The following is a 56,453-nucleotide window of genomic DNA, read 5'->3' on the forward strand; positions in this document are numbered from 1 at the left end:
AGCTGTGGATAACCTGCGGGTTGTCATGGCTCATGGCATCGGTCAGCAGTTCCTTGGCCTTGCTCATGTTGATCTGGCGCAGCATCCACTTCACCTTGGGCAGGTTGGTGGCGTTCATCGATAGGCTGTCGAAGCCCATGGCCATCAACAGTACCGCCGCCGCCGGGTCACCGGCCATCTCACCGCAGATGCTCACCGGCTTGCCCTCGCCGTGGGCATCGCGCACCACGGTATTGAGCGCCTGCAGCACCGCCGGGTGCAGGTAGTCGTACAGGTCGGCGACCCGTGGGTTGTTACGGTCGACTGCCAGCAGGTATTGGGTCAGGTCGTTGGAACCGACCGACAGGAAGTCGACCTGCCGCGCCAGCTCCTTGGTCTGGTACACCGCCGCGGGGATTTCGACCATCACCCCAACCGGCGGCATCGGCACATCGGTGCCTTCGTCACGCACCTCGCCCCAGGCGCGGTGAATCAGGTGCAGGGCTTCTTCCAGCTCATGGATGCCGGAAATCATCGGCAGCAGGATACGCAGGTTGTTCAGGCCTTCGCTGGCCTTGAGCATCGCGCGGGTCTGGACCAGGAAGATTTCCGGGTGGTCGAGGGTGACGCGGATGCCGCGCCAACCCAGGAAGGGGTTTTCTTCCTTGATCGGGAAGTAGGACAGCGCCTTGTCCCCGCCGATATCCAGGGTACGCATGGTCACCGGCAGCGGGTGAAAGGCCGCCAGTTGCTCACGGTAGATCGCCAGCTGCTCTTTCTCGCTGGGGAAGCGCTGATTAATCATGAACGGCACTTCGGTGCGGTACAGGCCTACCCCTTCGGCGCCGCGCTGCTGGGCACGTGCGACGTCGGCCAGCAGGCCGGTGTTGACCCACAGCGGCATACGGTGGCCGTCGGGGGTGATGCAAGGCAGCTCACGCAGTGCATCCAGGCCCTGCGCCAGCTGGCGCTCCTCCTCGACCACTTCGCTGTACTGCTTGCGCAGCACGTCGCTGGGGTTGGTGAACACCTCACCCTTGTAACCGTCGACGATCAGCTCGATGCCGTCGACCTTCGAATACGGCAGGTCGACCAGGCCCATCACCGTGGGGATACCCATGGCACGGGCCAGGATAGCGACGTGGGAGTTGCCCGAGCCCAGTACCGAAACCAGGCCGACCAGCTTGCCTTCAGGCACTTCGCCGAGCATCGCCGGGGTCAGTTCTTCGCTGACCAGGATGGTGTTGTCGGCGTACACCAGCGACTGCGAGCGTGCCTCCTGCAGGTAGGCCAGCAGTCGGCGGCCAAGGTCCTTGACGTCCGAAGCCCGCTCACGCAGGTAGTCGTCGTCCATCAGTTCGAAGCGGTTGACGTGTTCGCCGACCACCTGGCGCAACGCGCCCTGGGCCCACTGGCCGGTCTTGATGACCTCGGTCACTTCGCCACCCAGGGCGGCGTCCTCGAGCATCATCAGGTACACGTCGAACAAGGCGCGCTCTTCGGGGCGCAGCTGGGTGGCCAGCTTTGCCGACAGCTTGCGCATGTCGGCGCGCACGCCTTCAAGGGCGTTCTGGAACAGCTTGAGTTCAGCGTCGATGTCTTCGACGGTCTTGTCTGGCACCACTTCGAGGTCGGCCGGCGGCAGCATCACCACCGCACGCCCCACGGCAGCGCCTGGCGAGCCCGGCACACCGACGAAGCGAGCTTCCTGGATGCCCTTGCCCTGGCGGCCCAGGCCACGAATCGAGCCAGTCGCCTCGGCATGGGCGATAACCCCGGCGAGCTGGGCGCTCATGGTGACCAGGAAGGCTTCTTCGCCCTCATCGAACTGGCGGCGCTCCTTCTGCTGGATGACCAATACCCCAACCACACGACGGTGGTGAATGATCGGCGCACCCAGGAAGGAGGCGAATTTTTCTTCACCGGTTTCGGCAAAGTAGCGATAACGCGGGTGATCGGCGGCGTTTTCCAGGTTCAGCGGCTCTTCCCGGGTACCGACCAGGCCGACCAGGCCCTCGTTGGGGGCCATGCTGACCTTGCCGATCGAACGCTTGTTCAGGCCCTCGGAGGCCATCAGCACGAAGCGGTTGGTTTCCGGGTCGAGCAGATAGACCGAGCAGACCTGGCTGCCCATGGCCTCCTTGACGCGCAAGACAATGATCCCCAACGCCGTCTTGAGATCTTTGGCGGAGTTCACTTCCTGGACGATCTTGCGCAGCGTATTGAGCATGGCTCGGGGTCGAACTCCGTCGTCAGTCGCGCGTCAGCAGACGCGGTGCTAGCTCTTTCAGGGCGCGACGGTAGACCTCGCGCTTGAATGTCACAACCTGGCCCAGCGGGTACCAATAGCTGACCCAGCGCCAGCCGTCGAACTCCGGCTTGCCCGTCAGGTCCATCCGTACCCTTTGTTCATTGCTGACCAGACGCAGCAGAAACCACTTCTGTTTCTGGCCGATGCACAGCGGCTGGCTGTGCGTACGCACCAGACGCTGGGGTAAACGATAACGCAACCAGCCGCGGGTGCAGGCAAGAATTTCCACATCATCGCGTTCAAGGCCAACTTCTTCGTTCAGCTCGCGGTACAGGGCATCTTCCGGCGTCTCGTCAGGGTTGATACCACCCTGGGGGAATTGCCAGGCATCCTGGTTGATCCGTCGAGCCCATAGCACCTGCCCGGCATCATTCGTGAGAATGATCCCGACATTGGGGCGAAAACCATCCGGGTCGATCACGGCAGCAACCTCGCAAACGCATGTCACCGCATTGTTCCACAAAGCCTGCGAGCGCAGCAACGCGCCCGCCAAGCTTATGTGCAGCGAGGTGAAAACTCCGTATTCTGCGGGCCTACCCTGTGGCTGATGCGAGTGAACGCGATGCGCCTGGCTTTATTCGACCTGGACAATACCCTCCTCGGTGGCGACAGCGACCATGCCTGGGGTGACTATCTGTGCGAACGCGGCATCCTCGACCCGGTTGCCTACAAACAACGCAACGATGCCTTCTACCAGGACTACCTGCACGGCACCCTGGACCTGCAGGCCTACCTGGCCTTTTCCATGGAGATTCTCGCGGCAACGCCTACGGCCCAGCTCGACGCGTGGCACCGCGATTTCATGCGCGACTGCATCGAGCCGATCATCCTGCCCAAGGCCCTGGCATTGCTGCAGCAGCACCGCGAAGCGGGCGACAAACTGGTAATCATCACTGCCACCAACCGTTTCGTGACCGCGCCGATTGCCCGCCGTCTGGGCGTGCGCACCCTGCTGGCGACCGAATGCGAAACCCGTGATGGCCGGTTTACCGGGCGCAGTACCGATATACCGTGTTTCCGTGAAGGCAAGGTGACGAGGTTGCAGCGCTGGATGCTGGAAAACGACTATGACCTGGCAGACAGCTATTTCTATAGCGATTCGATGAATGACTTGCCGTTGCTGCAGCAGGTGACTCACCCGGTGGCAGTGGACCCGGACCCTAACCTGCAGGCGGAGGCGCAGCAGCGCGGGTGGCCGGTAATTTCGCTGAGGGATTGATGTTTTTCTGTGTCGGCCGCTTGGCGGATACCTGCGAAGCGGCCGGCAGCTTCAGACCGGCTTGGCGCCCATCAGCCCGGCAATCGACAGGAAGCACACCCCGCTGAACACCGCCAAGGCCAAGGTAAACCGCAACCCCACCACCTCAGCCTTGCGCAGCCGGTTCAAGCGCACCAGCAACCACCACACCGCCAATGCCCCGAAGGTATAGATGACGCTGGAGGCCAGCACCCAGGTCTGCCCCAGCGGCCAGCCTACCAGGTGCACCAGCCACCAGCCCGTGAACGGCATGCTCACCAGGCACAGGCCCATGACCAGCCAGACGAACACCAGCGGCCGCCGCAGCAATTTGCCGTAAGCCTCGCCATCGCCCAGCCTGCGGGCGCGAACCGTCCAGATCGCCAGGCCCAGCGCGCCCAGAAGCAGCAGCGCGGTGGCGAGGATGTGCAAGGTTTTGAGTGTGGTCAGATGTTCCATGTTTCGATTGTCCTTGTGCAGGCCGTCAGCCCCAGCTTAGCCGCTCAGCCCAGAAACAGCCGGTAAGCCGGGTTCTCGGTCTCGTCCCAATACGGGTAGCCGATTTTCGCCAAGGCCGCCGGCACCAGGTGGCGCTCGTCCTCTGGCACCTGCAGCCCCGCCACCACACGCCCGTCGGCCGCGCCGTGGTTACGGTAGTGGAACATCGAGATATTCCAGCGCCCGCCCAGTTTGTTGAGGAAGTTGAACAACGCACCCGGACGCTCCGGGAACTCGAAGCGCAGCACGATCTCATCACTGGCACCGGCCGAATGGCCACCGACCATGTGCCGGATGTGCAGCTTGGCCAGTTCGTTGTCGGTCAGGTCGGTGACCGGGAAGCCCTGCTCGATCAACTGCTGCACCAGCACCGCGCGCGGGTCGTTGTCCGGGTGGGTTTGCACGCCGACGAAGATATGCGCCTCGTCGGAGGTGTGCTTGCGGTAGTTGAATTCGGTGATCTGGCGTTTGCCGATCGCTTCGCAGAAGGCCTTGAAGCTGCCAGGGCGCTCGGGGATGGTGACGGCGATGATCGCCTCGCGCTTCTCGCCCAGTTCGGCCCGCTCGGCCACATGGCGCAGGCGATCGAAGTTCACGTTGGCGCCCGAATCGATGGCGACCAGGGTCTGGCCGGTCACGCCGTACAGCTCGACATACTTCTTGATGCCGGCAACACCCAGCGCCCCGGCAGGCTCGGTGATCGAGCGGGTATCGTCGTAGATATCCTTGATTGCTGCGCAGATCTCATCAGTACTGACGGTAACCACCTCATCCACGTGCAGGCGGCAAATATCGAACGTGTGCTGGCCGATCTGCGCCACCGCCACACCGTCGGCGAACAGCCCGACCTGCGGCAGCACCACGCGCTCGCCCGCAGCCATGGCGGCCTGCAAGCAGTTGGAGTCGTCCGGCTCGACGCCGATCACCTTGATTTCCGGGCGCAGGTACTTCACGTAGGCAGCGATACCGGCGATCAGGCCGCCGCCACCGACCGGCACGAAGATCGCGTCCAGCCGGCCTGGGTGCTGACGCAGGATTTCCATGGCCACGGTGCCCTGGCCGGCGATGGTGTGCGGGTCATCATAAGGGTGGATATAGACGAAGCCCTTTTCGTCGACCAGCTTCAGCGAGTAGGCCAGCGCCTCGGGGAACGAGTCGCCATGCAGCACCACCTTGCCGCCACGCGAACGCACGCCTTCGATCTTGATCTCCGGGGTGGTCTTGGGCATCACGATCGTGGCCTTGATACCCAGCTCGCGGGCCGCCAGGGCCAGGCCCTGGGCATGGTTGCCGGCCGAAGCGGTGACCACACCGCGGGCCAGTTCTTCCGGGCTCAATTGCGCCAGCTTGTTGTACGCCCCACGGATCTTGAACGAGAACACCGGTTGCAGGTCTTCACGCTTGAGCAAAATCTGGTTGCCCAGGCGCTTGCTCAGCTGCCCGGCGCTTTGCAGCGGGGTTTCGACAGCGACGTCGTAGACGCGCGAGGTGAGGATCTTCTTGACGTACTGTTCGAGCATCGGGAAAGCATCACTGGCCGCAGGACAAGGGCTGCGAGTCTACCCCAGCGCTACGTCGGGCGACCACAGCAAAGCCGCGCAAGCCGTTATACTAAGCCCCTTTGAAACCTCCCCCGCCCCTCTCGGAGCCCGCATGACCCAGGACCAACTCAAACAGGCCGTCGCCCAGGCCGCTGTCGACTTCATTCTGCCCAAGCTGGATGAAAAGAGCGTTGTCGGCGTCGGTACCGGTTCGACCGCCAACTTCTTCATCGACGCCCTGGCTCAGCACAAGACCGCCTTCGATGGCGCGGTCGCCAGCTCCGAGGCCACTGCCCAGCGTCTGAAGGGCCATGGCATCCCGGTCTACGAGCTGAACAGCGTCAGCGAGCTGGAGTTCTATGTCGACGGTGCCGACGAGAGCGACGCGCACCTGAACCTGATCAAAGGCGGTGGCGCGGCCCTGACCCGCGAGAAGATCGTCGCGGCCGTGGCCAAGACCTTCATCTGCATCGCCGATGCCAGCAAGCTGGTGCCGGTGCTGGGCGCCTTCCCGCTGCCGGTCGAAGTGATCCCGATGGCCCGCAGCCACGTGGCGCGCCAGCTGGTCAAACTGGGCGGTGACCCGGTGTACCGTGAAGGCGTGCTGACCGACAACGGCAACGTGATCCTGGATGTGTACAACCTGCAGATCACCAACCCGGTCGAGCTGGAAGCGCAGATCAATGCGATCGTCGGCGTGGTCACCAACGGCCTGTTCGCGGCACGTCCGGCAGACCTGCTGCTACTGGGCACCGCTGAAGGCGTGCAGAGCCTGAAGGCCGAGTAACCCCTCCTTCGCGGGGCAAGTCGGATCGCCGAACCGCCGCGCCCATAGATCCCCGCCTTTTCAATCCAGCGGGGGCGTCTGTGGGGCGGGCTTTGCCCCGCGAAGCGGCCCTCAAGGCCATTCAATCTGCCGGCTGTTTGAACACATAGAACAGGTTCGGCTCACTGACCAGGTAAATGGTCCCGGCTTCGTCCATGGCGATCCCTTCCGCCTGCGGCACCGTCTGTTTCAACCCCTGGTACCCCTTGCGCAACGACAGGGTGCTCAGCGGCCTGCCCTTCACGTCGAGCTCCAGCACCAGCCGCGATTCGTCCGACAACGCCAGCAGGTGGCCGCTGCGTTCATCGAACTGCAAACTGGACAGATCCCGTACGAACAAACGCGAATCACGCTTGCGATCCTGCACCACATTCACGGCATAAGGCTGCTCTGGGTTTTCATGCGGGAAGCCATGCACTTCGTAGATCAGCATCGGGTCACGCTCCTTGGCCACGAACAAGCGCTTACCGGCCGAGTCGTAAGCCAACCCCTCGAAGCCCTTGTTGCCGTTCAGGCCAATGCCCAGGGTCAACTGCTCGGCATCGCCGGCATCGAGGAACAGCGTGTCGTCATCAAGGCGCACGCGAATCAGCCGCTGCTGGCGTTCATCGGTGATCACATAGCTGTTGGGCCCCACGTACTCCACCGCTTCCGGGTCGCCGAAGCCGGTCAGCGGCACCCGCCGCAGGATGCGGCCGTCCAGCGACAGCTCGATCAGCTCCGAGCGTGCATTGGTGACGGTGAACAGGGTCTTGCGGTCGGGGTCGTAGGTCAGGGCCGAAATGTCGTCATCCAGCCCCTCGACAGGCTGCGCCTCGACCACTACCCGATAGCGGTCCAGGCCAATGCCTTGTTCGGCAGGCTGCCACCAGGTCTTGAGGTTGAACCAGCCCCGCTCGAACAAGCGAAACTCTTGCCCGGCCCAACCGAGCAAGAGCAGGCCAATGAAGGCTGGGATCAGTGACAGGCGAAGAAAACGACGCATTTGAGGCAGACTCGACGAAGGGGTGACGAATCTAACCACGAACAACTGAACTAAAGCTTAATGCCATCATCCGAAAAATCAGATGATCGTGTCAGTTTTTCTTGAAACGATAGAAAAGCGCCGGCTCGCTGACCATGTACAGGTTGCCCTTGTCGTCCATGGCCACGCCTTCGGCACGCGGAATGGTGTCTTCAAGGCCGTTGAAACCACCCAGCAAGGTCATGAAGCTCACTTGCTGGCCCTGCTCATCCAGCTCCAGCAACATGTTGGAGTCTGCCGACAGCACCAGCAGGTGCCCGGTACGCGGGTCCACGCCAAGGGCCGAAAGGTTGCGCAGGTCGAGTTCATCACTGGGCAGCGGCTGTTTGTCGCCCTTGAGCGGGCTCCGGCCATCGGTACTCCAGGTGTATAGCTTGGGCGGGCGCTCTTCGCCGATCACCAGGCGTTGGCGCAAAGGGTCCCAGGCCACAGCTTCGAAGCCCTTGTTGCTCTTCACCGACTTGCCCAGGTCGTAGCTTGGGAAATCGCCGTGGTTGAGCGCTGTGGTGTGCGCATCCACCTTGACCACGGTCAGGTCGTGCAGCCGCTCGTCGACGATCGCCAGGTGCCCACCCTCCATCACCGCCACCCCTTCCGGGTTGTTCCAGCCGTGCAGCGGGATCTGGCGCAGCACATTGCCGTCCAGGCTCAGCTCGACCAGGAACGGGTTCTTGCCCATGACGGCGAACAGGGTGCGGGTTTGCGGGTTGAAGGCGATGTCCGAGGCTTCGTCATCGTCCATGCCCGGCAGAGGTTTGGCGTCGATATCGACCTGGTAGGCCGGCAACCACACGCTCTCGCTCTGCTCGGCCGTGCTTTCAAAGCTTTCCTGGACCCACAGCGCCCCGCGGTCATCCCAGTGCATGGCCACGGCGACGCCATAGCCGATGACCGCAGCAACTGCCAGGCCAAAGGGCCAGCGCAGGTAGAAGCGTCGCTTGGGCTTTGCAGAAACGGGGGCGCCGGAAGGCAATGCCATGCAGAGTTATCCTGGGTGAATGGGCGAAGGTTTGCGCATTATCCAGATGCCGTGTGAAAAAACGGTAAAAACCCGCCAGATTACATCGGTGTGTGTAGGAGCGGCCTTGCCGGGGCGCCGGACCGGTCGGAAAGGGGTGCGAAGCAGCCCCGGGATATTGGCGGCGACGCTGAAATCGAGGGGCCGCTTTGCGGCCCGTTCGCGACGCAAGGCCGCTCCTACACAAGGCGGTGCCAGGTTAGAGCACCCGGCTTTCGAAGCGGCTGACACCCGGCAGTTCCAGCACCAGCTCATCACCGACATTGAACGGGCCTACGCCAGCGGGTGTACCGGTCAGAATCACGTCACCGGCCTGCAGCGAGAAATGCGCAGCGATGTGCTGGATGATCGGCACGATCGGGTTGAGCATCATCGCGCTGGTGCCGTCCTGCACCACTTCGCCATTGAGGGTCAGGCGCACCGGGATGTCGGTCACGTCCTCGAAACTGGACGCCGAAACGAACGGCGGCAGCACGCAGGCGCCGTCGAAGCTCTTGCTCAGCTCCCACGGCAGGCCCTTTTCCTTGAGCTTGGCCTGCACGTCGCGCAGGGTCAGGTCGAGCGCCGGGGCGAAACCGGAGATGGCGTCGAGCACCTCCTCTTCGGTCGGGCGGGTGGACAGCGGCTTGCCAATCAGCACGGCGATCTCGGCCTCGTAGTGCACGACACCACGGTCGGTCGGGATCTTGAAACCACCTTCCAGCGGCACCACGCAGCTACCCGGCTTGATGAACAGCAACGGCTCGCTGGGGATGGGGTTGTCCAGTTCCTTGGCATGCTCGGCATAGTTGCGGCCGATGCACACCACCTTGCCCATCGGGAAGTGAATGCGCGTGCCGTCTACGTACTGGTGCTGGTAACTCATGGCCGACTCCTCTGGATACTGCTTTTTATACGGGTGCGAAGATCTTACCCGGATTCATGATGCCGTTAGGGTCGAAGACGGCCTTTATTGCCTTCATGCAGGCGATTTCTTCGGGCGAGCGGCTGTAGCCCAGGTAGTCGCGCTTGGTCATGCCCACACCATGCTCGGCGGAGATCGAGCCGTTGTAGCGCTGGACGATTTCGAACACCCACTTGTTGACCTTGGCGCACGAGGCAAAGAAGTCATCCTTGCTCATGGCGTCGGGCTTGAGGATGTTCAGGTGCAGGTTGCCGTCGCCGATATGGCCGTACCAGACCACTTCGTAGTCCGGATAATGCTCTGCGACGATGGCGTCGATATCACGCAGGAACGCGGGCACTTTCGACACAGTGACGGAAATGTCGTTCTTGTACGGTGTCCAGTGCGAGATGGTTTCGGACAAGTACTCGCGCAGCTTCCACAGGTTTTTTAGCTGGGTTTCGCTCTGGCTCATCACCCCGTCCAGCACCCAGCCTTGCTCGACGCAGTGCTCGAAGGTAGCCAAGGCTTCGTTGGCGACCTCCTCGGTACTGGCCTCGAACTCCAGCAGCGCATAGAACGGGCAATCGGTCTCGAACGGCGCCGGCACGTCGCCACGGCCCATGATCTTGGCCAGGCCCTTGTCGGAGAAGAACTCGAAGGCGGTCAGGTCGAGCTTGCCCTGGAAGGCATGCAGCACCGGCATGATCGAGTCGAAGTCCGGCGTGCCCAGCACCATGGCGGTTAGGTTGCGCGGGGCGCGGTCCAAGCGCATGGTCGCCTCGACCACGAAGCCCAGCGTGCCCTCGGCGCCAATGAACAGCTGGCGCAGGTCGTAGCCGGTGGCGTTCTTGATCAGGTCTTTGTTCAGTTCCAGCAGCTCGCCCTTGCCGGTGACCACTTTCAGCCCGGCCACCCAGTTGCGGGTCATGCCGTAACGAATGACCTTGATCCCGCCGGCATTGGTACCGATGTTGCCGCCAATCTGGCTGGAGCCGCTGGAGGCGAAGTCCACCGGGTAATACAGGCCCTGTTCTTCGGCATAGGCCTGCAGCTGCCGAGTGATCACCCCTGGCTGGCAGACCACGGTGCGGTCGAAGGCATTGAAATCGAGAATCTGGTTCATGTAGTCGAAGGCGACCACGACTTCACCATTGGCGGCCACTGCGCCACCGGAAAGCCCGGTGCGCCCACCAGATGGCACCAAGGCCACCTTGTGCGCATTGGCCCAGCGCACAATCGCCTGCACTTGCTCGACAGTCTTGGGCAACACAATGGCAGTCGGCGCGGGCGGGTAATGCTTGGTCCAGTCCTTGCCATAGGCTTCGAGGGAAGCCGCGTCGGTCAGGACCTTGCCAGGGTCGACAAGGGTCATCAGTTCATCAATAACAGCGGGGTGCTTCATCGCTGGAACTCTCGACTTATTCATAGTCACCCTGAGCACTCTTCACCTGTCGGGATAAGCTCAGATTGTGTCGCGTATGCTAGCATAGCCCTCCCGCTGTTCATGCTAAGGCCGATGCCGCGCCTAGCATCACCCCTCGCCATTTTTTCTCCGGGATACAGGTTTACGCAGATGAGCAAGACTTCTCTCGACAAGAGCAAGATCCGGTTCCTTCTTCTTGAAGGTGTGCACCAGAACGCGGTCGATACCCTCAAGGCTGCCGGCTACACCAACATCGAATACCTCACTGGTTCGTTGCCGGAAGCCGAGCTGAAGGAAAAGATCGCCGATGCCCACTTCATCGGCATCCGTTCGCGCACGCAACTGACCGAAGAGATCTTCGACTGCGCGAAGAAGCTGGTCGCGGTTGGCTGCTTCTGCATCGGTACCAACCAGGTCGACCTGGAAGCGGCCCGCGAGCGCGGTATCGCCGTGTTCAACGCACCGTACTCCAACACCCGTTCGGTGGCCGAGCTGGTGCTGGCCGAAGCCATCCTGCTGCTGCGCGGCATCCCTGAGAAGAACGCTTCCTGCCACCGTGGCGGCTGGATCAAGAGCGCGGCCAATTCCTTCGAGATCCGCGGCAAAAAGCTGGGCATCGTCGGCTACGGCTCGATCGGCACCCAACTGTCGGTCCTGGCCGAGAACCTGGGCATGCAGGTCTACTTCTTCGACCCGCTGACCAAGCTGCCGCTGGGCAACGCTGTACAGGTCGCCAGCCTGCACGAGCTGCTGGGCCTGGCCGATATCGTGTCGCTGCACGTGCCTGAGCTGCCATCCACCCAGTGGATGATCGGCGAGAAGGAAATCCGCGCGATGAAGAAGGGTTCGATCCTGATCAACGCCGCCCGCGGCACCGTGGTCGAGCTGGATCACCTGGCCGCCGCGATCAAGGACAAGCACCTGATCGGCGCCGCCATCGACGTATTCCCGGTCGAGCCGCGCTCCAACGACGAAGAGTTCGAAAGCCCGCTGCGCGGCCTGGACAACGTGATCCTGACCCCGCACATCGGTGGTTCCACCGCAGAGGCCCAGGCCAACATCGGCCTGGAAGTTGCCGAGAAGCTGGTCAAGTACAGCGACAACGGTACTTCGGTGTCTTCGGTCAACTTCCCGGAAGTTGCCCTGCCGGCGCACCCAGGCAAACACCGCCTGCTGCACATCCACGAAAACATCCCAGGCGTGCTCAGCGAGATCAACAAGGTCTTCGCCGAGAACGGCATCAACATCTCCGGTCAGTTCCTGCAGACCAACGAGAAAGTGGGTTACGTGGTAATCGACGTCGACGCCGAATACTCGGACCTGGCGCAGGAGAAGCTGCAGCACGTCAAGGGCACCATCCGCTCCCGCGTACTGTTCTAAGTTTCACTGCATCATGAAAAAGGGAGGCCCTGGTGGCCTCCCTTTTTCGTTTGGATCCTGGGCCTGCTGCGCAGGCCTTTTTCACTCTTTCACAGTGACAGTGACCTTCTTCGATTCAACGCTCGGCTTGAACGGCACGTGATACTGGTCACCCAGCACCAGCTGCAAGGTGTGCTTACCCGGCGTCAGGGTAATGGTCGCCTCGGTCTGTGCCTTGCCGAAGTGCAGCACTTGCGGGCCGGCCGGCAGCGGCGCGTTGTTCTCCGGCATCAGGCTGGTTGGCAGCGGCATGTCGGCCACCGGCTGCTTGTCGACATCCACCAGCAAATGGTGATGCCCGGTATGCGGGGTCTGGTCACCCGCAGGTTTTAGCCCCATGCCCTCGATGCCGAACTTGACGGTGAAGGTCTTGTCGACCGTAGCGCCATCGGCGGGGGAAACGATGAAGACCTTGGCATCCTTGGGCGGCTCCTGGCTCTTCAGGGCATCCGCAGCACTGGCGAACACCGAGGCCCCCATCAGCAGACCGGCTACGGCAGCACGCGAAAATAGGCTGTTCATTCACTTCTCCTGTGATTCACTTATTGACCGCCACCTGCAAACGATCGGCGGCGGTAGTTCACCATAGCCCACAAAGAGAAATATTTCAGTTAGGGTTAAACCTCGCCAAGGCTTCAAGGTCATAGGCTGCGCTCGACCACGACGAGGAAGAAAGTCGTGGCGAAAGTTATTCATTTGCCAAAGGATAAAGGGGCATTACATGCGTTCGACCATAGGTGTACTGCTGGCAGTACTGATCACGCCATTGGCTCAAGCCGAGCTGATCGACGAAATCGCCGACCGGGGCGAACTGCGCATTGCCGTGCAGGCCGACAACTCGCCGTATGCGTTCAAGGAAAACGACCACCTGACGGGCTTTGAAATCGACTTCGGCCAAGCGTTGGCCAACCAACTGGACCTGCGTGCCGAGTTCATCGAAACACCTGCGGCCGAAGTGCTGCCAGGTGTCGAAAGTGGCAAGTACGACATCACCCTGACCCCGTCGGACAACGCGCCCAAAGCCGATACACCGTTCGACCTGAGCCAGCCTTTTGGCGAGAAAAAGCTGGTCATCCCGTTCCAGAAGGACAACCCGGCATTCGAGAGCGCGGTGAACAACGCCTTGCAGCGCCTCAAGGACAGCGGGCGCACGGCGGAGCTTGAGCAGAAGTGGTTCAAGGGTGTACAGGAGACGGCTGCAGGCCAGTGACCGCGCCTACACGTTCGCCAGTGCCTGCTGCGCTTCATCCAGCTCCAGCTCACTGAACACCAGCACCCCCTCGCGCCGCAGCAAGGCCGTGGTCACCCCTTCCCCCGGCACCTTCACCCCACTGAAGGTGCCATCGTAGGTCAGGCGATTACCACACGAGGGGCTGCCGGACTTGAGCACCGCGACCCGAATCCCGTGCCGGCGCACCAGCGCCAATGCCAGTTGAGCACCCGCCAGGAAGGCGTCGCTGACGTCCTCACCGGTTACCGTCAACACCTGTGCCTGGCCGTCGAGCACCTCGCCGCCCTGTCCGCCGGGGATCTCCGCAGGCGGGCGCGGGGTCGGCAGGCCGCCGGCCACTTCCGGGCACAACGGCACCACCCGCCCTTCGCCCTGCCAGCACTGCAACAGGCCCGGGTGGCCACTGGCGCGGCCGTCATAGCGCACCGGCTGCCCCAGCAGGCAAGCGCTGACCAGTACCTTCGGCAGCTCAGAACGGGTCATTGCCACGCCTGCGGAACCAGCCGGTCAATGACAGGCGCTCACGCCCGGCCGGCAACACCTCATGGGGCACATCGCCCGCCAGAAACACCACCAGGCAGCCGGCCACAGGCTGCACATCGTGCTCGACACCATTGGCCAGGAACATGCGTAACTGGCCGCCATCCTGCGGCTGCCAACCCTCGTTCAGGTAGAACACCGCCGAGACCATGCGCCGGTCATCGTCACGGAAGCGATCCAGGTGACGGCGGTAGAACGCCCCTGGTGGGTACAGGGCGAAATGGCATTCGAAGTCTTCCAGGCCGAGAAACAGCCCCTGGTTGATGGCCAGGCGCAGCTGGTCCATGGCTGCCAGGTACTGGTCGCAGGCTGCGGCCTGGCCGGGGTCGATCCACTGGATCTGGTCGCCGCGGATCGCCTCGCGTACCTCCTGTGAAGCCCCGCGCCCGACCCCAGCCGGGTTGAGTTCGCCTTCGGCATCACGGCGTCGGCACTCGGCCGCCAGCGCGCGCACCAGGTCGGCAGGCAGAAAGAGCGCCTGCTGGGACCAGCCATGGGTGGCCAGATCGTCGACGACGGCCGCAAGCATCGGGTGTTCAGGGGAGGTGTGCATGGCGCGCATCATATCCATTAGCCCTGCACTCGCACAGCGCCACTTGGCTGAGAAGCGCGCAGGTATCTCGACAAACCGACGCTGGGACAAGGACAATGGCAGCCTGCCGACAGGAGTCCTGAATGCGCCGTCTGTTTTCCCTGATTCTGCTGATGATCTGCGCCATGCCTGTCTGGGCAGACAACCTGGATCAACTGTACAAGGCCGCCGGCTGGCCCGACCAGCGCGCCCACTTCAACGATGCCCTGAGCGCCGCCCAGGAACGCTATCGCAACAGCCTGCCGCCTGCGGTCTACCAAGCGCTGGTCAACAACAGCAATCAGCGCTTCCAGGCCCAGGCCGTGGACCGTCGTGCCCAGGCGCAACTGCGCGCCACCCTGAACAACCCCGCACCCGCGCTGGCCTTCTTCCAGTCGCCGCTGGGCCGCAAGGTGGTGGCCGCCGAACTGCAGGCCACGCGCAAGGACCAATTGGCCAAGCATGCCAAGGGCCTGCCGAAGATCCAGGCCAGCGACGACCGCTTGCTGCTCATCGGCCACTTGGCCCAGGCGTTGCCAGCCCGCGAAGCGGGTGCCGAAGTCAGCCTGGCGATTGCCGGCGTCGCCGCCGACAGCCTCAGCTCGATGATCCCCGGCCTGTTCGGCGGCGGTCAGGCCCAGGGCCTGCTCGACGGCCAGCGCCAGCGGCTGATGAACCAGATCGGCGAAGACCTCAACAATACCCTGCTGTATGTCTACCGCGACTTGTCCGACGCCGAGCTTGAAGCGTTTGCCACCTTCGCCGAATCGGCCGAAGGCAAGGCGTATTACCAGGCGGCACTGGCGGCGGTGCGCGCGGGGCTGGCGGTGGGCCAGAGCGCTGCCGACCTCAAGTGATCAGCCAAGGCGCTGGTCGATGAAGGCGAAGTAACGCTGGCGAATGCCGGGCAGTTCATTGGCCAGGTGGTGCCGCGCGTCGGGCAGCATCAGGATCTGCGGCTCGGTGAACTTGGCCTTGAGCACTTCGAGGTTGTAGGGCCAGTCTACCGTGCCATCCGCCTCACCCTGCACGATCAAGGGCCGCCGCGTGCTGCGTGGCGCCGCTTCTATGCGCTTGACCCAGGCGATCAGTGCACCGACCCATGCGGTCGGGAGGCGGCGCGGTTGCAGCGGGTCGGCCTCCAGGAACGTCAGGAATGCCGGGTCATTGGTGTTCTCACTGAACCGCCGTTCGATACCGTTGACGAAATGGCGCAGCACACAGTAGCTGAACTTCGACCACCGCCAGGCACTGGGCCGCACCAGCGGTGCAAGCAGAATCACCTGTCCGTCGGCCGGGCTTTGCTCGCCCCGGTGCAACAGGTGGTCGACCACGATGGCGCCACCCGTACTCTGCCCGCACAGGTGCCAAGGGCGCGGCAGGTCCAGCCTGCGTGCTTGCTCGAACAGCGTATCGAGCACCTGCTGATACAGCGAGAAGTCACTGATGCTGGCCCGCTCACCACTGGACAGGCCATGCCCGGGCAAGTCGCAGCTGATCACCGCGTAGCCCTGGCCCAGCGCCCACTCGATCACATGCCGGTAGAGGCCCATGTGGTCGTAATAGCCATGCAGCAGGAATATGGTGGCCACCGGCTGCGGCGGTAGCCAGACTTGCCCAACCACATCGAACCCGGCCGCCTGGAAGCCACCCAGCCAGCGCTGTACAGGCAGATCCAGGCCGTAGAAATGCTGGTAATCCCGACCCTGCGCCGACAACGGCTGGCGATCGGTCAAGGGCGCCAGGCTGGCGCGCAGCAGGTCGGGGAGTAAGGCAGCGGGCATTGGGTACATCCAGAGCGAAGCGAGTATTGATCTGTGATATTCAGCTCTGAGCCTCAACGTGGCAAGCTTGATCACTTACCAATACCTGGCATCGGTCCTTGTAGGAGCGGCCTTGCGTCGCGAACGGGGTGCGGAGCAGCCCCAGGATTTCAGCTTCGCCGCCAACATTGCTGGGGCTGCTCCGCACCCCGTTCGCGACGCAAGGCCGCTCCTACAAAGGCCCGCGGACACCCTCATGAATTCTCGCGCCATCAAGCTGCTTGCCCTGTTGCTCTGCATCCTCACCCTGTGGCTGGCCTACGACGCCTTCCAGGCCCGCTACCTGCGCCCGTTCGACAACCAGACCACCCTGTTCGACGGCAGCCAACTGCAACTGCCCCCCCAACTGGCCGGCCCCGGGCCGATCCGCGTCGTGCACTTCTGGGACCCGGCCTGCCCGTGCAATGTCGGTAACCAGCAACACCTGGGCGACCTGGTCAGCCAGTTCACAGGGCAGGGCGTCACTTTCCATGTGTTGCAAAAGCCCGGCAGCCACGGCCAGCTACCGGCGAACCTCACTGCCCTCAAGCCCCTCGCCAGCCTTCCTGGCAGCGAACACCTGCCCGCCTCCCCGGCCGTGGCCATCTGGGACCGGCAAGGCCACCTGGCCTACTTCGGCCCCTACAGCGAGGGCGCGGTGTGCAACGCCAGCAACAGCTTCATCGAGCCGATTATCAAGGCGTTGCTGGACGGCCGCCCAGTGACCGCCTCCAACACCCTGGCGGTGGGTTGCTACTGCCCTTGGGGCGCCTGACGCACCCGCGCCGGGTTACCCACCACCACCGCACCCGCGGGCACATCGCGCGTCACCACGCTGCCCGCGCCGACCACCGCGTTGTCGCCAATGGTCACCCCCGGCAGGATGATCGCCCCGCCGCCAATCCACACATTGTTGCCGAGGGTCACCGGCCGACCGCTTTCAAGGCCGGTGCGGCGCAGCTCAGGGTCCAATGGGTGGTCGGCGGTGTAGATCTGCACCGCCGGGCCAATCTGGCAATCGTCGCCGATGTGCACCGGCAGCACATCGAGGATCACGCAGTTGAAGTTCATGAACGTATTGCTGCCAACGTTGATGTTGTAGCCATAGTCGCAATAGAACGGCGGGCGGATCACCGTGCCTTCGCCGGCTTGGCCAAAGTGCTCGGCCAGCAGGCTGTGACGTGCGTCGTTGAGCAGTTCGAAGCTGTTGTTGTAGCGATGCATCCAGTGCTTGTTGGCAATCTGCTCGGCCTGCAGCTCGGGGCAGCCTGCGTGGTAGAGCTGGCCGCTGAGCATTTTCTGTTTTTCGCTGAGGGACATGGAAACTCCTTTCGAGGGCTATGCTCTGTTCGCGAATCCGTCGATGATCGGACCACAGTTTCCGTTCGAATGCACAAGGAGTCTCGATGAAGCGCAGCCTGACCCTGTTGGCCGTGGTGATCGCCGTGGCCGCTGGCGCCGGTTACTGGTACGTGCACGGCAAGCTGCCACAACGCGAGGGCGAGGTGCTGATCGCCGGCCTGCAGGCGCCGGTCAGTGTGCGCTATGACGCGCGCGGCGTGCCGCACCTGCAGGCGCAGAACGAACAGGACCTGTATCGCGCCTTGGGCTACGTGCATGTCCAGGACCGGTTGTTCCAGATGGAAATCATGCGCCGCCTGGCCCGAGGCGAGCTGGCCGAGGTGCTCGGCGACAAACTGCTGCCCACCGATACCCTGTTCCGCAGCCTGCGCATCCGCGATCAGGCGGCACTGATGGTGCAGCGGCTGGACCGTCAATCGCCCGCCTGGCAGGCCTTGCAAGCCTACCTTGAAGGCATCGACAGCTGGCAGGCCAGCCACCCCAAGCCAATCGAATTCGACCTGCTGGGCATTACCCCACGTCCGTTCACTGCCGAAGACACCCTCAGCATCGCCGGCTACCTGGCCTACAGTTTCGCCGCCGCGTTCCGTACCGAGCCGGCACTGACCTACATCCGCGACCAGCTTGGTCCGCAGTACCTGAAGATCTTCGACCTCGACTGGCAGCCCGAGGGTGCCTTGGCTAGCCCCTTGGCCGCCGCCGACTGGCGCAGCCTGGAGGCACTTGCCCGGCTCAGCCATGACGCCCTGAACGACGCCGGTATCCCGCAGTTCGAAGGCAGCAACGCCTGGGCCGTTTCCGGCAGCCGTACCCGCAGCGGCAAGCCCCTGCTGGCCGGTGACCCGCACATCAGTTTCGCAGTGCCGGCGGTGTGGTACGAGGCCGAACTTTCGGCGCCTGGGTTCAACCTCTACGGCTACTTCCAGGCCCTGAACCCCTTCGCACTACTCGGGCACAACCGCGACTTCGGCTGGAGCCTGACCATGTTCCAGAACGATGACGTCGACCTGATCGCCGAACGGACCAACCCCGCCAACAGCGACCAGGTGATGATCGACGGCACATGGCAAACACTGGAAAAGACTGAACAGACCATCGCCGTCAAAGGCGAGGCTCCGGTCACCATCAGCCTGCGCCGCTCGCCCCACGGCCCGATCGTCAACGAGGTGCTGGGCGCAAGCGCCGGGACCACGCCGGTGGCCATGTGGTGGGCCTTTCTTGAAACCGAAAACCCGATTCTCGACGGGTTCTACCAGCTCAACCGTGCCGACACCCTGGGCAATATGCGCGAGGCCGCCGCTAAGGTTCAGGCGCCTGGGCTGAACTTCGTCTGGGCCAATGCCCGTGGCGATATCGGCTGGTGGGCAGCGGCACAACTGCCGATCCGCCCGCAAGGCGTCAACCCGACGTTCATCCTCGATGGCGCCAGCCCGCAGGCGGACAAGCTCGGTTTCTACCCCTTCAGTGCCAACCCTCAGCAAGAGAACCCGGCACGCGGCTACATCGTTTCGGCCAACTATCAGCCGCCCTCGGCCGTGCCCGTCCCGGGCTACTACAACTTGCCGGACCGCGGCCGCCAGCTCGACCGCCACCTGGCCAACCCTGACGTGAAGTGGGACACCCAGAACAGCCAGGCCTTGCAGCTGGACACCACCAGCGATTATGGCCCGCGCACCCTTGCCCCGTTGCTGGCGACGCTGCGCGCGGTGGCCGAGGGCGACGAGGAAAAAGAGCTGGTCGAGCAACTGGCCGCCTGGGCCGGTGACTACCCCCTGGACTCGACCAGCGCGACGCTGTTCAACCAGTTTCTCTATGAACTGGCATTCGCTGCCCTGCATGACGAACTGGGCGACACCTGGTTCCCGGTGCTGATCAGCACCCGTGCCATCGATGCCGCCCTGCCCCGCCTGGCAGCGGATGCCGCGTCGCCCTGGTGGAGCACCCGAGGTGCCAACGAACGTACCGACCGTGCGGCAATCGTGCGCATCGCCTGGCAGAAGAGCCTGAAGCACCTGCGCGATACCCTGGGCAGCGACCCGGCCAGTTGGCAATGGGGCAAGGCCCATACCTTGACCCATAACCATCCGCTCGGCGTGAAAAAGCCGCTGAACCTGCTGTTCAACGTCGGCCCGTTTGCCGCGCCAGGCACGCATGAGGTGCCCAACAATCTGTCGGCGAAGATCGGGCCGGCGCCATGGCCGGTGACTTATGGGCCTTCGACGCGAAGGCTGATCGACTTTGCCGATACGGGGCAGGCATTGACGAGCAACCCGGTTGGGCAAAGTGGCGTGCCGTTTGACCAGCATTATGCGGACCAGGCCAAGGGCTATATCGAGGGGCAGTATCAGAAGGCACAGATGGGAGTGATACCGGCGCAGAGCACCTTGAGATTGCTGCCGGCTGAGTAAGGGCTGCTGCGCAGCCCATTCGCGGGGCAAGCCCGCTCCCACAGGATTGGCACTGGAACACAGGTGTGTGCAGTACCTGGACCGTGTGGGAGGGCTACAACCGGATCAGAACGCCGGCAGTACCGCACCGCTGTATTTCTTGGCGATGAATTCCTTCACTTCCGGGCTGGTCAGAGCCTTGGCCAGCTTCTGGATGGCGTCGCTGTCCTTGTTGTCCGGGCGAGCCACCAGGAAGTTCACGTAAGGCGAATCGGCACCTTCGATCACCAGCGCATCCTTGGCCGGGTTCAGGCCGGCTTCCAGGGCGTAGTTGGTGTTGATCATGTCCAAGTCAACCTGATCCAGCACACGCGGCAGCATGGCCGATTCCAGCTCGCGGAATTTCAGATTCTTCGGGTTCGTGGCGATGTCTTTCGGGGTGGCCAAGGCATTTTTCGGATCTTTCAGTGTGATCAGGCCAGCCTTCTGCAGCAGCAGCAGGGCACGGCCGCTGTTGCTGCCCTCGTTAGGGATGGCAACGGTGGCGCCTTCCTTCAGCTCGCTCAGGCTTTTGACCTTCTTCGAGTAGCCACCGAACGGTTCGACGTGCACGCCGACCACGGTTTCCAGGTGGGTGCCTTTGCCCTCGTTGAAGTTCTGCAGGTACGGCAGGGTCTGGAAGTAGTTGGCGTCCAGACGCTTCTGGTCAACCTGCACGTTGGGCTGCACGTAGTCGGTGAAGACTTTGATCTGCAGGTCTACGCCTTCCTTGGCCAGGGTCGGCTTGATCAGCTCGAGAATCTCGGCATGCGGCACCGGGGTGGCAGCCACCACCAGTTTTTCGGCGGCATTGGCCAGGCCAGCGAGCGACAGGGCGGCGGCCAGGGCAGTGGTCAGCAGGGTCTTCTTCATGGTGGTCCTTGTTCTGAATCTGGGCCATCGGCGATGGCGAAGTCGTGTGCCCTGCCCCGTGTGGGGTGGGCGTGAAGCGGACAATACCGAGATTTCTTATACCGCAACAATATCTTTTAATTAGCTGCTTATTCCAAAAACAAACTGCCATCACCGCCTTTGCTTATGAGCGCTGTCTAACACGCAGGGTTGGGCAGGTCGAGGTCCTCCGGCTGGATCTCTTCGCTGTCATTCACCAGCAGGGCGAAGTGGATGACGTTCTCCAGCTCGCGGGTGTTGCCGGGCCAGGCATGGGCTTCCAGCACCTGCTGGGCCGCGTCGCTGATCAGCGGCACAGAGCGTTGCAGGCGGGCGGTGTAGATACCCACAAAGTACTCGGCCAACGGCAGAATATCGCCACGGCGCTCGCGTAAGGGGGGCAGTTCCAGCGCGCCCTCGCGCAGGTACTGGTACAGGCGCTCATTAAACCTGCCAGCCTTCACCACCCGCGCCAGGTCGATGCTGGTCGCCGCCACCAGGCGCACATCCACAGGCTGAGGCTGCTGCGCGCCGACGCGGGTCACTTCGCGGTTTTCCAGCGCGGCCAGCAGCTTGCCTTGGATCTCCAGCGGCAAGTCGGCTATCTCGTCCAGGTACAGGGTGCCGCCGTTGGCCGAACCGAACCACCCGGCGCGGCTGCTGGCAGTGCCGCTGTGGGCACCAGCGCTGTAGCCGAACAATTCGGCGTCGGCGTAGGTCGGGCTGATGGCCGCGCAGTTGACCGACACGAACAGCCCGCTGCGGTCACTGGCGCGATGAATCTGCCGCGCCAGCAACTCCTTGCCGGTACCGGTCTCGCCACGAATCAGCACAGGCAAGGGCAGTGGCGCCAGGCGTTCGAGGTCTTGGCGAAGCTGTTGCGAACGGGGGTCGATGAACACCAGGGCCTTGGCACGAATGCTCAGCGGGCTCTTGTCCAGCTCGGGGAAGGTCAGCAGCGGCTGGCCAAACGGGTTTTGAAAGGTCATGACGAACTCCCGCCCCAGGCCTTCGATGGCCGGGCGTCAGGCTAACGGTAATCAGTAGGGGCGATCAGGCGCGGCGCAGTGCGCGCTGCTCGACCCGGCTCTGCAGGCGATACAGGTAGGCGAAGCCTTGTTCCCAGCGCTCGTGGCCGGACTTGACGTTGATGTGCCCGGCATTGGTCAGCAACCCCGCTTCAGCACCCCAGGCCTGGGCCAGGTGCAGTGCACGCGGCACGCTCACTGCCGGGTCGTTGTCGGAGCTGACCACCTGGCTTGGGAACGGCAGCGCCTGCATCGGGATCGGCGCGAAGTTGCGCAGAGCCGGCGCGCAGGTCGGCCGCTCGACATCCGCAGGCGCCACCAGCAGCGCGCCACGCACTTGGCGCAGCAACGCCGGGCTGGCCTCGGCAGCCCAGTGGGCGACGGTGATGCAGCCCAGGCTGTGGGCGATGAGGATCACCGGCGAGCGTTCGGCGGTAATCGCCTGCTCCAGGGCCTGCACCCAATCGCGCCGTTGCGGGGTCAGCCAGTCGAGCTGCTCTACCCGGGCGCTGTTGGGCAGGGTGCGCTGCCAGTGACTCTGCCAATGGTTGTCTGGCGATCCTTGCCAGCCCGGCACAATCAGGTAACGAATAGACTCATTGCGCATGGGGACGCCTCCAGTAAGTTTGCGTGCTTGGAGACCAGTATAGGGAGGCAGTTATATTCGTAAAGGAATAAGAAGCTATTTATTAATAACTTAAATTCATTTACAGAGCGACTGAGATGGGGATGGTGTGATGGCGTCGTGGTGCCTGGCTCAGGGGTTGCGGCGCTCGATCTGACAGGCGCTAAAAATTCACTGGCGAGCTCCTTGTCGCCAAAATGCATTCTCAACCAAAAAAAAGGGCCAACCCCTGCCAAGAGATGTGGCCCATAAGCGCTCATAGAGCGTACTTGCCTGAAGAGGGTTGCCGGGTATCAGCGCGCGGTGATCACCGCCAGCTTGCTGATGCCCGCACGTTCGATCGCCGCCATGGCACGCGCGACTTCGCCGTAGTTCACGCCGTCGTCGGCCTGCAATTGCACACGCACTTGCGCGTCCTTGGCCTTGGCCGCCTTGAGGTTGGTCTCCAGCAGGTCCGGCTGGATCTCGTCCTTGTTGATGAACAACTTGCCGGCCCCGTCGATGCTCACCACCAGCGGGTCCTTCTGCTCCACCGGGGCCACCGCCTCGGTCTTGGGCAGGTTGATGGGGATGGCGTTGGTCAGCAGTGGCGCGGTGACGATGAACACCACCAGCAGCACCAGCATGACATCCACCAGCGGCGTGACGTTGATTTCACTGAGGACTTCGTCGCTGTCCTGGGTCGAAAAGGCCATGTCAGGACGCCTCCTTCACTGGCTGGGTAAACCCGGCCTGGGCCTTGTGCACCGCCGGGTGCACCAGTACCCGGAAGGCACTCTTCTGCGCCAGGCTGTAGAAGTCATGGGCGAAGTCGTCGAGGTCTGCGGCGGTCAGCTTGAGGCGACGCAGGAAGTAGTTGTAGACCAGCACCGCAGGCACCGCGACCGCAATACCCACACCCGTGGCCACCAGCGCCGCGCCGATAGGCCCAGCCACGGTTTCGAGGCTGGCAGAACCTGCCGCACTGATGCCCTTGAGCGCTTCCATGATGCCCCACACGGTGCCGAACAAGCCGATGAAGGGCGAGGTACTGCCGATACTGGCGACCACGGCCAGGCCGGTTTCCAGCGAACGGCGCTCGCGCACGATCTGCTGGCGCAGGGCGCGCTCGAGGCGGTCCTGGTGATTGATGGCGTGGCTGAGGTCGTTGGCCTGGGTGGTATCGCCCACGGCAATGGCGGCATAGCCGGACTGCGCGACGCGAGCGGCCGGGCCAGGCAGCTCGTGGCTGATTTCGGCGGCCGAGTCCAGGCTCGAGGCGGCCCAGAATTGCTGGTGGAAGCGTTTGTCCTGGTGCTTCAGCCGCACGAACTGCACGACCTTGACCAGGGCGAGGCCCCAGGTGACGACGGAGAAGCCGACCAGCAGCCAGATGACTGCGCTTTCAACGGATTCGAGGGGGGATGCCAACAGGCTCATGATGATGTCTTCCTATGTTCTGCTGATGCGTTGAAAAGAGTTATCGAAGCTTGAAGTCGATCGGCACGCTGACCCAGCCGGTCTGGGCCACGTCGCCTTGCTTGGCAGGGACGAAGCTCCAGCGCTTGACCGCCGCCAGCGCAGCGGCGTCCAGGGCATCGCGGCCGCTGCTCTTCTGCACCTGGATCTGCCCTGGCTTGCCGCTGGGCAGTACCTCGACACGCAGCAGCACGGTGCCTTCCCAACCGCGGCGCTGAGCCATCTGCGGGTACTCCGGCGCCGGGTTCTTCAAATACGCAGCGTTGGCCGAAGCCGGCGTCACCGGGGCCGGCGCGTGTGGCGCGGGGGCTGGCGGCGCGGGGGCTGCCACCGGTGCAGGCGGCGGTGCCTCGACCGGTTTCGGCTGCGGCTTGGGTGGTTGCTTGACCACAGGCTTGGGCACCGGTTTTGGCTTGGGCTTGGGCTTGGCTGCCAGCTCGTCGACTACCGGCGGCGGCGGTGGTGGCTCGACCACCGGCGGCGCGGGGGCGGGGGGTGGCGGCTCGACCACGGGCGGCGCCGGCGCGGCGAACTCGATGGTCATGGGCGGCACCTGCGGCGGCACCACTGGCAGCTCAGGCGTCGGTGCCTGGCTGACCCAGTAGGCGGCGGCGCCATGCAGCGCCAGCACCAGCAACGCCAACGCCAACTTGTCGCGGCGCTTCAGGCCGCTGGTAGGCGTGCGTTGCAGGCGCTGCTGGCCAAGCGGAAGACGAAGCGTGCGTCCAAGCTCGACCAGGTCGCCGGATGCCGGGCGCCATGGCTGGTCGTAGGCCCTGACGGCCGTCTGGACATTACCCATTGATCAAACTCCTGGGGTCTCGATTCAGGTGTGTGGCTGAATCATCGGGGCCAGAGGCTTATCTCTTAAAGTAATATTTAAAATTATGGTTAGAACCATATTGAATATTAAAAAGCATGTTCTCTAGCAAAGCCTCGCGCCTCAAGGGCTGTAGAGGCGTCAGAAAAAGACGATGCATTCAGGGCATATAAAATATTCGCGTTAGGCATCAGATTGTTGCGAGGGCTTCGCAGCCTCAGCAATCCATCAGGCATAAAAAACCCGGGACCATGCCCGGGTTCTTCGTTCACTGACAGATCAGATATCCGCCACCTTCTGCCAGACCTTCGGCCTGAAGAACAGCGTCTCCCCCCGCGCCAGGCCAGTCAGGCTATCGTGGTCCTTGACCACCTCAGCTTCGATCAGCTCGCTCTGCCCTTCCACCTTCAACGTCACCCGGGTCGTCGCGCCCAGCGGGCGAATGTCGCGCACCTCGGCGGCGTGATGCCCCTCGGTCTCATGCCGCGACAGCGACACCTCGTGGGGGCGGAACAGCACATGGTTCCCTTCGCTCAAGGCCAGGCGGTTGGAGTCACCCAGGAAGTGATAAACGAAGTCGTTGGCCGGCTGCTCGTACACCTCACCCGGCGAACCGATCTGCTCGATCACGCCCTTGTTCATCACCACGATGCGGTCCGCTACTTCCATGGCCTCTTCCTGGTCATGGGTCACGAACACCGAGGTCAGGTTGATGTCCTCGTGCAGGCGCGCCAGCCAGCGGCGCAGCTCTTTACGCACCTTGGCATCCAGGGCACCGAACGGCTCATCGAGCAACAGCACCTTGGGCTCCACCGCCAAGGCGCGAGCCAGGGCGATACGCTGGCGCTGGCCACCGGAAAGCTGCTCGGGGTAACGGTCGGAGAGCCAGTCGAGCTGCACCATGTTCAGCAGCTCATGCACTTTCTCGGCAATTTTGCTCTCGCTCGGGCGCTCGCCCTTGGGCTTCATGCGCAGGCCGAAAGCGACGTTGTCGAACACGCTCATATGGCGGAACAGCGCGTAATGCTGGAATACGAACCCGACGTTGCGATCACGCACGTCGTGGCCAGACACATCCTCGCCGTGAAACACGATGCTGCCGTCATCCGGCGTTTCCAGCCCGGCGATGATGCGCAGCAGGGTGGTCTTGCCGCAGCCGGACGGGCCGAGCAAGGCCACCAGCTCACCGCTGTGGATATCCAGGTTGATGTTGTCCAGGGCCTGGAAGCTGTTGAAGCGCTTGCTGACGTTACGAACTTCGATCGACATGAATTATTCCTCCGCAGCGCTGTGGCGCAGGCGGTTAATACGGTTCTCGCTCCACTGCTTGAGCAGCAGGATGAAGAGCGCCAGGATCAGCAACAGGCTGGCCACGCTGAAGGCCGCGACGTGGTTGTACTCGTTGTAGAGGATCTCCACGTGCAGCGGCAAGGTGTTGGTGACGCCGCGGATATGGCCCGACACCACCGACACCGCGCCGAACTCACCCATGGCTCGCGCGGTACACAGCACCACGCCGTAGATCAGGCCCCACTTGATGTTCGGCAGGGTCACGTGCCAGAACATCTGCCAGCCATTGGCACCGAGCAGGCGCGCGGCCTCTTCTTCCTGGGTGCCCTGCTCCTGCATCAGCGGGATCAGTTCACGGGCCACGAACGGCACGGTGACGAAGATGGTGGCCAGCACGATGCCCGGTAAGGCAAAGACGATCTGGATATCGTGGTCCTGCAGCCATGGCCCGAAGAAGCCTTGGGCGCCGAACATCAGCACGTAGACCAGGCCGGCGATCACCGGCGACACCGAGAACGGCAGGTCGATCAGGGTGACCAGCACGCTCTTGCCGCGGAAGGTGTACTTGCTTACGCACCACGCGGCGCTGACGCCGAACACCAGGTTCAGCGGTACCGAAATGGCCACCGCCAGCAAGGTCAGCCTGAGCGCAGACAGCGCATCAGGCTCGAAAATCGCTTCGAAGAAGGTGCCAAACCCGTTCTTCAAAGCCTGCGACACCACGATCACCAGCGGCAGCAGCAGGAACAGCGCGAACACCAGCCAGCCAAGGCCGATCAGAATACGCCGCGAGGTGGCGCTGCCACGCCGGGCAGCATTGGCGGCGGCAGTAGCGCTCAGGGATGAACTAGACATAGCCGGCCTCCTTCAAGGGGTTTCGATACGGCGCTGCAGCAGGTTGATCAGCAGCAGCAGAATGAAGGAAACCACCAGCATCAACACGCCGATGGCGGTCGCGCCGGTGTAGTCGTACTGGTCGAGCTTGACCATGATCAGCAGCGGCAGGATCTCGGTCTTCATCGGCATGTTGCCGGCAATGAAGATCACCGAACCATACTCACCCACCCCGCGGGCGAAGGCCAGGGCAAAACCGGTCAGCCAGGCGGGCAGCAGTGCTGGCGCCAGTATATGGCGGAACACCTGTAGCGGTTTCGCGCCCAGGCAGGCGGCGGCCTCTTCCACTTCACGCGGGATGTCGGCCAGTACCGGCTGCACCGTGCGCACCACGAATGGCAGCGTGACGAAGGTGAGCGCCAGGGTGATGCCCAGCGGCGTGTAGGCAATCTTGAAGCCCAGGTCAGTGGCGAACTGGCCAACCCAGCCCGCCGGGGCGTACAGGGCAGTCAGGGCGATACCGGCAACGGCAGTCGGCAGGGCGAATGGCAGGTCGATCATCGCGTCGATGATCTTGCGCCCGGGGAAGGTGTAGCGCACCAGCACCCAGGCCAGCAGGGTGCCGATCACGCCATTGATGATGGCGGCGAACAGGGCGGTGCCGAAACTCAGCTTGAGCGCGGCGATCACCCGCGGCGCGCTGATGATGGTCCAGAACTGCTCCCAGGTCAGCTGCGCGGCATGCACGAACATCGCGGCCAGCGGTATCAGCACAATCAGGCTGAGGTACACCAAGGTGTAGCCCAGCGTCAGCCCGAAGCCGGGTATGACGGGGGAAATACGACGTGACATAAATATCCCTGGTTGAACGCACGAAGCCCGGCGGTTAAGCCGGGCCCGTGCAGGCTACTGAAGGGTGTTGCTCCCGCAGGCGCAGAATTACTGGGCCTGATAGATCTGGTCGAACACACCGCCGTCGTTGAAGAACTTCGGTTGCGCAGTTTTCCAGCCACCGAAGTCCTTGTCGATGGTTACCAGGTCCAGTTTCGGGAATTGCTTGCCGAATTCGGCAGCGACCTTCTCGTCACGTGGGCGGTAGAAGTTCTCGGCGGCAATCTTCTGGCCAGCCGGGCTGTACAGGTGCTTGAGGTATTCGGTGGCAATTGCGGTATTGCCCTTCTTCTCGGCGTTCTTGTCGACCACGGCCACCGGTGGCTCGGCCAGGATCGACAGCGAAGGCACGACGATTTCGAACTTGTCGGCGCCACCGTCTTCCTTCAGCGCCAGGAAGGCTTCGTTTTCCCAGGCCAGCAGGACGTCGCCCTGGCCGTTGTTGACGAAGGTGATGGTCGAGCCACGGGCGCCGGTATCCAGCACTGGCACGTGCTTGAACAGCTCTTGCACATAGGCCTTGGCCTTGTCTTCGCTACCACCGGTCTTCAGGCCGTAGGCCCAGGCGGCAAGGAAGTTCCAGCGTGCGCCGCCGGAGGTTTTCGGGTTCGGGGTGATGACCGAAACGTCTTTTTTGATCAGATCGCCCCAGTCCTTGATGCCTTTCGGGTTGCCCTTGCGCACCAAGAACACGATGGTCGAGGTGTACGGGGTGCTGGCGTCCGGCAGGCGGGTCTGCCAGTTGTCCGGCAGGGTCTTGCCGAGCTTGGCGATTTCGTCGATGTCGCCGGCCAGGGCCAAGGTCACCACGTCGGCGCGCAGGCCATCGATCACGGCACGGCCCTGTTTGCCCGAGCCACCGTGGGATTGCTGGATCTTCACCTTGTCGTCCGGGTGGGACTGCTGCCAGTGCTTGATGAATTCGGCGTTGTACTGTTGGTACAACTCACGGGTCGGGTCATAGGACACGTTCAGCAGTTCGTAGTCCTTGGCGATTGCGGAACCGGCAAAAACAGCACTGGCCAGGGCGGCGAGCGCATAACGGCGGATGGACATGGTGAAGCTCCCGATTGGCATTTTTCTAATTTTTTGAAGGTGTGGCGCGATCAGCCGGACTTGTTGCCGGGCTGTTGCAGGCGGAACTTCTCCTTGCGCTCGATCTGGACGACCTGAGCGTTGTGCACGGTAATCTCCACCGCACCGAAGCGCAGATCGCGCAAGGCGCTCTGGATCTCACGCAGAATGGTGGCTTCGTCCTGACCGTCGATGCTACGCAGAGATGCACTCATGCTCGTTCTCCTTGGAGTGAGGGTGCCGGGCAGAGATTTGAAGGGGGTTTGCGCCTGGCTTGAGGGCAATAGTAGTGAGGCGCGGATATTCTTAAAAATACTGTTTAAGAATGTTTATATAACCATTTTAAAAAGACCCTGCGGGCGCGGGTTTAGCCGCGCCCACAGGGTTCGGTGTAGCGCTTCAGTTTTGTTTTTGCGGCTCGCGGATCTTGTACCAGGCCACATACAGGGCCGGCAGGAACAGCAAGGTCAGCAACGTCGCGACGATGATGCCGCCGATCATGGCATAGGCCATCGGCCCCCAGAACACCTCTCGGGCAATGGGGATCATGCCCAGGCTGGCTGCCGCCGCAGTCAACAAGATCGGCCGCCGCCGATGGTTGGTGGCCTCCACCACCGCATCCCATGGCGAGAACCCCTGCGCTTCGAACTCGTCGATCTGGGTCACCAGGATCACCGAGTTGCGAATGATGATGCCGGCCAGGGCGAGAATCCCGAGAATCGCCACAAAGCCCATCGGCGTACCGGTCGGCACCAGCGCCAGCACCACACCGATCAGCCCCAGCGGCGCCACGCTGACCACCAGGAACAGCTTCTGCACGCTGTGCAGCTGGATCATCAGGAAGGTCGCCATGAGGAACAGCATCAGCGGGATGACCTTGGCGATCGGGCCTTGGGCTTTGCTGCTCTCCTCCACCGTACCGCCCGTGGCCACTTCGTAGCCGACCGGCAACTGGCTGGCGAACTCATCGATCTTCGGCTTCAGTTGGGCCACCAGGTCGGTGGGCTGGATGTCGCCGTTGACCGAGGCCTTGATGGTGATGGTCGGCTTGCGGTCACGGCGCCACACCAGCGGCTGCTCCAGTTCGTAGCGCACGGTGGCGAAGGCCAGCAGCGGTATCGAGGTGCCACTTGGGGTGACGATCTGCAGGTTCTGCAGTGTGTCCGGCGAACCCCGCTCGCTGTCCACGGCACGGGCGACCACGTCCACCAGGTAGATATTGTCGTTGACCTCGGTCACAGGTGCGCCGCTGACGATGCTGTTCATCACGTTCGCCACGTCTTCGGACGACAGCCCCAGCTGGCGTGCCTTGTCCTGGGCGATTTCGATCCGCAGCACCTTACCGGGCTCGTTCCAGTCGTAGATCATCTCGCCGATGTGCTCGTTGGCATCGAGCAGCGTGGCCAGGTCGATCGCATGCTTGCGCACCTGGTCGATGTCCTTGCCGCTGACGCGGTACTGGATCGGCCGGCCCACCGGCGGGCCCATCTCCAGCGACTGCACGTTGGTGCCGATGCCGACGAACTCTTCATGCAGCAGTTTCTGCAGGCGCACCATCATGCCTGCACGCTCCTCGAAGCCTTTGCTGACGATGACCAGCTGGGCGTAGTACGGGTTCTGCAGTTGCTGGTCCAGGGGCAGGTAGAAGCGGATTGCGCCCTGGCCGATATAGGTGCTCCAGCGCACCAGGTCCGGGTCGTCCTTGATTCTCGCCTCCAGGCGGTCGACCACCTTGCGCGTCTCCTCGATCGAGGCGTTTTGCGGCAAGTTGAGATCGACGAGGATTTCCGGGCGATCGGACGACGGGAAGAACTGGTTTTGCACAAAGCGCATGCAGAACAACGCCAGGACGAACAATACGATGGTACCGATGATGGTCAGCCATCTGTTGCGCATACACCACAGCAAACCGCCTTCGAACGCCCGCCCTAAGCGGCCAGGCTCGGCGTCGTGGGCCTTGAGCTTGTCAATCTTGAGAATATGCACGCCCAGCACCGGCGCAAAGAACACCGCCACCACCCAGGACACGATCAGTGCCACGGCGATCACTGCGAACAGGGTATAGGTGTACTCGCCGGCAGAACTGGCATTGAGGCCGATCGGCACGAAGCCGGCCACGGTCACCAAGGTGCCGGTGAGCATGGGGAATGCCGTGGAGGTGTAGGCAAAGGTAGCCGCCTGCTCCTTGCTCTCGCCCATTTCCAGCCGTGTGACCATCACCTCGACGGTAATCATCGCATCGTCCACCAGCAGCCCCAGGGCGATGATCAGCGCACCCAGCGAGATCCGCTGCATGGTGATGCCGCTGTATTCCATGAACACAAAGACCATGGCCAGCACCAGCGGGATCGAGCAGGCCACCACCAGCCCGGCGCGCACGCCCAGGCTGACGAAGCTCACCGCCAGCACGATCACCACCGCCTCGAACAAGGCGCTGGTAAAACCGCCCACCGCGTCCTTGACCACCACCGACTGGTCGGACACGGTGTGCACACCCACGCCCACTGGCAGGTCGCTGACGATGCTGTCCATCTTCTGCTTCAGCGCAGCGCCGAACACTTGAATGTTGCCGCCGGCCTTCATGCCGATCGCCAGGCCAATGGCAGTCTGGCCGTTGTAGCGGAACATCGGCGCAGGCGGGTCGACGTAGCCGCGCTCGATATCGGCGATATCGGCCAGGCGGAAGAAGCGGTCATTGATCCGCAGGTTGACGGTTTGCAGGTCTTTCTCGGAGGCGAACTGCCCGGTAGTACGTACCGAGATGCGCTCTGGCCCGGCTTCGATCACCCCGGCCGGGGTCACCGCGTTCTGTTGCTGCAGCGCCTGCATGACTTGGCGCTGGTCGATGCCCAGGGCCGCCAGCTTGCGGGTGGAGAACTTCAGGTACAGCACTTCGTCCTGGGTGCCGACCAGTTCGATCTTGCCGATATTGGGTACTTCACGCACCTCGGCGCGGGCCTGCTCCACATAGTCGCGCAACTGGCGCAGGGTCAGGCCGTCGGCGGTAAAGGCGTAGATGGAGCCAAACACGTCGCCGAATTCGTCGTTGAAGCCCGGCCCCTGGATGCCTTGGGGGAATTCGCCGCGAATGTCCTGGATCTTCTTGCGCACCTGATACCAGATGTCCGGGATGTCGGCGGCCTTGGTGGTGTCGCGCAGGTAGACGTAGACGGTGGACTCGCCGGGGCGTGTGTAGCTTTTGGTGTAGTCGAGGGAGTCGAGCTCTTCGAGCTTCTTCTCGATGCGGTCGGTGACCTGGTAAAGGGTCTCGTCCTGCGTCGCACCGGGCCAGCGGGTCTGGATCACCATGGTCTTGATGGTGAACGACGGGTCTTCCTCACGACCCAGGTTGAAATAGGAAAAAATCCCCATCAACAAACCGACGAACATCAGGTACCAGACGAAGGACTGGTGGCGCAGCGCCCATTCGGACAGGTTGAAGCTTCCTTTCATTGCGCGTCCTCGTCGAAGGTAACTTTCTGGCCGGGCTTGAGGCTGTTCACACCAGCGGTAACCACGCGCTCGCCGGGTTGTACGCCGGCGCTCAACATGAAGCTGTCGCTGGTGCGTTCGGTCAGCGTGACGTCACGGGTGGCGACTGTTTTCTGTTGGGGGTCGATCACCCAGACCTGGGTTTTGCCATCACGCTCAAGCAGCGCGCTCAGGGGCAGTTCACTGCGCGGGGTGATCGCCGAGGTCAGGGTCACGCTGATCGCCGTGCCCAGGTGGAACGCGTCCGGGGTGCTAGCCAGGGTCAGCCGGGCACGCCGGGTGCGCGTGGCAGCGTCGGCCTGGGGCTCCAGCTCGCGCAGGGTGGCGGTGGTGTTGATGCTGGTATCCAGCTGCGAGGCAACGGTGAACGTAAGGTCCTTGGTCAATGCTTCGGCAATGTTTATGGGCAAGTCGATGACCGCTTCCTTGACGTCTGGTCGGGCCAGGGTGACCACGGCCTGCCCGGCCGTGACGGTCTGCCCGGCTTCGGCCTGCCAGGCGGTGATCACGGCCGCATGGTCGCTGCGCAGGGTGCTGTAGTCGAGCTGATCGCGAGCCTGGCTGACCGCCGAGCGCGCCTGTTCCAGGCTGGCACCGGTGGTTTTCAGGTCGGTCTGGGCAATATCCAGCTGGGCCTGGGCGCCAACGCCGCGGTCATACAACTGCTGCTGACGACGTGCGTTGGCCTGGGCGTTGATCCACTGCGCCTGAACCCTGGCGAGGTCGCCCTCGGCCGCGCGCAGCTGGTTCTGCTGGTCGGTCGGGTCAAGGGTGGCCAAGGTATCGCCGGGTTTCACCTGGGCGCCGACATCCAGCCAACGCCGGGCGATGCGCCCGGAGACGCGAAAACCCAGGGTACTTTCAAAACGCGCCTGGATGGCGCCGGCGAAGCGGCCCAGCTGCGACTGCGCCTGCGCCTCGACCAGGGTCGACAGCACAGGGCGCACGGCTTCGGGTTGCTGTTCTTCACTGCCACAGGCGCTCAACAACAGCCCTGCCGCGCCTATCAGCATTAGACGTTTCATGGCGCGGCGCCTCCATCCTGAGCATCGACTTTTTCAACCTGCATGCCCGGATGCAAGAGCTGACCACCGCCGACCACAACCGTTTCGCCACCTTTGATGCCTTGGGCGACGACGACCTTGCCGGTGAGGTAGCGCGTGACCTGCACTTTGCGCAGCTCGACCTTGTCGCCCTCGCCCACCACCCACACTGCCGGCTCATGCAAGGCCTTGGTCAGTGCCGCCCAAGGTAACTCGATGCTCGGTCGCCCCTGAGCATTGGCCGTGGCGGTGACCGGCGAGCCCAATTGCATGCCCGGCGGCACGTTGCGCAAGGCCACCTTGACCTGCACCGTGCCGCTCTGCGCCGACACCGTCGGGGTGATTTCGCGGACAAAACCCTGGGCCTGAACCTTGGGGTCATCGAGCAGGCTGACGACCACTCCGGCATCGCTTGGCGGTGCCACCAGCAGCGATTCATAGACATTGAACACCGCGTCGCGGTCGCCATCGCGGGCCAGGCCGAAGATCGGCATGGTCGCCTGCACCACCTGGCCGACTTCGGCCTGGCGCTCGGTGATCACGCCATCGGCCTCGGACACCAGCGCGGTATAGCTCAACTGCTCCCGGGCATTGGCCAGCTGTGCCTGAGCGGCCTTGAGCGCGCTCTGGTTGCTGCGCAGCGCCGCTTCGGCAGAGTCGTACTCGCTCTGGCTGGTATAGCCTTTGGGCAACAGTTTTTGCTGGCGCACGAAGGCGGCGGCCGTCTGTGTCACACGCGCCTGGGCGGCGAACACTTCAGCCTTGGCCGAGTCGACGTTGTTCTGCAAGTCTTTGGGGTCGAGCCGCGCCAGTACCTGGTTGGCCTTGACGTGATCGCCCACATCGACACTGCGTGAAATGATCTTGCCGCCCACACGGAACGACAAATCGGTTTGTACCCGTGCCTGCACGTCGCCGGTCAGGGTGACCCTGGCAGCGAAGTCAGTGGGTTGTACTTGTAGCACGCCGACCCGAGGCAGTTCCGGGCTCGAGACTTCCCTCTCGCACCCCGACAACATAAACAGCAACCCCAGGCAGACGACCGACAGAAGACGCCTCAACGTCATGCGGGCTCCTTGCTTGCGCGCAAATGGTTCGAGGAATGCGACTGTTAGCGTAGTTCAGGGTTCAGCAAACAGCGATACTGCCTGTTCGCCCGCACACGGAAGCGCCCCATGCTCACGACTCTGGCCATTGCCAACTACCGCTCGATCAACCAGTTGGTGATGCCGCTGGGTCGGCTGAACCTGATTACCGGCGCCAATGGCAGCGGCAAGTCCAACCTGTACAAGGCCCTGCGCCTGCTGGCCGAGACAGCGCGCGGCGGGGTGGTCAATGCCTTGGCCGCCGAGGGTGGGCTGGAATCCACGTTCCATGCCGGGCCCGAAAAACTCAGCCGGCGCATGCTCAAGGGCGAGGTGCCGGTGCAAGGTGGGCCGCGCCAGCAGGTACGGCGCCTGAAAATGGGCTTCACCGACGAAGATTTCGGTTATGCCATTGGCCTTGGGCTGCCGGAGCCAAGCCAGTCGAAGTTTTCCCTGGACCCGCAGATCAAGCATGAAGCGATCTGGGCGGGCCCGGTCTGCCGCCCCGCCAGCCTGCTGGTGGAGCGCAGCGCGGCCATGGTGCGCGCCCGCGAGGGGCGCCAGTGGCAGGTCATGAGCCAGCACATGACCGAGTTCGACAGCCTGTTCGACCAGGTCGGTAGCGTGCAGGGTTCACCTGAAGTGCTGCACCTGCGTGAGCAGATCCGCAGCTGGCGCTTTTATGATCACTTCCGTACCGACCCCGAGGCACCGGCACGCCAAGCGCGCCTTGGCACCCGCACGCCTGTGCTGCACCACGATGGCCGGGACCTGGCGGCGGCGTTGCAGACCATCAAGGAGATCGGCGATTTCGAGGCGCTGCAGGCGGCGGTCAGCGATGCCTTCCCTGGCTCACAGGTGGGCATCGAGGCGACACCGGGTGGCTTGTTCAGCCTGCGCTTTCAGCAGGCAGGGCTGTTGCGGCCGTTGAGTGCCGCCGAGCTGTCCGACGGCACCTTGCGTTACCTGCTGCTGGTGGCAGCCCTGCTGACGCCCCGCCCACCGAGCATGATGGTGCTCAACGAACCGGAGACCAGCTTGCATCCGGACTTGCTACCGGCGCTGGCGCGGCTGATCCGGCGGGCTTCGCAGCAGTGCCAGGTGTGGGTGGTATCGCATGCCCCGCGGTTGGTGGCGGCGCTGGAAGAGGATGAGGGGTGCAATGCCATAAGGCTGACGAAAGAGCTGGGGCAGACTGTGATCGTCGGGCAGGGGATGCTGGATGAGCCGGCTTGGCATTGGCCGGATTGAGGGGCCGCGAAGCGGCCCCAAACCGGGTCAGGCCGACGCTGCAGCAGCCGTCGGGCGCTTGACCTGTGGCTGCGACACGTTCGCCGCTGCACCTTCCTCGATTGCTTGCTGAATCGCCTTGCGACGACGCTCTTCAGCACGGCGGCTGAAGAACCAGACCATGAACGTCACCAGCGACACCGACAGCAGGATCAAACTGGCCACGGCGTTGATCTCAGGCTTCACGCCCAGGCGCACCGCCGAGAACACTTCCATCGGCAAGGTGGTCGAGCCAGGCCCGGACACGAAGCTGGCCAGCACCAGGTCGTCCAGCGACAGCGCGAACGACATCATGCCGCCCGCCGCCAGCGAAGGCGCAATCATCGGGATGGTGATCAGGAAGAACACCTTCCACGGCTTGGCACCCAGGTCCATCGCCGCTTCCTCGATCGACAGGTCCAGCTCACGCAGCCGCGCCGACACCACCACCGCCACATACGCCGCACAGAACGTGGTGTGGGCGATCCAGATGGTGACGATGCCACGCTCCTGCGGCCAGCCGATCATCTGCGCCATGGCCACGAACAGCAGCAACAGCGACAGACCAGTGATCACCTCAGGCATGACCAGCGGCGCGGTGACCAGGCCACCGAACAGCGTACGGCCCTTGAAGCGAGTGACCCGGGTCAGCACGAAGGCCGCCAGGGTACCCAACGCCACCGCCGCCACCGCCGTGTAGCAGGCGATCTCCAGCGAGCGCATCACCGACCCCATCAACTGGGTGTTGTCGAGCAAGCCGACGTACCACTTCACCGACCAGCCACCCCACACCGTCACCAGCTTGGAGGCGTTGAACGAGTAGATCACCAGGATCAGCATCGGCAGGTAGATGAACAGCAAGCCGAGCACCAGCATCAGCTTGGAGAAACTGAAACGCTTCATGCCCTGCCCTCCATCTCTTTGGCCTGGCTGCGGTTGAACAGCAGGATGGGCACGATCAGGATCGCCAGCATCACCACCGCCAGCGCGGACGCCACCGGCCAGTCACGGTTGTTGAAGAACTCTTGCCACAGCACCTTACCGATCATCAGGGTTTCCGGGCCGCCCAGCAGTTCCGGGATCACGAACTCACCCACCACCGGGATGAACACCAGCATGCAGCCGGCGATGATGCCGTTCTTGGACAGCGGCACGGTGATCTTCCAGAAGCTGTTGAAGGTGCTAGAACCCAGGTCCGATGCAGCTTCCAACAGGCTCGGGTCATGCTTCACCAGGTTGGCGTACAGCGGCAGGATCATGAACGGCAGGTACGAATAGACCACGCCGATATACACCGCCAGGTTGGTGTTGAGGATCTGCAACGGCTGGTCGATCAGCCCCAGCCACATCAGGAAGCTGTTGAGCAGCCCGTTGTTGCTGAGGATGCCCATCCAGGCGTAGACGCGGATCAGGATCGCCGTCCAGGTCGGCATCATGATCAGCAGCAACAGCACGGTCTGCGACTCTTTGCGGGCATTGGCGATGGAATAGGCCATCGGGTAGCCGATCAACAGGCACAGCAGGGTGCTGATGAAGGCCATCTTCAACGAGCCGAGGTAGGCCGAGATGTACAGCTCGTCCTCGGTCAACAGCCCGTAGTTGGCCAGGTTGAGCACCAACTGGATCTTGTCTTCGACGTAGCTGTAGATCTCGGTATACGGCGGGATCGCCACGTCGGCTTCAGCAAAGCTGATCTTCAACACGATGAAGAACGGCAGCATGAAGAACAGGAACAGCCAGATGAACGGCACACCGATCACCAGGTGCCGCCCCTCAGGGATCAAGCGCTGGAAGGCTCGCTTGAGCTTGCGCAGTTTCATGACCGCAGTACCACGCCGCTGTCGTCTTCCCACCACACGTACACTTCATCGCCCCAGGTCGGACGCGTGCCCTGGCGCTCGGCGTTGGCCACGAACGACTGGACGATCTTGCCGCTCGGCAGCTCGACGTAGAACACCGAGTGGCCGCCCAGGTAGGCGATGTCGTGGACCTTGCCGCGCGACCAGTTGTGCTCGCAGGTCGGCTGCTGGGTAGTGACCAGCATTTTTTCCGGGCGCAGCGCGTAGGTAATGTGTTTGTCTTCGACCGACGTGGTGATGCCGTGGCCGACGTAGATCTTGCGCTCCAGCTCAGGGCTGGCAATGATCGCGTGGCCTTCGGCGTCGTCGACCACATCACCTTCGAACAGGTTGACGTTGCCGATGAATTCGCACACCAGGCGGCTGGTCGGGGTCTCGTAGATGTCCACCGGCGAGCCAATCTGGGCGATCCAGCCCAGGTGCATGATGGCGATACGCTGGGCCATGGTCATGGCCTCTTCCTGGTCGTGGGTCACCATCACGCAGGTCACACCCACGCGTTCGATGATCTCCACCAGCTCCAACTGCATCTGCGAGCGCAGCTTCTTGTCCAGGGCGCCCATCGGCTCATCGAGCAACAGCAGCTTCGGCCGTTTGGCCAGCGAGCGGGCCAGGGCCACACGTTGGCGCTGGCCGCCAGACAGCTGGTGCGGCTTGCGCTTGGCGTACTGGGTCATGTGCACCAGCTTGAGCATCTCGGCCACGCGGGCGTCGACGTCGGCCTTGGGCAACTTGTCCTGCTGCAGGCCGAAGGCGATGTTCTGCGCCACGGTCATGTGCGGGAACAGCGCGTAGGACTGGAACATCATGTTGATCGGCCGCTCGTAGGGCGGCATGTCGGTGATGTCGACGCCGTCGAGCAGGATCCGCCCTTCGCTCGGCCGTTCGAAACCGGCCAGCATACGCAGCAAGGTCGATTTGCCGGAACCGGAGCCACCCAGCAGGGCGAAGATCTCGCCCTTGCGGATTTCCAGGGACACATCGTCCACAGCTACCGTTTCGTCGAACTTTTTCGTGACCCGGTCGATCTTGACCAGCACCTGCTTGGGTTGCTGGCCACCCTCGAGGGCTTTCTTATAGGCACCGGAGGCAACTGCCATGAGTGAAACTCCCAACAAGATTTGTGTGCCCGCGCAACCTGTTCTGCAGAGGGCCGCGGCGGGCCTGGATTGTTACTTGCCCGACTTGACCTTGGTCCAGCTACGGGTCATCAGACGTTGCACCTTGGGTGGCAACTCAGCGTTGACGAACATCTTGTCCAGCACTTCCTGCGGTGGGTAAACCGCGGCGTCAGTCCTCACGGCCTGGTCCATCAGGTCGCCAGCCTTGGGGTTCGGGTTGGCGTAACCGACGTAATCACTGACCTGGGCGATAACCTCAGGTTTCAGCAAATAGTTGATGAAGGCATGGGCCTCTTTGACGTTCTTGGCGTCCTTGGGGATCGCCAGTACATCGAACCAGAGGTTGCCGCCTTCCTTGGGAATCGCATAAGCCAAGTTCACACCCTTCTTGGCTTCTTCCGCACGGGCCTTGGCCTGGAAGATATCGCCCGAGAAGCCCGCCGCGACGCAGATGTCGCCGTTGGCCAGGTCGGTGATGTACTTGGACGAGTGGAAGTAGGTCACGTACGGGCGTACCGCCAGCAGCTTCTTCTCGGCCTTTTTATAGTCGTCGGGGTTGCTGCTGTTGGGGTCCAGCCCCATGTAGTTGAGCACCGCCGGGAGCATTTCGTCCGCCGAGTCGAGGAAGGCAACACCACACGTGGAGAGCTTTTTCATGTTCTCGGGTTCGAACAACACAGCCCAGGAATCGATAGTGTCGACGCCCAGCGCAGCCTTGACCTTTTCTACGTTGTAACCAATGCCGTTGGTGCCCCACAGGTAAGGCACGGCGTACTGGTTGCCCGGGTCATTCTTCTCGAGGCGCTTCATCAGCGCCGGGTCCAGGTTGGCATAATTGGGCAGCAGGTTCTTGTCGAGCTTCTGGAACGCGCCCGCCTTGATCTGCTTGCCGAGGAAATGGTTGGACGGCACGACGACGTCATAACCGGTGTTACCGGCCAGCAGCTTGCCTTCCAGTGTTTCGTTGGAATCGAAAACGTCCTGCACGGGCTTGATACCCGTTGCCTTCTCGAAGTCCGCGAGTGTGGTTGGGCCGATGTAATCGGACCAGTTGTAGAAATGCACCGTAGGCGCCGCTTGGACGCTGCATGCCAGCGTCAGGCCCGCTCCAGCCATCAAGGCCTTGCGTAATACAGAAATAGACAAGTGGGTGGTCCTCACAATCAGTGCATGGGTAGCGGCAATGTGGCCGCACACGCAAAACCGGCGCGCAACTTACCTTCGCAGCTTCGATGCCGCAATCAACAATTGCCTTTCACTGCCTCTGAGCCGGTAAAGCCCGGCCCAGAGGTGTCGCATCAGGCTTATTTGCCCGACTTGATCTTGGTCCAGCTGCGGGTGATGTCGCGCTGGGCGGCCTTCTCTGGCGCTTTGATGGCGTACAGTTGCGCCTTCACTGCATCAGACGGGTAGATGGCCGGGTCGCTGGTGATGTCCTTGTCGACGAACTCGGTCGCCGCCATGTTGCCGTTCGGGAAACGCACGGCGTTGGTGATGGCGGCCATCACTTTCGGCTGCAGCAGGTATTCCATGAACGTGTAGGCAGCTTCGACGTTTTCGGCGTCTTTCGGAATGGCGACCATGTCATAGAAGGTGCCGGCACCTTCCTTCGGAATGACATAGCTCAGCTTGACCTTGTCGCCGGCCTCGTGGGCACGGGCCTTGGACTGCTCCAGGTCACCCGAGTAACCCACAGCCACGCAGATGTTGCCGTTGGCGAGGTCAGAGATGTACTTGGAGGAATGGAAGTAGGTAATCGACGGACGAATCTTCAGGAACAGATCTTCCGCGGCTTTCAGGTCTTCTTTCTTGGTGCTGTCGCTCGGCTTGCCCAGGAAATGCAACGCGGCCGGGATCATCTCGGTCGGTGCATCGAGGAAGCTCACGCCACAGCTTTTGAGTTTTTCGATGTTCTCAGGCTTGAACACGACGTCCCACGATTCGATCTTGTCGACGCCCAGCGCGGCCTTGACCTTCTCTGGGTTGTAACCGATACCGATGGAGCCCCACATGTAGGGGAAGGCGAATTTGTTGCCTGGGTCGCTGGCATCGCCAACAGCCTTGAGCAGGGCTGGGTCGAGGTTTTTCCAGCTTGGCAGCTTGGAGCGGTCCAGCTCCTGGTAGACGCCGGCCTTGATCTGCTTGGCCAGGAAGTTGTTGGACGGCACGACGATGTCATAGCCCGACTTGCCTGCCAGCAACTTGGCTTCGAGGGTCTCGTTGCTGTCGAAGACGTCATAGACGACCTTGATGCCGGTCTCTTTCTCGAAATTGGCCACGGTGTCCGGGGCGATGTAGTCCGACCAGTTGTACACGTGCAGTACTTTGTCATCAGCCTGAACAGCGGTCGCCATGGCACCCATCAGGGCGGCGGCCAGCAACGTCTTGCCCATTTTCTTCATGCGTCATGCTCCAGATTTTTTTTGATTAGCCATCCGTTCAGCTGCCAGGTCCCGCAGTACACGCGCTGGGCGACTGAAACAGTCGCTAGTCTGGCAAGTTACAAGGCGCTGTTTCAAGGAAAGCAGCCCCTTGTAACCAACTAATGTCACAACGCTAGCCTAGCAGGTGCTCATCTGATCGCTTCGAGGGTCAGGTCCAGGCACTTGCGCGCCTTTTCCACCAGCTCGTCGATCTCTGCATGGCTGATCACCAGCGGTGGCGCGATGATCATGGTGTCACCCACCGCACGCATGATCAGGCCGTTCTCGAAGCAGAAGTTGCGGCAGATCATGCCCACGCCCTTGCCTTCGTAACGGCTGCGGGTCGCCTTGTCCTTGACCAGCTCGATCGCGCCGAGCAGGCCCAGGCCGCGCACCTCACCCACCAGCGGGTGGTCTTGCAGCTCACGCAAACGCTTTTGCAAATACGGTGCCGCTTCGTTGCGTGCCTGCTCGACAATGTGCTCGTCGCGCAGGATGCGCAGGTTTTCCAGGCCTACTGCGGCCGCTACCGGGTGGCCCGAATAGGTGAAGCCGTGGTTGAAATCGCCGCCTTCGCTGATCACCTTGGCCACAGTGTCACGCACGATCACACCGCCCATGGGGATGTAACCGGAGGTCAGGCCCTTGGCGATGGTCATCAGGTCGGGCTTGAGGTCGTAGTAGTCGGAGCCGAACCACTCGCCGGTGCGGCCGAAGCCGCAGATGACTTCGTCGGCAACGAACAGGATGTCGTACTTGGCGAGGATCTCCTTGACCTTCGGCCAGTACGTTTCTGGCGGGATGATCACCCCGCCCGCGCCCTGGATCGGCTCGGCGATGAAGGCCGCGACGTTGTCTTCGCCGACTTCGAGGATTTTTTTCTCCAGTTGCTCGGCGGCCCACACCCCGAACGCGTCCGGGCTCATGTCCCCGCCCTCACCGAACCAGTACGGCTGCGGGATGTGCACAATGCCCGGGATCGGCAGGCCGCCCTGCTCGTGCATGCCACTCATGCCACCCAGGCACGCACCGGCGAAGGTGGAGCCGTGGTAGCCGTTGATGCGGCCGATGATGGTCTGCTTGTGCGGTTTACCCTTCAGTGCCCAGTAGTGACGGACCATGCGCAGCACGGTGTCGTTGCCTTCGGAGCCGGAGCCGGTGAAGAACACATGGCTCATGCCTTCAGGCGCCACGTCGGTGATCGCCTTGGCCAGCTCCAATGCCGGCGGGTGCGCGGTCTGGAAAAACAGGTTGTAGTACGGCAGCTCGCGCATCTGCTTTTCGGCAGCCTGCACCAGCTCTTCGCGGCCATACCCCACCGCAACGCACCACAGGCCGGCCATGCCGTCGAGGATCTTGTTGCCCTCGCTGTCCCACAAATGCACGCCCTGGGCCTTGGTAATGATGCGCGGCCCCTTCTCCTTCAGCTGTTTGTAGTCGCTGAAGGGCGCGAGGTGATGCTCGCCGCTCAGGGTTTGCCATTCACGGGTTTGCGGGTTTTTGACGCTCATGTGCTTCTCCGTTATCCGACAGCCGCGCTCCTGCGGCACCAGGGTTGATCAGACTGCAAACAGCAGGAACTCACGTTCCCAGGAACTGATGACGCGTTTGAAGTTTTCGTGTTCGGCGCGTTTGGTGGCGACGTAGCCGGTGATGAACTTCTTGCCCAGGTACTGCACCAGCGCACGGCTGACTTCCATGCGTTCCAGGGCGTCTTCGATGGTCAGTGGCAGGCGCAGGTTGCGGCGTTCGTAACCACGGCCCTGCACCGGCGCGCTGGCCTCGATGCCTTCGACCATGCCGATGTAGCCGCACAGCAGGCTGGCGGCGATGGCCAGGTAAGGGTTGGCATCGGCGCCCGGCAGGCGGTTTTCGACCCGGCGGTTCTGCGGCCCGGCATCCGGCACGCGCAGGCCGACGGTACGGTTTTCCTCGCCCCACTCGACGTTCACCGGCGCCGATGTGTCGGGCAGGAAGCGGCGGAACGAGTTGACGTTGGGGGCGAACAGCGGCAGCGCCTCGGGGATGAACTTCTGCAGGCCACCGATGTGGTGCAGGAACAGCTCGCTCATGCTGCCGTCTTCGTTACTGAAGATGTTCTTGCCGGTGGCCGCGTCGATCACGCTCTGGTGCAGGTGCATGGCACTGCCAGGCTCGCCGGTCATGGGCTTGGCCATGAAGGTCGCGGCCACATTGTGCTTGAGCGCGGCCTCGCGCATGGTGCGTTTGAACACCAGGATCTGGTCGGCCAGGTGCAGCGCGTTGCCGTGACGGAAGTTGATTTCCATCTGCGCCGTGCCGTCTTCGTGGATCAGCGTGTCGAGGTCCAGCTTCTGCAGTTCGCACCAGTCATAGACATCCTCGAACAGCGGGTCGAATTCGTTGGCGGCTTCGATCGAGAACGACTGGCGGCCGGTTTCCGGGCGCCCCGAGCGGCCTACCGGCGGCTGCAGCGGGAAGTCCGGGTCTTCGCTACGCTTGGTCAGGTAGAACTCCATCTCGGGCGCGACAATCGGCTGCCAGCCTTTGTCGGCGTAGAGCTTGAGCACTTTCTTCAAGACGTTGCGCGGCGACAGTTCGACCGGGTTGCCCTTCTTGTCGTAGGTGTCGTGGATCACCTGCGCTGTCGGCTCGATGGCCCAGGGCACCAGGAACACGGCGTCTTCGTCGGGGCGGCAGATCATGTCGATGTCGGCCGGGTCGAGCAGTTCGTAATAGATGTCGTCGTCGACGTAGTCACCCGTCACGGTCTGCAGCAGCACGCTCTCGGGCAGGCGCATGCCTTTTTCGGCGATGAACTTGTTGGTCGGCGAGATCTTGCCGCGCGTGATACCAGTGAGGTCGCTGATCATGCATTCGACTTCAGTGATCTTGTGCTCTTTCAACCAATCGGTGAGCTGGTCGAGGTTGTTACTCATAAATACCTCAGGAGGTAAGGTGGTCCGCGCATTGATTCTGGATGGAGAAGATTGCTAAAGCAAAAACCCCCACGCACGAGCACAGTGGATACACTGAAACCAAGCGTGTCCGTAATGAGTTTGAAGGGCAGGAAGGCGAATCGAGTAGCGCAACGCCGCTACGGGGGAAGGTCCGGGTGCGCCAAGCGTCAATTATTGCGGCCAGGGCGGCCACACCGTTGACGGTGCGTTCATGAACGACAGGGGTACCCGACTGCACTGCGCAGGCAGCGCTTTCAGGTCGCGACAAGCGGACCATATGACCCTCGTATTATTGTGTTTTGGGTTGTGACCGAGCTTAGCCTTGTTCATTTTTTTACACAACACCTCCGTAAAAAATAAAACACGGCAAGCTTGAGATAGCCCTTTGAGCGGTAAATAGCGGATAATGGCACGCCCCGATATGCAGCAAATCTGCCGTAGATGTGCCATTTCAGGGCATCATGGGGTTGGCTTGACATCAGTATGGCTTTTCGATTGACTGGTCCTGCAAGCCCCCCTTGATTGATATTTTTAACAACAAAGGTGTTGCATCATGTCGGTACCCCCGCGTGCCGTTCAGCTTAACGAAGCGAACGCGTTCCTTAAGGAACATCCTGAGGTTCTCTACGTTGACCTTCTGATTGCAGATATGAATGGTGTGGTGCGCGGCAAGCGCATAGAGCGCACCAGCCTCCACAAGGTTTACGAGAAAGGCATCAACCTGCCGGCCTCCCTCTTCGCCCTGGACATCAACGGTTCCACCGTCGAGAGCACTGGGCTTGGCCTGGACATCGGCGATGCTGACCGCATCTGCTATCCAATCCCCGACACGCTGTGCAACGAGCCGTGGCAGAAACGCCCCACCGCACAGCTGCTCATGACCATGCACGAGATCGAAGGCGAGCCCTTCTTCGCCGACCCTCGTGAAGTGTTGCGTCAGGTTGTCAGCAAGTTCGACGACATGGGCCTGACCATCTGCGCCGCGTTCGAGCTGGAGTTCTACCTGATCGACCAGGAGAACGTGAACGGCCGCCCGCAACCACCCCGCTCGCCGATCTCGGGCAAGCGCCCACAGTCGACCCAGGTGTACCTGATCGACGACCTCGACGAATACGCCGACTGCCTGCAGGACATCCTCGAGGGTGCCAAAGAGCAGGGTATTCCGGCCGACGCCATCGTCAAGGAAAGCGCCCCGGCGCAGTTCGAAGTCAACCTGCACCACGTCCCCGACCCGCTCAAGGCCTGTGACTACGCGGTGCTGCTCAAGCGCTTGATCAAGAACATCGCCTACGACCATGAAATGGACACCACCTTCATGGCCAAGCCCTACCCGGGCCAGGCAGGCAACGGCCTGCACGTACACATCTCCGTGCTGGACAAAGATGGCAACAACATCTTCACCAGCGAGGATCCCGAGCAGAACGCCGCGCTACGTCACGCTGTCGGCGGTGTGCTCGAGACCCTGCCCGCGTCCATGGCGTTCCTTTGCCCGAACGTCAACTCGTACCGTCGCTTTGGCGCGCAGTTCTATGTGCCGAACGCACCGAGTTGGGGCCTGGACAACCGCACCGTGGCCCTGCGCGTGCCGACCGGTTCTGCCGATGCCGTGCGCCTCGAGCACCGGGTAGCCGGCGCCGATGCCAACCCGTACCTGATGATGGCGGCCGTACTGGCCGGCGTGCACCACGGCCTGACCAACAAGGTCGAGCCCGGCGCGCCAATCGAAGGCAACTCGTACGAGCAGCTGGATCAGAGCCTGCCGAACAACCTGCGCGATGCCCTGCGTGAGCTGGACGACAGCGAGATCCTCAACAAGTACATCGATCCGAAGTACATCGACATCTTCGTCGCGTGCAAGGAAAGCGAGCTGGAGGAGTTCGAGCATTCGATCTCCGACCTCGAGTACAACTGGTACCTGCATACCGTGTAACTGAAAACGCCGCCCATCAGGGCGGCGTTTTTCATTGAGGCCGAGGCAGGCTTACAGCGACTTTTCGAAAATCTTCGAATTGCGCTGATAGTTGTACAGCGAAGCCCGCGCCGCCGGCAGCCGCTCCACGCCACTTGGCGCAAAGCCACGCTCGCGGAACCAGTGCGCAGTGCGCGTCGTCAGCACGAACAGCGTATTCAAACCCATCTGCCGTGCCCGGCTCTCGATGCGTTCAAGCAGCTCATCGCCGCGCCCACCATGCCGGTACTCCGGGTTCACCGCCAGGCACGCCAGCTCCCCCGCCTCGGAATCGGCAATCGGGTACAGCGCCGCACACGCGATGATCATGCCCTCGCGCTCGACCACGCTGAACTGCTCGATTTCCCGCTCCAGCACCTCGCGCGAACGGCGCACCAGGATGCCTTGCTCTTCCAGCGGGCTGATCAGCTCCAACAGGCCGCCGACATCTTCGATGGTTGCCTCACGCACGACCTCGAACTGCTCCTGGGACACCAGCGTACCGCCACCCCCGCGGGTGAACAGCTCGGTCAGCAGCGCACCGTCTTCGGCATAACTGACGATATGGCTGCGCGCCACGCCGCCCTTGCAGGCCTCGGCGGCAGCATCCAGCAGCTCCCCCTGATAGTCGCTGCCCAGGCGCAGCAGATGCGGGGCCACCTGCTGCGGGCGCAGCTCACGCACCAGCTTGCCCTGTTCATCCAGCAGCCCCGGCTCGGCGCCGAACAGCAGCAGTTTGTCAGCACCCAGCTCGATGGCCGCGCGGGTGGCCACGTCTTCGCAGGCCAGGTTGAAGATTTCACCCGTGGGCGAGTACCCCAACGGCGACAGCAGCACGATGGAGCGCTCGTCGAGCAAGCGGCTGATGCCTTTGCGGTCGACCCGGCGCACTTCGCCGGTGTGGTGGTAGTCCACGCCTTCGAGCACACCGATGGGCCGGGCAGTGACCAGGTTGCCGGACGCCACGCGCAGGCGCGAGCCCTGCATCGGCGAAGCGGCGATGTCCATCGACAAGCGGGCCTCGATGGCCAGGCGCAGGGCACCCACAGCATCGATCACGCAATCCAGCGTGGCCGCATCGGTAATGCGCAGGCTGCGGTGGTAGTGCGGAGTCAGGCCGCGCTCGGCCAGGCGGCTCTCGATCTGCGGGCGCGAGCCATGCACCAGCACCAGCCGCACGCCCAGGCTGTGCAGCAGCACCAGGTCGTGGACGATGTTGCCGAAATTAGGGTGCTCCACCCCGTCGCCGGGGAGCATGACCACAAAGGTGCAGTCGCGATGGGCATTGATGTACGGGGAAGCATGACGCAGCCAGTTGACGTAATCGGGCATGACAGGGCCTGTGGATAAGTGGACGGAGAACGGCGATACAGGGGGCGTTCAAGATCATCGTCGGAACAGGCTTGCGGTCACGCGCGGTCTCCTCTAGGCAGGAACGAATCAGCTCAATGGACGTTTAGTGCAGGCAATAGTGCCGGATCAGGTCACGCAATAGACGCACGGTAGGCTCGATTCGTGACATTTCAAGGTACTCGCCAGGCTGGTGGGCACAGGCGATGTCGCCAGGGCCCAGCACGATGGTCTGGCAGCCCAGCTGCTGAAGATAAGGCGCTTCGGTGCCGAACGCTACCGCTTCGGCGCGATGACCGGTCAGGCGCTCGGCCACGTGCACCAGCTCGGCGTCCGCAGCCTCCTCGAACGGGGGCACTTCAGGGAACAGCGGCGCATAGTCGATGCGCACCTCATAACGTTCCGCCAGCGGTACCAGCTTCTGGCGAATCGCCGCACGCAACTGCTCTGCATCCATCCCCGGCAGCGGCCGCAGGTCGAATTCCAGTGCACACTGGCCACAAATGCGGTTGGGGTTGTCGCCGCCATGGATGCAGCCGAAGTTCATCGTTGGCGTAGGCACGGTGAACTGTGGGTTGCGGTACGCCTGCTGCCATTGCCCGCGCAACTGCATCAGCTCGCCCATCACCGCGTGCATGGCTTCCATTGCGCTGCGCCCGAGGCTTGGGTCCGACGAATGGCCGCTGCGGCCCAAGATGTCGATGCGGTCCATGAGGATGCCCTTGTGCATGCGGATCGGCCGCAGGCCGGTGGGCTCGCCGATTACCGCTGCGCGGCCCAGCGGCTGGCCGGCCTCGGCCAGGGCGCGGGCGCCGGACATGGAACTTTCTTCGTCGCAGGTGGCGAGAATCAGCAGTGGCTGCTTGAAGTCGTGCTCCAGCAACGGCAGCACGGCCTCGATGACCAGGGGGAAGAAGCCCTTCATGTCGCAGCTGCCCAGGCCGACCCAGCGGCCATCGATTTCGGTCAGCTTCAGCGGGTCGCTCGACCACAGCTGCTCGTCGAAGGGCACGGTATCGCTGTGCCCCGCCAGCACCAGGCCACCCGGGCCAGTGCCACGGCTGGCCAGCAGGTTGAACTTGCCGGGGCTGACCTGCTGGATGTCGCACGTGAAACCCAGGTCGCCCAACCAGCCGGCCAGCAGGTCGATGACCTGGCGGTTGGACTGGTCCAGCGCAGGCTGGGTACAACTGACCGAAGGCGCGGCGATCAAAGCGGCGAACTGGTCTTTCAGCGTCGGCAACGGCATGCCCGTACTCCTCGGAAGCGTTGCCCATCATAGGACCATCTGCCGTCTGGAATAAACCGTTGGCGGCCGACTGCTGTAGACTCTGTTGCCAACGAGCCCCTCCTTCGAGCCAGCGATGCACAAAGAAACCGAACTCAAGCTCCGCGCCAGCCGCGAGACCCTTGCCGCCCTGCGCGAGCACCCCTTGCTGAAAAAGCGCAACAAGTCCGGTTGGCAGACCCGCGAACTGCTCAACCAGTACTTCGACACCCCGGAGCGTGACCTTTCCGCTGCCCGCGTGGCCCTGCGCCTGCGCCGCGATGGCGAGGCGATCATCCAGACCTTGAAGTGCCGTGGCCAAAGCGTGGCCGGGCTGTCCGAGCGCAACGAGTACGAGTGGCAGCTGGACAAGGTCAAGCTCGACCTGAAAAAACTCGACGCCACCTGCTGGCCCGAGCAGTTGGCCGCGCTCGACAAGAAAACCATCAAGCCGCTGTTCACCACCGACTTCACCCGCGAATTCGCGGAAATCGCCTGGGGCCGTGGCAAGAGCAAAGTCGTGATCGAGGCCGCGCTGGACCAAGGCTTCGTGATCGCTGGCAAGCGCAAGGAAGAAATCTGCGAGCTGGAGCTCGAGCTGCGCGAAGGTGCGCCTGAAGCCCTGCTGGAGCTGGCCGCCGAGCTCGCCGCCAGCCTGCCGTTGATGCCCTGCGACATCAGCAAGGCCGAGCGTGGCTACCGCCTGCTGGAGCCCGAAAGCTATGAGCTGGGCTTGCCGCACACCGAGCTGGACGCCGAAATGGCCGTGGACGATGCCTACGCCGCCCTCGCCTGGCAGCTGTTGGCCAGCAGCCAGCGCCTGGCCGAGCAATATCGCCACAATGGCCACTGGCGCCTGTTGCAGGACTGGGTCGAGTGCCTGGCCGAGTTGCGCGCACTGACCAGCAGCCTGGGCCAGGCGGCACCGCGCCCGTCCACCCGCGCCCTGCGCAGCAGCCTCGACGCATTGCTCGAAGACTGGCGCCCGCTGGTGCAGGCCGGTAACGATGACGAAGACATCCGCCGCGCCGCGCCCGAGCAGTTTGCCGAAGAGCTCGAAGACGTGCGTTGGGGTCAGTTCTCCCTGGAAACCTCGCGCTGGCTGCTGGCCCGTGGCTGGACCGCCGAACGCAAAGGCCGTGGCGAACGCCAGGGCAATGCGCAGCTGGCCAGCTGGATGGCCCATCTGCTGGGCGAAGAAGGCCGTGCCCTGAAGCTGCCGCTGTACACCCAGCGCCCGGAAGACCTGGCCGAACAGCTGCCGCGCATCGAACAGTTGCTGGCCTGGCTGCACCATGCCCGCCAGGTGCTCGAAGCACCGCAAATGGACCGCCTGTACGGCGACCTGAAAAAACTGCACGAGCTGGCCGAGCTGCCGCTGTCGGAAGAGCCCGACGAGCTGCTTGAAGCCCGTATCGAACAGGCCCGCGCCGTTGATCAGAGCCGCGGCTGGAAGCACCTGCTCAAGCCCTGACGACACGGCCCTTGTAGGAGCGGCCTTGCGTCGCGAAAGGGTCGCGCAGCGGCCCCAAGATCTCCAAAGCAGCACAGATCTTAAGGCCGCTCCTGCAAAAATCACGAAAATCTACCTCAGCGACCCAGTGGCAGGCTCGTCGTGGACTTGATCTCCGAAAGCGCCACAATCGAATTGACCTCCTGAATCCCCGGCACATTCGACAGCTTTTCAAAGAAGAACCGCTCGTACGCCTCGATGTCCGAGGTAACGATGCGCAGCAGGAAGTCCACCGACCCCATCAGCACATAGCACTCCAGCACCTCCGGGAACCCCCGAATCGCCTCGGTGAACTCGGTAAAATTCGAGCGCCCGTGCGCGTTCAGCTTCACCTCGGCGAAGATCTGCGTGTTCAAGCCGATTTTCTTGCGGTCGAGCAAGGTCACCTGCCCGCGTATCACCCCCTCCTCCTTGAGCCGCTGAATACGCCGCCAGCAAGGCGATTGCGACAACCCGACACGCTCGGCAATCTGTGCGCTGGACAGCGAAGCGTCCTCCTGAAGCAGTTCGAGGATGCGCCGATCATAGGCGTCCAGCTCGCTGTGCATGAATAATCCCCCAAAACCATATAATCAGAATTGAACGATCTGCCATTCCAGCAAATCGATGGAATCATAGCGAAAAAATACCCGCCGCAACGTGCAAGAATTTCTCCCACATTCGCGGAGACCAGCATGAACGCACTGCCACGTACCGACGCCTGGGCCGCCAGCAACGCCCACAGCACCGTGCACTACCGCCTGCAGGCCGAGGCCGAGCCCGACAGCCTGTGCCGGGTGCTCAACCTGTTTGCCTTGCAGTTTCTGACCCCGCACCACGTGCAGGTCAGCCAACAGGAGGACTGGCTCGATATCGAAATCGGCATTGGCGGGCTGAGCTGGCACCGGGCCGAGGTCATTGCGCAAAAATTGCGCAACCTGGTGTGCGTGGGTGACGTGAGCCTGGCGAACCTTGCGCGCGTGGAGCTGGCGGTGGTCTGAGCCCGCTTCTTTTGTTCATGTCGCAAGATCCCGAAACCCTTTGCCAGCAGACAGCTCACCGCACCCGGCTAGCCTTCATCAGGACTCCCCACCTGGCAAGGACGCCAACATGCATACCCCCGGCAAGCAAGCACTCGACCTCAACCGCCTGCTCCAGGCTCTGCTGACCGAGCAGCACCTGGACGCCAGCGACACCCTGCTGGTACTTGAGCAGGCCGCCGCACGCCCGGCCTGCCACCCACTGGAACTGATCGCCGGCCCTGGTCTTGAAGACCGCATGCACCCCGGCCAGCCGCTGGACTTGGACCACCTCTGTCAGTGGCTGGCCGATAAGGTCGGCCAGCCCTTTGTGCGCATCGACCCGATGCAACTGGACATGTCCCAGGTCAGCGGGCTGATCTCCCCGGCGTTCGCCCAGCGCCATGGCATCCTCGTCGTGGCCGCCGACGCCTCGGCCGTCACCGTGGCCAGCGCCCAGCCTTATCAGGATGACTGGCAGGCAGACCTGGCCCGCAGCCTCGGCAGGCCGATCCGTCGGGTGCTGGCAAGCCCGTTGCAGATCCGCCAGCTGGGGCAATCGTTCTTGCGCCTGGCCCAGTCGGTACAGGGTGCGCAACACCAGCAGCCGGCCAGCCTGGGAGAGCTCGAACACCTGCTGGAACTGGGCAAACGCCAGGCCGAGGCCAATGCCGACGATGCGCATATCGTGCACATCGTCGACTGGCTGCTGCAGTACGCCCTCGAACAACGCGCCAGCGATATCCACCTGGAGCCCCGCCGCGAACAGGGGCAACTGCGGTACCGCATAGACGGCCTGCTGCACACCGTCTACGCCTTTCCCGCAGGCGTGACCCTGGCGCTGGTCAGCCGCCTCAAACACCTGGGGCGTATGGATGTAGCGGAGAAACGCCGGCCACAAGACGGTCGCCTGCAAAGCCGCCTGCCGGGCGGCGGCGAGGTGGAGCTGCGCCTGTCGACCCTACCGACGCCGTTTGGCGAAAAACTGGTGTTGCGCCTGTTCGACCCGCAACAACTGCATGAAGGCTTCGACCGCCTGGGCCTCGAAGGGCAGCAGCTGGAGCAATGGCGGGCGCTGCTGCGCCACCGCCAAGGCATCATCCTGGTAACGGGCCCCACCGGTTCCGGCAAGACCAGCACGCTCTACGCCAGCCTCAAACTGCTGGCCACCCCGCAAATCAACCTGTGCACCATCGAAGACCCGATCGAACGGCTGGAACCGGCGTTCAACCAGTTGCAAGTGCAGCCGGCCCTGGGCCTGTGCTTCGCCAACGGCGTGCGGGCGATGCTGCGCCAGGACCCGGACATCATCATGATCGGCGAGATCCGTGACCGTGAAACCGCCCTGGTGGCCGTACAGGCAGCCCTCACCGGGCACCTGGTGCTGTCGACCCTGCACACCAACGATGCCTGCGCTGCGATCACCCGCCTGCAGGAACTGGGCGTAGCCGACTACCTGATCAAGGCAACGCTGATCGGGGTCATGGCGCAACGGCTGATTCGTACCCTTTGCGGCGATTGCCAGGGTTGTGCCTCGGCGGCCAGCGGCCAGCCCTGCCGTACCTGTCGTGGTACCGGATTTCACGGTCGCACGGGCCTGTTCGAACTGTTGATACCCAGCGAAAACTTGCGCGCGCAGATAGGCCCGCACACCGACCTTGCACACTTGCGGCGCCAGGCACTGACGGAAGGCTTGCTGGACCTGCGCCGCTGCGGGGAGGCGAAAGTGGCCTGCGGGCTGACCCGCGCAGAGGAAGTGCTACGGGCCTGCTCCTGAGCGAAAATCCCTTGTATTCAAGGAACTTGCCTCCTTTGCCACGATCAAACCGCGCATCTTCAACCCTCACCCTTCGAGGTGTTTCAACATGCGTCTCAAAACCGCCATCGCGACCGCTGCCTTGCTTTCGCTGCCAATGGGCTCCGCCATGGCCGATACCTTCTGGCGTAACGTGATTTCTTCGGGTGCGACCACCGCGTCCACCTACCTGACCTCCAAGGATCACAAGCTGGTACTGGCCGCGCAGGAAGACGCTGGCAGCTTCGTGGCCAGCGAAGGCGCCATTCGTGGGCCGTTCCTGGAGTCTGCGCTGCGCCAGGTGCGCACCGAAAACCCAGGCATGCAAGCCAGCGACATGGAACTGGCCAATGCCATTCTGGCCAAGAACGCAGTAGCCGAGTAAATAATCGGGGGGCCAAGCCTCCCGAAACTCAGCGATAAGCCTCCACCGGCACACACGCGCAGAACAAGTTCCTGTCTCCATACACATTGTCGACCCGGTTCACCGCTGGCCAATACTTGTGCTGGCGTACGTGAGCACTGGGGGCGATGCCCTGCTCCAGGCTGTACGGCCTGTTCCACGCTGCCAACACATCGGCCAAGGTGTGCGGCGCATGCTTGAGCGGGTTGTCTTCGGCCGGCCAGTTGCCCTCCTGCACCTGGGCGATTTCTGCACGGATCGCCAGCATCGCCTCGACGAAACGGTCCAGCTCGGCCTTGGACTCACTCTCGGTCGGCTCGACCATCAGCGTGCCCGGTACCGGGAATGACATGGTCGGGGCATGGAAGCCGTAGTCCATCAAACGTTTGGCCACGTCCTCCTCACTGATGCCGGTCTGTGCCTTGAGCGGGCGCAGGTCGAGGATGCATTCGTGGGCCACACGCTGGTTACGCCCGCGGTAGAGCACCGGGAACGCCCCGGCAAGCTGGCTGGCCAGGTAGTTGGCCGAGAGTATCGCCACCTCGCTGGCATCGGCCAGTTGCGGGCCCATCATGGCGATGTACATCCAGCTGATCGGCAGAATGCTCGCACTGCCCCAGGGCGCGGCACTGACCGCGCTGTTGTTCGGGTCCAGGCCGGGTACCGGTACCACCGGGTGGCTGGCGACAAAGGGCTTGAGGTGGGCGCGGATGCCGATTGGGCCCATGCCGGGGCCGCCGCCGCCATGGGGGATGCAGAAGGTCTTGTGCAGGTTCATGTGCGAGACGTCGGCGCCGATGTCTGCGGGCCGTGCCAGGCCGACCTGGGCATTGAGGTTGGCACCGTCCATGTACACCTGGCCACCGTGCTGGTGCACCACGTCGCAGATTTCGCGGATACCCTCTTCGTACACCCCATGGGTCGAGGGGTAGGTGACCATCAGGCAGGACAACCGATCCCCTGCCGCCTGGGCCTTGACCTTGAGGTCCGTGAGGTCGACGTTGCCGTCTTCGTCGCAATCGACGATCACCACGTCCATGCCGGCCATTTGCGCCGAGGCCGGGTTGGTGCCGTGGGCCGAGGATGGAATCAGGCACAGCGTACGCTGCGGCTGATGGCGACTGCGGTGGTAGCGGGTGATGGCCATGAGGCCGGCGTATTCGCCCTGGGCCCCGGAGTTGGGCTGCATGCAAATGGCGTCAAAGCCCGTGATCGCGCACAACCAGCTCTCCAGCTCGTCGATCATCGCTTTGTAGCCAACCGCCTGGGCAGCAGGCGCAAAGGGATGAAGCTGGGCGAAGCCGGGCCAGGTGATGGGGATCATCTCGCTGGTGGCGTTGAGCTTCATGGTGCAGGAGCCCAGCGGGATCATCGACTGGTTCAGCGCCAGGTCCTTGTTTTCCAGCTGCTTGAGGTAGCGCAGCATCTCGGTTTCACTGTGGTGCAGGTTGAAGACCGGGTGCGCGAGGAACGGCGTGCGCCGCACCAGCCCCGCTGGTATGCCTTCGGGCAGCGCCAGTTGGTCGAGCGTCGCGATGTCCAGGCCGTGGTCGACCCCCAGGAAAACATCGAACAGGCGCAACACGGTCTGTTCGCTGCAGGTTTCGTCCAGGCTCACGCCCAGGTGCCCACGCCCGAGGATGCGCAGGTTGATCTGCGCGTGCTCGGCACTTTCGATGATCGCCGCCTGCGCGCCGCCCACCTCCAGCGTCAGGGTGTCGAAAAAATGCTGGTTGAGCCGCTTGATGCCCTTGGCTTCCAGGCCGGCCGCCAGGATAAAGGTCAGCCGATGCACGCGCTGGGCAATGCGCTGCAAGCCCTCTGGGCCATGGTAGACGGCATAGAAGCCGGCGATATTGGCCAGCAGTACCTGGGCCGTGCAGATGTTGGAGTTGGCCTTCTCACGGCGGATGTGCTGCTCGCGGGTCTGCAGGGCCATGCGCAGCGCGGTATTGCCACGGGCATCGCGTGACACACCGATGATGCGCCCCGGCATGGCCCGCTTGAAGTCGTCACGGCAGGCAAAATAGGCCGCGTGTGGCCCGCCGTAGCCCATCGGTACGCCAAAGCGCTGGGTCGAGCCCAGCACCACATCGGCGCCCAGCTCACCGGGCGGCGCCAGCACCACCAGGCTGAGCAGGTCGGCGGCAACGCAGGCCAAGGCTTGCTGGCTGTGCAACTGGTCGATCAATGGGCGCAGGTCGCGCACCTCGCCATGGGTGTCCGGGTATTGCAGCAAAGCGCCGAATACCGAGTGCTTGGCCAGGTTATCCACAGCGTCGACGATCAGTTCGAAGCCGAACCCCTCGGCGCGGGTTTTCAGTACCGAGAGGGTTTGCGGGTGGCAGTGCTCGTCGGCGAAGAAGGCGTTGCTCTTGTTACGTGCCACGCGCTTGGCCAAGGCCATCGCCTCGGCGGCGGCGGTGGCTTCGTCGAGCAGCGAGGCGTTGGCCAGGGCCAGGCCGGTCAGGTCGATGACCATCTGCTGAAAGTTGAGCAGGGCTTCCAGCCGGCCTTGGGCGATTTCTGGCTGATAAGGCGTATAGGCGGTGTACCAGCCTGGGTTTTCCAGCACGTTGCGCAGGATGACAGTTGGCGTGACGGTGCCGTGGTAGCCCATGCCGATGAGGCTGGTCCTGACCTGATTCTGCTCGGCGTAACCGGCGAGCTTGGCCAGTGCGGCCTGTTCATCCAGGGCCGGCGGCAGGTCGAGTGGGCGATTGAGGCGGATCCCTGGCGGGACCGTCTGCTCGATCAGCTCGCTGCGGCTGGCAACACCCAGCGCGCTGAGCATGGCCTGCTGCTCCGAGGCATCGGGGCCAAGGTGGCGACGCAGGAAAGGGTTGAGCTCTTGCAGTTGATGCAGGGACGGCGACTGGGACATGACGACGCTCTCTTCCTAGACCAGGCCTCATGGAGACTTATAAGTCTAGGAAGGATTGC

The 56,453-nt window shown here is 62.9% G+C and carries 51 protein-coding genes (1 of these 51 running past the window's edge); 13 read left to right on the plus strand and 38 right to left on the minus strand.

Going from position 1 to position 56,453, the window contains the following annotated elements:
• Both ptsP and LJX93_RS25520 read right to left on the minus strand, forming a co-directional pair.
• On the minus strand, positions 1-2,209 hold the 5' portion of the coding sequence (ptsP, locus tag LJX93_RS25515) for a phosphoenolpyruvate--protein phosphotransferase (RefSeq protein ID WP_033702071.1). It extends 71 nt beyond the left edge of the window; the window shows 2,209 of its 2,280 coding nt (coding positions 1-2,209); its start codon is at positions 2,207-2,209; the stop codon falls past the left edge of the window.
• A 22-nt stretch (positions 2,210-2,231) separates the two neighbouring features.
• Positions 2,232-2,711 (minus strand): RNA pyrophosphohydrolase, encoded by a 480-nt coding sequence (locus LJX93_RS25520; RefSeq protein WP_003249017.1) that lies wholly within the window; start codon positions 2,709-2,711, stop codon positions 2,232-2,234.
• A 141-nt stretch (positions 2,712-2,852) separates the two neighbouring features.
• Here LJX93_RS25520 and LJX93_RS25525 point away from each other — a divergent pair, with 141 nt between their 5' ends.
• Positions 2,853-3,509, plus strand: coding sequence for an HAD family hydrolase (locus tag LJX93_RS25525; protein ID WP_033702072.1), 657 nt, complete (start codon positions 2,853-2,855; stop codon positions 3,507-3,509).
• Between the two features lie 51 nt (positions 3,510-3,560).
• Here the strand turns inward: LJX93_RS25525 and LJX93_RS25530 are convergent, their stop codons facing one another.
• On the minus strand, positions 3,561-3,986 hold the full coding sequence (locus tag LJX93_RS25530; protein ID WP_033702073.1) for a DUF2269 family protein: 426 nt from the start codon (positions 3,984-3,986) through the stop codon (positions 3,561-3,563).
• 44 nt (positions 3,987-4,030) lie between these two features.
• Positions 4,031-5,545 (minus strand): threonine ammonia-lyase, biosynthetic, encoded by a 1,515-nt coding sequence (gene ilvA, locus LJX93_RS25535; RefSeq protein WP_033702075.1) that lies wholly within the window; start codon positions 5,543-5,545, stop codon positions 4,031-4,033.
• Positions 5,546-5,678: 133 nt separating this feature from the next.
• On the opposite strand from ilvA, the gene rpiA reads away from it, so the two are divergent.
• Positions 5,679-6,353: a ribose-5-phosphate isomerase RpiA gene (gene rpiA / locus LJX93_RS25540; protein WP_033702077.1), complete on the plus strand. Its 675-nt coding sequence runs from the start codon at positions 5,679-5,681 to the stop codon at positions 6,351-6,353.
• Between the two features lie 121 nt (positions 6,354-6,474).
• Here the strand turns inward: rpiA and LJX93_RS25545 are convergent, their stop codons facing one another.
• The 4 genes from LJX93_RS25545 to LJX93_RS25560 all read right to left on the minus strand — a co-directional run bounded on the left by LJX93_RS25545 (position 6,475) and on the right by LJX93_RS25560 (position 10,722).
• Positions 6,475-7,377: an SdiA-regulated domain-containing protein gene (locus LJX93_RS25545; protein ID WP_033702078.1), complete on the minus strand. Its 903-nt coding sequence runs from the start codon at positions 7,375-7,377 to the stop codon at positions 6,475-6,477.
• A 91-nt stretch (positions 7,378-7,468) separates the two neighbouring features.
• Positions 7,469-8,395 carry an SdiA-regulated domain-containing protein gene (locus LJX93_RS25550; RefSeq protein ID WP_033702079.1) on the minus strand — a complete coding sequence of 309 codons (927 nt, stop codon included), beginning with the start codon at positions 8,393-8,395 and terminating at the stop codon, positions 7,469-7,471.
• 238 nt (positions 8,396-8,633) lie between these two features.
• Positions 8,634-9,299, minus strand: a complete 666-nt coding sequence (locus LJX93_RS25555; protein ID WP_033702080.1) for a fumarylacetoacetate hydrolase family protein — start codon at positions 9,297-9,299, stop codon at positions 8,634-8,636.
• A gap of 25 nt (positions 9,300-9,324) precedes the next feature.
• Positions 9,325-10,722 (minus strand): FAD-binding oxidoreductase, encoded by a 1,398-nt coding sequence (locus tag LJX93_RS25560; protein ID WP_156309946.1) that lies wholly within the window; start codon positions 10,720-10,722, stop codon positions 9,325-9,327.
• A 171-nt stretch (positions 10,723-10,893) separates the two neighbouring features.
• Here LJX93_RS25560 and serA point away from each other — a divergent pair, with 171 nt between their 5' ends.
• On the plus strand, positions 10,894-12,123 hold the full coding sequence (gene serA / locus LJX93_RS25565) for a phosphoglycerate dehydrogenase (protein ID WP_027592284.1): 1,230 nt from the start codon (positions 10,894-10,896) through the stop codon (positions 12,121-12,123).
• Positions 12,124-12,204: 81 nt separating this feature from the next.
• On the opposite strand, the gene LJX93_RS25570 is transcribed toward serA, so the two are convergent.
• Positions 12,205-12,684 (minus strand): DUF4399 domain-containing protein, encoded by a 480-nt coding sequence (locus LJX93_RS25570; RefSeq protein ID WP_047582145.1) that lies wholly within the window; start codon positions 12,682-12,684, stop codon positions 12,205-12,207.
• A gap of 199 nt (positions 12,685-12,883) precedes the next feature.
• Here LJX93_RS25570 and LJX93_RS25575 point away from each other — a divergent pair, with 199 nt between their 5' ends.
• Entirely contained in the window at positions 12,884-13,372 is a 489-nt protein-coding gene (locus LJX93_RS25575) for a transporter substrate-binding domain-containing protein (protein WP_033702083.1), read from the plus strand.
• A 6-nt stretch (positions 13,373-13,378) separates the two neighbouring features.
• On the opposite strand, the gene LJX93_RS25580 is transcribed toward LJX93_RS25575, so the two are convergent.
• Positions 13,379-13,876 carry a DUF523 domain-containing protein gene (locus tag LJX93_RS25580; RefSeq protein WP_033702085.1) on the minus strand — a complete coding sequence of 166 codons (498 nt, stop codon included), beginning with the start codon at positions 13,874-13,876 and terminating at the stop codon, positions 13,379-13,381.
• Positions 13,863-14,495 carry a 2OG-Fe(II) oxygenase gene (locus LJX93_RS25585; protein WP_033702087.1) on the minus strand — a complete coding sequence of 211 codons (633 nt, stop codon included), beginning with the start codon at positions 14,493-14,495 and terminating at the stop codon, positions 13,863-13,865. The genes LJX93_RS25580 and LJX93_RS25585 overlap by 14 nt, the downstream gene beginning before the upstream one ends.
• Before the next feature lie 113 nt (positions 14,496-14,608).
• On the opposite strand from LJX93_RS25585, the gene LJX93_RS25590 reads away from it, so the two are divergent.
• Positions 14,609-15,361 (plus strand): DUF2059 domain-containing protein, encoded by a 753-nt coding sequence (locus LJX93_RS25590; RefSeq protein WP_033702088.1) that lies wholly within the window; start codon positions 14,609-14,611, stop codon positions 15,359-15,361.
• On the opposite strand, the gene LJX93_RS25595 is transcribed toward LJX93_RS25590, so the two are convergent.
• Positions 15,362-16,288 (minus strand): alpha/beta hydrolase, encoded by a 927-nt coding sequence (locus tag LJX93_RS25595; protein ID WP_227696524.1) that lies wholly within the window; start codon positions 16,286-16,288, stop codon positions 15,362-15,364. It abuts the gene before it with no gap.
• Positions 16,289-16,523: 235 nt separating this feature from the next.
• Here LJX93_RS25595 and LJX93_RS25600 point away from each other — a divergent pair, with 235 nt between their 5' ends.
• Positions 16,524-17,081 carry a DUF6436 domain-containing protein gene (locus tag LJX93_RS25600; protein WP_033702092.1) on the plus strand — a complete coding sequence of 186 codons (558 nt, stop codon included), beginning with the start codon at positions 16,524-16,526 and terminating at the stop codon, positions 17,079-17,081.
• Here the strand turns inward: LJX93_RS25600 and LJX93_RS25605 are convergent.
• Positions 17,060-17,626 (minus strand): sugar O-acetyltransferase, encoded by a 567-nt coding sequence (locus tag LJX93_RS25605; RefSeq protein ID WP_033702094.1) that lies wholly within the window; start codon positions 17,624-17,626, stop codon positions 17,060-17,062. The genes LJX93_RS25600 and LJX93_RS25605 overlap by 22 nt on opposite strands.
• 86 nt (positions 17,627-17,712) lie before the next feature.
• On the opposite strand from LJX93_RS25605, the gene LJX93_RS25610 reads away from it, so the two are divergent.
• Positions 17,713-20,076 carry a penicillin acylase family protein gene (locus tag LJX93_RS25610; protein WP_227696525.1) on the plus strand — a complete coding sequence of 788 codons (2,364 nt, stop codon included), beginning with the start codon at positions 17,713-17,715 and terminating at the stop codon, positions 20,074-20,076.
• A gap of 105 nt (positions 20,077-20,181) precedes the next feature.
• Here the strand turns inward: LJX93_RS25610 and LJX93_RS25615 are convergent, their stop codons facing one another.
• From LJX93_RS25615 to LJX93_RS25680, 14 genes are all read right to left on the minus strand, one after another.
• A complete protein-coding gene (locus LJX93_RS25615; protein ID WP_047582135.1) occupies positions 20,182-20,967 on the minus strand; it encodes a MetQ/NlpA family ABC transporter substrate-binding protein in 786 nt (261 codons plus the stop codon).
• A 176-nt stretch (positions 20,968-21,143) separates the two neighbouring features.
• Positions 21,144-21,974, minus strand: coding sequence for a sigma 54-interacting transcriptional regulator (locus LJX93_RS25620; protein WP_095063917.1), 831 nt, complete (start codon positions 21,972-21,974; stop codon positions 21,144-21,146).
• Between the two features lie 64 nt (positions 21,975-22,038).
• Complete coding sequence (locus LJX93_RS25625) at positions 22,039-22,620, minus strand: alpha/beta hydrolase (protein WP_047582131.1); 582 nt, start codon at positions 22,618-22,620, stop codon at positions 22,039-22,041.
• A 311-nt stretch (positions 22,621-22,931) separates the two neighbouring features.
• Positions 22,932-23,333, minus strand: a complete 402-nt coding sequence (locus LJX93_RS25630; protein ID WP_047582129.1) for an ExbD/TolR family protein — start codon at positions 23,331-23,333, stop codon at positions 22,932-22,934.
• Between the two features lies 1 nt (position 23,334).
• On the minus strand, positions 23,335-24,057 hold the full coding sequence (locus LJX93_RS25635) for a MotA/TolQ/ExbB proton channel family protein (RefSeq protein ID WP_033702106.1): 723 nt from the start codon (positions 24,055-24,057) through the stop codon (positions 23,335-23,337).
• A 40-nt stretch (positions 24,058-24,097) separates the two neighbouring features.
• Positions 24,098-24,898 carry an energy transducer TonB gene (locus LJX93_RS25640; protein WP_047582127.1) on the minus strand — a complete coding sequence of 267 codons (801 nt, stop codon included), beginning with the start codon at positions 24,896-24,898 and terminating at the stop codon, positions 24,098-24,100.
• A 297-nt stretch (positions 24,899-25,195) separates the two neighbouring features.
• Complete coding sequence (locus tag LJX93_RS25645; RefSeq protein WP_033702112.1) at positions 25,196-26,185, minus strand: sulfate/molybdate ABC transporter ATP-binding protein; 990 nt, start codon at positions 26,183-26,185, stop codon at positions 25,196-25,198.
• 3 nt (positions 26,186-26,188) lie between these two features.
• The gene (cysW, locus tag LJX93_RS25650; RefSeq protein WP_033702114.1) at positions 26,189-27,061 is read right to left on the minus strand and encodes a sulfate ABC transporter permease subunit CysW; all 873 of its coding nucleotides are present in this window, start codon (positions 27,059-27,061) and stop codon (positions 26,189-26,191) included.
• A gap of 12 nt (positions 27,062-27,073) precedes the next feature.
• The gene (gene cysT, locus LJX93_RS25655; RefSeq protein WP_033702116.1) at positions 27,074-27,892 is read right to left on the minus strand and encodes a sulfate ABC transporter permease subunit CysT; all 819 of its coding nucleotides are present in this window, start codon (positions 27,890-27,892) and stop codon (positions 27,074-27,076) included.
• An 87-nt stretch (positions 27,893-27,979) separates the two neighbouring features.
• Positions 27,980-28,987 carry a sulfate ABC transporter substrate-binding protein gene (locus tag LJX93_RS25660; RefSeq protein ID WP_033702118.1) on the minus strand — a complete coding sequence of 336 codons (1,008 nt, stop codon included), beginning with the start codon at positions 28,985-28,987 and terminating at the stop codon, positions 27,980-27,982.
• A 50-nt stretch (positions 28,988-29,037) separates the two neighbouring features.
• Entirely contained in the window at positions 29,038-29,220 is a 183-nt protein-coding gene (gene oscA / locus LJX93_RS25665; RefSeq protein ID WP_016489716.1) for a sulfur starvation response protein OscA, read from the minus strand.
• A 184-nt stretch (positions 29,221-29,404) separates the two neighbouring features.
• On the minus strand, positions 29,405-32,458 hold the full coding sequence (locus LJX93_RS25670) for an efflux RND transporter permease subunit (RefSeq protein ID WP_047582117.1): 3,054 nt from the start codon (positions 32,456-32,458) through the stop codon (positions 29,405-29,407).
• A complete protein-coding gene (locus tag LJX93_RS25675) occupies positions 32,455-33,522 on the minus strand; it encodes an efflux RND transporter periplasmic adaptor subunit (protein WP_047582115.1) in 1,068 nt (355 codons plus the stop codon). Before LJX93_RS25675 ends, LJX93_RS25670 begins: the two co-directional genes overlap by 4 nt.
• Entirely contained in the window at positions 33,519-34,607 is a 1,089-nt protein-coding gene (locus LJX93_RS25680; RefSeq protein ID WP_227696527.1) for an efflux RND transporter periplasmic adaptor subunit, read from the minus strand. The genes LJX93_RS25675 and LJX93_RS25680 overlap by 4 nt, the downstream gene beginning before the upstream one ends.
• A 108-nt stretch (positions 34,608-34,715) precedes the next feature.
• On the opposite strand from LJX93_RS25680, the gene LJX93_RS25685 reads away from it, so the two are divergent.
• Positions 34,716-35,876 carry an AAA family ATPase gene (locus LJX93_RS25685; protein WP_095063918.1) on the plus strand — a complete coding sequence of 387 codons (1,161 nt, stop codon included), beginning with the start codon at positions 34,716-34,718 and terminating at the stop codon, positions 35,874-35,876.
• Between the two features lie 27 nt (positions 35,877-35,903).
• Here the strand turns inward: LJX93_RS25685 and LJX93_RS25690 are convergent, their stop codons facing one another.
• From LJX93_RS25690 to LJX93_RS25720, 7 genes are all read right to left on the minus strand, one after another.
• Positions 35,904-36,797, minus strand: a complete 894-nt coding sequence (locus tag LJX93_RS25690) for an ABC transporter permease subunit (protein ID WP_033702126.1) — start codon at positions 36,795-36,797, stop codon at positions 35,904-35,906.
• On the minus strand, positions 36,794-37,675 hold the full coding sequence (locus tag LJX93_RS25695) for an ABC transporter permease subunit (protein WP_177326479.1): 882 nt from the start codon (positions 37,673-37,675) through the stop codon (positions 36,794-36,796). Before LJX93_RS25695 ends, LJX93_RS25690 begins: the two co-directional genes overlap by 4 nt.
• A 35-nt stretch (positions 37,676-37,710) precedes the next feature.
• On the minus strand, positions 37,711-38,853 hold the full coding sequence (gene potA / locus LJX93_RS25700; protein WP_033702130.1) for a polyamine ABC transporter ATP-binding protein: 1,143 nt from the start codon (positions 38,851-38,853) through the stop codon (positions 37,711-37,713).
• A 72-nt stretch (positions 38,854-38,925) separates the two neighbouring features.
• Positions 38,926-40,020 (minus strand): polyamine ABC transporter substrate-binding protein, encoded by a 1,095-nt coding sequence (locus LJX93_RS25705; RefSeq protein WP_033702132.1) that lies wholly within the window; start codon positions 40,018-40,020, stop codon positions 38,926-38,928.
• Positions 40,021-40,178: 158 nt separating this feature from the next.
• The gene (locus LJX93_RS25710) at positions 40,179-41,276 is read right to left on the minus strand and encodes a polyamine ABC transporter substrate-binding protein (protein ID WP_033702134.1); all 1,098 of its coding nucleotides are present in this window, start codon (positions 41,274-41,276) and stop codon (positions 40,179-40,181) included.
• Between the two features lie 170 nt (positions 41,277-41,446).
• Positions 41,447-42,808 (minus strand): aspartate aminotransferase family protein, encoded by a 1,362-nt coding sequence (locus LJX93_RS25715; RefSeq protein WP_033702135.1) that lies wholly within the window; start codon positions 42,806-42,808, stop codon positions 41,447-41,449.
• Between the two features lie 48 nt (positions 42,809-42,856).
• Positions 42,857-44,215, minus strand: coding sequence for a glutamine synthetase family protein (locus tag LJX93_RS25720; protein ID WP_033702137.1), 1,359 nt, complete (start codon positions 44,213-44,215; stop codon positions 42,857-42,859).
• Between the two features lie 574 nt (positions 44,216-44,789).
• On the opposite strand from LJX93_RS25720, the gene LJX93_RS25725 reads away from it, so the two are divergent.
• Positions 44,790-46,166, plus strand: coding sequence for a glutamine synthetase family protein (locus tag LJX93_RS25725; protein ID WP_033702140.1), 1,377 nt, complete (start codon positions 44,790-44,792; stop codon positions 46,164-46,166).
• Positions 46,167-46,217: 51 nt separating this feature from the next.
• On the opposite strand, the gene argA is transcribed toward LJX93_RS25725, so the two are convergent.
• Both argA and argE read right to left on the minus strand, forming a co-directional pair.
• Complete coding sequence (gene argA, locus LJX93_RS25730; protein ID WP_033702141.1) at positions 46,218-47,516, minus strand: amino-acid N-acetyltransferase; 1,299 nt, start codon at positions 47,514-47,516, stop codon at positions 46,218-46,220.
• A gap of 124 nt (positions 47,517-47,640) precedes the next feature.
• Positions 47,641-48,783 carry an acetylornithine deacetylase gene (argE, locus tag LJX93_RS25735; protein WP_033702143.1) on the minus strand — a complete coding sequence of 381 codons (1,143 nt, stop codon included), beginning with the start codon at positions 48,781-48,783 and terminating at the stop codon, positions 47,641-47,643.
• A gap of 115 nt (positions 48,784-48,898) precedes the next feature.
• On the opposite strand from argE, the gene LJX93_RS25740 reads away from it, so the two are divergent.
• Positions 48,899-50,275, plus strand: a complete 1,377-nt coding sequence (locus LJX93_RS25740) for an inorganic triphosphatase (RefSeq protein ID WP_033702145.1) — start codon at positions 48,899-48,901, stop codon at positions 50,273-50,275.
• A 116-nt stretch (positions 50,276-50,391) separates the two neighbouring features.
• Here the strand turns inward: LJX93_RS25740 and LJX93_RS25745 are convergent, their stop codons facing one another.
• Positions 50,392-50,862: an Lrp/AsnC family transcriptional regulator gene (locus tag LJX93_RS25745; RefSeq protein ID WP_033702147.1), complete on the minus strand. Its 471-nt coding sequence runs from the start codon at positions 50,860-50,862 to the stop codon at positions 50,392-50,394.
• Positions 50,863-50,988: 126 nt separating this feature from the next.
• Here LJX93_RS25745 and LJX93_RS25750 point away from each other — a divergent pair, with 126 nt between their 5' ends.
• The 3 genes from LJX93_RS25750 (at position 50,989) to LJX93_RS25760 (ending at position 53,492) form a co-directional block, all read left to right on the plus strand.
• Positions 50,989-51,294, plus strand: a complete 306-nt coding sequence (locus tag LJX93_RS25750; protein WP_033702149.1) for a hypothetical protein — start codon at positions 50,989-50,991, stop codon at positions 51,292-51,294.
• Between the two features lie 109 nt (positions 51,295-51,403).
• Positions 51,404-53,089 (plus strand): GspE/PulE family protein, encoded by a 1,686-nt coding sequence (locus tag LJX93_RS25755; protein ID WP_227696528.1) that lies wholly within the window; start codon positions 51,404-51,406, stop codon positions 53,087-53,089.
• An 88-nt stretch (positions 53,090-53,177) separates the two neighbouring features.
• A complete protein-coding gene (locus tag LJX93_RS25760) occupies positions 53,178-53,492 on the plus strand; it encodes a DUF2388 domain-containing protein (protein ID WP_033702153.1) in 315 nt (104 codons plus the stop codon).
• A gap of 28 nt (positions 53,493-53,520) precedes the next feature.
• Here LJX93_RS25760 and gcvP read toward each other — a convergent pair whose 3' ends face one another.
• Positions 53,521-56,394 (minus strand): aminomethyl-transferring glycine dehydrogenase, encoded by a 2,874-nt coding sequence (gene gcvP, locus LJX93_RS25765; protein ID WP_047582103.1) that lies wholly within the window; start codon positions 56,392-56,394, stop codon positions 53,521-53,523.
• Positions 56,395-56,453 lie beyond the last annotated feature (59 nt).

Origin of the sequence: Pseudomonas sp. HN2-3 (assembly GCF_020691745.1) — a bacterium.
In the GTDB taxonomy this organism is placed as follows: Bacteria; Pseudomonadota; Gammaproteobacteria; order Pseudomonadales; family Pseudomonadaceae; genus Aquipseudomonas; species Aquipseudomonas capeferrum.

Excerpts from the sequence above, each read along its gene's own strand:
- LJX93_RS25750 (WP_033702149.1), top strand. The coding sequence starts at position 50,989 with ATGAACGCACTGCCACGTACCGACGCCTGGGCCGCCAGCAACGCCCAC.
- LJX93_RS25595 (WP_227696524.1), bottom strand. The coding sequence starts at position 16,288 with ATGCCCGCTGCCTTACTCCCCGACCTGCTGCGCGCCAGCCTGGCGCCC.
- LJX93_RS25725 (WP_033702140.1), top strand. The coding sequence starts at position 44,790 with ATGTCGGTACCCCCGCGTGCCGTTCAGCTTAACGAAGCGAACGCGTTC.
- argE (WP_033702143.1), bottom strand. The coding sequence starts at position 48,783 with ATGCCGTTGCCGACGCTGAAAGACCAGTTCGCCGCTTTGATCGCCGCG.
- LJX93_RS25745 (WP_033702147.1), bottom strand. The coding sequence starts at position 50,862 with ATGCACAGCGAGCTGGACGCCTATGATCGGCGCATCCTCGAACTGCTT.
- LJX93_RS25555 (WP_033702080.1), bottom strand. The coding sequence starts at position 9,299 with ATGAGTTACCAGCACCAGTACGTAGACGGCACGCGCATTCACTTCCCG.
- rpiA (WP_033702077.1), top strand. The coding sequence starts at position 5,679 with ATGACCCAGGACCAACTCAAACAGGCCGTCGCCCAGGCCGCTGTCGAC.
- LJX93_RS25620 (WP_095063917.1), bottom strand. The coding sequence starts at position 21,974 with ATGACCTTTCAAAACCCGTTTGGCCAGCCGCTGCTGACCTTCCCCGAG.
- LJX93_RS25605 (WP_033702094.1), bottom strand. The coding sequence starts at position 17,626 with ATGTCCCTCAGCGAAAAACAGAAAATGCTCAGCGGCCAGCTCTACCAC.
- LJX93_RS25575 (WP_033702083.1), top strand. The coding sequence starts at position 12,884 with ATGCGTTCGACCATAGGTGTACTGCTGGCAGTACTGATCACGCCATTG.
- LJX93_RS25585 (WP_033702087.1), bottom strand. The coding sequence starts at position 14,495 with ATGCGCGCCATGCACACCTCCCCTGAACACCCGATGCTTGCGGCCGTC.
- gcvP (WP_047582103.1), bottom strand. The coding sequence starts at position 56,394 with ATGTCCCAGTCGCCGTCCCTGCATCAACTGCAAGAGCTCAACCCTTTC.
- LJX93_RS25675 (WP_047582115.1), bottom strand. The coding sequence starts at position 33,522 with ATGAAACGTCTAATGCTGATAGGCGCGGCAGGGCTGTTGTTGAGCGCC.
- LJX93_RS25630 (WP_047582129.1), bottom strand. The coding sequence starts at position 23,333 with ATGGCCTTTTCGACCCAGGACAGCGACGAAGTCCTCAGTGAAATCAAC.
- LJX93_RS25755 (WP_227696528.1), top strand. The coding sequence starts at position 51,404 with ATGCATACCCCCGGCAAGCAAGCACTCGACCTCAACCGCCTGCTCCAG.
- LJX93_RS25580 (WP_033702085.1), bottom strand. The coding sequence starts at position 13,876 with ATGACCCGTTCTGAGCTGCCGAAGGTACTGGTCAGCGCTTGCCTGCTG.
- LJX93_RS25530 (WP_033702073.1), bottom strand. The coding sequence starts at position 3,986 with ATGGAACATCTGACCACACTCAAAACCTTGCACATCCTCGCCACCGCG.
- LJX93_RS25560 (WP_156309946.1), bottom strand. The coding sequence starts at position 10,722 with ATGAAGCACCCCGCTGTTATTGATGAACTGATGACCCTTGTCGACCCT.
- LJX93_RS25590 (WP_033702088.1), top strand. The coding sequence starts at position 14,609 with ATGCGCCGTCTGTTTTCCCTGATTCTGCTGATGATCTGCGCCATGCCT.
- LJX93_RS25610 (WP_227696525.1), top strand. The coding sequence starts at position 17,713 with ATGAAGCGCAGCCTGACCCTGTTGGCCGTGGTGATCGCCGTGGCCGCT.
- LJX93_RS25760 (WP_033702153.1), top strand. The coding sequence starts at position 53,178 with ATGCGTCTCAAAACCGCCATCGCGACCGCTGCCTTGCTTTCGCTGCCA.
- LJX93_RS25685 (WP_095063918.1), top strand. The coding sequence starts at position 34,716 with ATGCTCACGACTCTGGCCATTGCCAACTACCGCTCGATCAACCAGTTG.
- serA (WP_027592284.1), top strand. The coding sequence starts at position 10,894 with ATGAGCAAGACTTCTCTCGACAAGAGCAAGATCCGGTTCCTTCTTCTT.
- LJX93_RS25545 (WP_033702078.1), bottom strand. The coding sequence starts at position 7,377 with ATGCGTCGTTTTCTTCGCCTGTCACTGATCCCAGCCTTCATTGGCCTG.
- ilvA (WP_033702075.1), bottom strand. The coding sequence starts at position 5,545 with ATGCTCGAACAGTACGTCAAGAAGATCCTCACCTCGCGCGTCTACGAC.
- LJX93_RS25680 (WP_227696527.1), bottom strand. The coding sequence starts at position 34,607 with ATGACGTTGAGGCGTCTTCTGTCGGTCGTCTGCCTGGGGTTGCTGTTT.
- oscA (WP_016489716.1), bottom strand. The coding sequence starts at position 29,220 with ATGAGTGCATCTCTGCGTAGCATCGACGGTCAGGACGAAGCCACCATT.
- LJX93_RS25550 (WP_033702079.1), bottom strand. The coding sequence starts at position 8,395 with ATGGCATTGCCTTCCGGCGCCCCCGTTTCTGCAAAGCCCAAGCGACGC.
- LJX93_RS25670 (WP_047582117.1), bottom strand. The coding sequence starts at position 32,458 with ATGAAAGGAAGCTTCAACCTGTCCGAATGGGCGCTGCGCCACCAGTCC.
- LJX93_RS25615 (WP_047582135.1), bottom strand. The coding sequence starts at position 20,967 with ATGAAGAAGACCCTGCTGACCACTGCCCTGGCCGCCGCCCTGTCGCTC.
- LJX93_RS25740 (WP_033702145.1), top strand. The coding sequence starts at position 48,899 with ATGCACAAAGAAACCGAACTCAAGCTCCGCGCCAGCCGCGAGACCCTT.
- LJX93_RS25645 (WP_033702112.1), bottom strand. The coding sequence starts at position 26,185 with ATGTCGATCGAAGTTCGTAACGTCAGCAAGCGCTTCAACAGCTTCCAG.
- LJX93_RS25570 (WP_047582145.1), bottom strand. The coding sequence starts at position 12,684 with ATGAACAGCCTATTTTCGCGTGCTGCCGTAGCCGGTCTGCTGATGGGG.
- LJX93_RS25635 (WP_033702106.1), bottom strand. The coding sequence starts at position 24,057 with ATGAGCCTGTTGGCATCCCCCCTCGAATCCGTTGAAAGCGCAGTCATC.
- LJX93_RS25710 (WP_033702134.1), bottom strand. The coding sequence starts at position 41,276 with ATGAAGAAAATGGGCAAGACGTTGCTGGCCGCCGCCCTGATGGGTGCC.
- LJX93_RS25690 (WP_033702126.1), bottom strand. The coding sequence starts at position 36,797 with ATGAAGCGTTTCAGTTTCTCCAAGCTGATGCTGGTGCTCGGCTTGCTG.
- LJX93_RS25715 (WP_033702135.1), bottom strand. The coding sequence starts at position 42,808 with ATGAGCGTCAAAAACCCGCAAACCCGTGAATGGCAAACCCTGAGCGGC.
- LJX93_RS25660 (WP_033702118.1), bottom strand. The coding sequence starts at position 28,987 with ATGTCCATCCGCCGTTATGCGCTCGCCGCCCTGGCCAGTGCTGTTTTT.
- cysW (WP_033702114.1), bottom strand. The coding sequence starts at position 27,061 with ATGTCTAGTTCATCCCTGAGCGCTACTGCCGCCGCCAATGCTGCCCGG.
- argA (WP_033702141.1), bottom strand. The coding sequence starts at position 47,516 with ATGCCCGATTACGTCAACTGGCTGCGTCATGCTTCCCCGTACATCAAT.
- potA (WP_033702130.1), bottom strand. The coding sequence starts at position 38,853 with ATGGCAGTTGCCTCCGGTGCCTATAAGAAAGCCCTCGAGGGTGGCCAG.
- LJX93_RS25640 (WP_047582127.1), bottom strand. The coding sequence starts at position 24,898 with ATGGGTAATGTCCAGACGGCCGTCAGGGCCTACGACCAGCCATGGCGC.
- LJX93_RS25525 (WP_033702072.1), top strand. The coding sequence starts at position 2,853 with ATGCGCCTGGCTTTATTCGACCTGGACAATACCCTCCTCGGTGGCGAC.
- cysT (WP_033702116.1), bottom strand. The coding sequence starts at position 27,892 with ATGTCACGTCGTATTTCCCCCGTCATACCCGGCTTCGGGCTGACGCTG.
- LJX93_RS25625 (WP_047582131.1), bottom strand. The coding sequence starts at position 22,620 with ATGCGCAATGAGTCTATTCGTTACCTGATTGTGCCGGGCTGGCAAGGA.
- LJX93_RS25720 (WP_033702137.1), bottom strand. The coding sequence starts at position 44,215 with ATGAGTAACAACCTCGACCAGCTCACCGATTGGTTGAAAGAGCACAAG.
- LJX93_RS25600 (WP_033702092.1), top strand. The coding sequence starts at position 16,524 with ATGAATTCTCGCGCCATCAAGCTGCTTGCCCTGTTGCTCTGCATCCTC.